Origin of the sequence: Neisseria bacilliformis, from assembly GCF_014055025.1 — a bacterium.
GTDB classification, from domain to species: domain Bacteria; phylum Pseudomonadota; class Gammaproteobacteria; order Burkholderiales; family Neisseriaceae; genus Neisseria; species Neisseria bacilliformis.
Genome location: NZ_CP059571.1, coordinates 2264057 through 2321727, shown reverse-complemented (window position 1 = coordinate 2321727; position 57671 = coordinate 2264057). Strand labels below are relative to the sequence as shown.

Sequence of the window (57671 nt, the reverse complement as noted above, 5' to 3'; positions counted from 1 at the left end):
TAGCCAATCGTTGCTATGGACTTCACTGCTACAAATCCAAAATAAGTGAATATTTCTATCATAGTAGCTATTTTTAGGCAATTCATTCCAACCTTCCAAATCAGTTTTGGATGGCTTTGGGTTGATTTCAGGATGCGTATGCCATTCACCCAAATAGTGCCATTGATGATTAGATTGTTTATTTAATTCTTTCAATAATTCGAAATTATAATCAGCTGATTTTTGTGTACGTATACAGAAAAAACGACTGAGTTTATCAAATGGTGTGGGGGTAGTAATTGCTTTGACCCAAAAAGCATTTTCCCAAACAAATCCAACAAGTAGCCCCAAAGATTCAGGCTGTTTGCTTGTTTTTTGCCGGTAAGCAGTTAATTGAGTAATAATGAAGTTGTCTATACGAACCACAAAATCGCAATCAACTGCTTGCCATTCTGTATAATCCATTAGCCTTGTCTTAATGGTGCTTGTGGAGTGATGTTTGGTTGAACTAATGGAGGTGTATCAAAAATAGCTTGCCGAGAAGTTTCAATCAAATCCTCATCTTGTGGTATTCTGTTACCCCACTCATTTGTGATGAATTTTAGTGCTTTGGTTTTATCAAAATTATTTAAACTCGCCATAAAATTTTGATAAAGTGCATCAGCATATTGCATAGCTTCAACTCTTTCACCTTCTTTCATGCGGTTAAAATCTTCACTTTCGTGCTCTTCAATATTTTCATAAACATTGCCACTCAAAGCATTTGGCAATTTTTCTAAAACTGATAATAGTGCTAAGTCATCACGATGTTGATAATATTGATAATACTTGCAGGCAATAATCATCAATAAAATGGAGCTTGGCTGAAAAGATTTATCTGCAAATTGCCAATCACGCCATGCCTTTAAATAACGGCAAATTGCTCGCAATTGCTGACCGTTATTTTCCAAAGACTTTAATTTATCGGCAAACCATTTGCGGATCAGTTCGCAGTCGCTTTCTTGCCAAGTACCATCTCGCCTTGCCATATGAATCATTCGAATATTTTTATCCATTAAAGATTCTTCAGCAAATGATCTGATATTAAAATCTTCAAATACCCACTTAGAATAATTTAAACTTTCATGAATAGCAGTTGCACTGCCCAATGACACTTGTAATTCATTGCGTTCTTCTAAACTATCAAACATATCGTCAGGAACAGCATAAAGTGGAATGTCCATATGGGCATTATTTCTGATTTTAATGCGAATACACGATGATGGGGCGGAAGTATCTAACAGCCAATCGTGTTGTTCACATAAATCTCCCATCATTAATTCCACTTGCTCAAAATAATTTTTGGCTTGTTCACTTGCTCCAGCATCAGGATTAAAGCCGTCAAATGCACGAACAGGCAAATATACCCCATAATCAAAATCCATTTCTTGACCTTGTTTGGCAGGCAAATTGCAAGTACCATATGCCCACGACCCTTGAATACGAAATTTTGGGGTAATGCTGGCAAGCCCTTGTTGCTCCAAAAACTCTTTGATTTTGGTCTTTAAGTGGCTTTTAACAACCTTTTTAACATTATTAAAAAAATCTAAATCCAGTTCTGTTGGGGTAATTTCTTTCTTAAAACCAATCTCTCTGTCTACAAAAATACGATGAAGGTTGTTTGTATAATGGCTCATATTTCACCTCTAAATAAAATGACGTACTGTATATGGGGTTATCAGTAATAAATTTCAAGTCAATTTGACACTAGATTTATATTTGGGGCTGTCCTAGATAACTAGGATAAATTATCTCTTACCAGTTGTTTTAAAATAGAAATTTGAACTTTGATTTCACTGTTGTTAAAACGCCATTCGCACTCCTTCAAATACAGCTCAAAATGCTCTTTCGGAATGCCGTTGAACTTACGCAAATGCCATTTTGCCTGACTCCAAAAGTTCTCAATTCCATTGATGTGGTTTTGCTTTTCAGCAAAATGCGTACTGTGGTTGATGCGGAAATGGTTAAATTCGCTCACGTCCAATACGTCAAGGCTCTTATAGCAATCGGTATAAACGATGCTGTCAGGCGTAACCTGCTCGCGGGTAATCGGTAACAGGGGTGCCGTCTGTGTTATTGGGTACGGCAACAGTGTAAACCTTGCCGTTGCGCTTCAACAGCCCGAATACTGCGGTTTTCCCTGCCGCGCCGCGACCGCGTTTGCCTTTGCGGTGTCCGCCAAAGTAGCTTTCGCCTGCTTCCACTTCGCCGTCAAACATTTCCAGATGGCAGCTGTTTTGGTAGATGAGTAGACGTAGCCGATGGAAGTAATAAGCAGCTGTGCTTTTGTTGACATTTGCCAATTCGGCAGCTGTACGGGCGGTTACGCCTGCTACGAATAGCTCAATTAGTTTGTTTTGTTTGTGCTGGCTCAGACGACTTTTTCTCATAAGGGAAATTCTAACTTAAACGGAATTTCCTGAGTTATCTAGGACAGCCCCTTATATTTTTAACCCCAAGCGGGAGTGCGCCCGCAAGGGTGTTCTCCCGCATTTTTTCGGAGGACATCCATGAACGACCGTACCACCCCTGAAAACCCTTTGGTCTTCGCCCCTTTCTGCAACCCACAGACACGGGAAACTTACCTGCTGCTGGGCTTGCCAGCGGAACGCAAAGACGAATGGGCGTTTTACTGCAACGACGAATACGACCTGCCCGTGCCGGATGCCCACATTGTCATCAATGCGCAGGCACTAGCCGATGTGCTGGCTGTCTATTCGCAATATCCCGAAACCTTCGGCAGTGTTTCCATCTCCATCAGCATCGGTTCGTCCGGCTACGAAGGCAAAATACGCCGTGAAGAGTTGAAAATCGTTATGGCGAGATACATCGATACGTTCTGTTCCGACATCGAGTTTGTCAATGATTGAAGCGGCAGCACCTACTGGCTGGATGCCGACAGCTACTGGCCGGTATCCAACGGGGAAATGCCGGCTTATCTGGCAGATTTGTTGGGCAATGGTTGTTGATTTTTCAAACTATGGGGCGTTTCTGCGGAAACGTTTCCCTTTCTCACAAGAGAGGCCGTCTGAAATTTCAGACGGCCTTTTTGTTGCCCATGCGTTATAAAAAACATCAGACACTTGGCATGATATATATCATGGTTTATACTAATATCAGATTGTAATTTTTTAGGAGACTCAATATGCAGACAGCTAAATTGTTTAACAATGGGCGCAGCCAAGCAGTTCGTTTGCCTGCCGCTTTTCGTTTTGAAGGTGGGGAGGTATTTATCCGCCGCGACGAAAAGACGGGGGATGTGATTTTGTCCAAGCATCCATCCGACTGGGCAGGTTTTATCGGCAGTTTGCAGGCTGCCGGAGTAGAAACGGATACCGACCCATTCGTCCGCCAGCCCGAAGATGCTGCTCCGAACCTGCGCGATCCTTTTGAAGGCTGGCAGGAATGAAAAAATATCTGTTGGATACCAATATCGTCAGTCTTGCCGTACGTGGCAATAATCATGTTTTGAAGCATCTGACAAGCGTGCCGATGTCCGAACTGTGCATTTCCGCCATTACCCATGCGGAACTGATGTACGGCTTGGCCAAACGCCCAGAAGCACGACGGCTGCACCGGCTGGTATCCGAATTTCTGCTAAGGGTGGACGTATTACCATTTGATACGGCAGTAGCAGAGGTTTACGGAACATTCCGAGCCGGTGTAGAAGCGTCTGGTCGCAGTCTGTCTGCGCCAGATATGCAGATTGCCGCGCACGCACACGGCATCGGAGCCGTTCTGGTCAGTAATGACCGCGCATTTTCCTATATACATGGACTGTCGGTGGAGGATTGGTCGTCAGATGAAGAATAAGATAAGCGTTATGCTTTATGGCTTATTAAGACTATAATAATCAGCCTAGCTTATTTAAGCCTATTTGAACGGATTTATTACCCTACTTTCCATACTGGCTTACAAAGCATACCTAAATCAGACAAGAGAGGCTATGGGAGAAAAATCCAAAATGTCCGAAATAAACAAAATCGCTCGGATTTACTGCCGGGTTTCAACCGAGGAGCAGGACTTATCCCGCCAACTCGGGTTGAAGAAGTGGGCGGAATTGCGCGGTTTCTATGTAGCCAAGGTTTATGCCGAGAAAGCCAGCGGTCGCCATGCCGACCGACCGCAACTTTTGGAGATGATTAAAGACCTGCAAGCAGGCGAAATCGTGATTGCCGAGAGTATGGACAGGTTAAGCAGACTGCCGCTGGTCGAAGCCGAGGCACTGATTGCCCAAATCAATAACCGTGGCGCACGCCTGCTGTTACCGGAAGTGTTGGACTTGCCAGCCGTCAAGGCGGCAGAGGACAGCATGGAATCGATTGTGTTCAAATCTATCCAAGACTTGTTACTGAAAATCCTACTGAAATCGGCCAGCGACGATTATGAGATGCGCCGCAGCCGCCAGGCAGCGGGCATCAGTCGAGCAAAATCAGAAGGCAAACAATTCGGTCGCAGAATCAGCCAAAAGCGAATTGATGATGTCATCAGCTGCCGCAAACAGGGTTTGTCTATCAGCCGCACGGCCAAGATTTTGGAATGCAGTGAAGCAACGGTCAAACGCATCTGCAAGCTGGTTGCAGACGGGAAATACAGCGTATCAAAGGTATAACGAGGCTCAGCCGCCCAGAAAATTCAGGCTGCCCACATCGGGGCAGCCTGAAAACAAGGCGGAATGCCTATGCTATGGTCGTTCGGCAATATCCTTACTTGGACGGAAGCAAAGCGACTGTCGCGTTTTGTCGCAGTTGCGCGAAGTGAACACATAGCGTTGGGAAGAATATTTCGGATAGTCGGGATTGCGGCGGATATAGCCCCATTCGAGCATTTGCTTGTGCGATGTGCCTTGGTCGTAACAGGTAACGCAATGGTTGCCAAAGCGGTCTCCGCCCCCAGTTTTTGCGATAACCTTGTCGGTATTATGGTTCAGTTTCTGAACGCCATCGTCCACTTTGGTCGCTACCTTGTTCAGCGGATTGTCTGACCAGTTGACACTGCCATCGGAATTGGTTGAGCAAGCGGTCAAAAGGATAGCGGGCAGCAATGCGAAAAACAGTTGTTTCATAATGGAACTCCTTATCTAGCCTAACGGCTGTGGTGTTGGTGAAACATTTCTTGGACAAAACCATTGTCCAAATGAGTATAAATTTGCGTGGTGGCGATACTTTTATGCCCGAGCAAAATCTGCACGAAACGCAGATTATGGGTTTCGCGGACAAAATGGGTAGCACAGGAGTGTCTGAGGCTGTGCGGTGTGATATGCATTTCTTCGCCCAAGCGGGCGGCTACCATTTTATGCAAGGACAAACGGATACTGCACGGGCGCAACATTTTACCGCCACGACCAACAAACAAATGGTTGGTTCGGATATTGACCGCCGACGCAGAACGCTCTTTCAGGTAGGCACGAATGCGTTTGGCTACGGTGTCGGTTATCGGTACTAGGCGGGTACGCTGCCCCTTACCTATTACCCGTATCTGACGTTCAGCAAAATAAACGTCGGTCATCAGCAGATTGCTAACTTCGGAGATGCGCAGCCCCGAATAGGTCATCAGTTCAAAAATACACAAATTGCGTAGATACATCCAATGGGGCTGTTTTGGCAGGCACTGCGGATTGTCAAGCAGTTTGTCCAGCACCGACATATCTACTGATTTAGGTAATGTCTCTGGCAGCTTCGGCAGATCAAAACGAAAACGGTCGTAAGACAAATCCAGCACGTTGGCTTTGACCAGATAAGCGATAAAACTACGCCAAGCACAAATATAGCGGCGTATGGTGGTCGCTTTCAATTCGGGATTGTCTGCCTGCTTCATGGTAATGGTTTCCATCATGACAATTTCGGTACAGGCCGTCTGAAAATCGGCAACCTTGTGTTTGGCTGCATAGTCACCAAGCCGCGAAACAAACTGTCGCAGGTTGCTGCGGTAGCCCTCGATGGTTCCTTCTGAGAAACAGCGAGAACGGCAGTGGTCAAGAAAACCGTTGATGTGTTGATGCAGTTGTTTTGAAATGTTAGACTTTAACATGATGCTTTCCTTATAAAAAATTAAAGAAAAGGCGGCAAATCCGCCATCATGAAGTCTAAAAGCAGTTATGGAATGTGTCAGCCGCAGCCGGTTCAGTACGAATTGGAAACATGGGACTGGTAAGGGTCGGAACGCTTGGGAACCGTTTGTTTGATGCGGATTTCGGGTGTTGCGGAAATCGCAACAGTTTTGCTGCCGGTTCGGTTTAAAGGCAGATTATTTCTTTCCCTGTTTTTGAACTCCCGAAACAGTGCCGACACATTGGACACATAATTTTGGGTCTCGGCAATCGGCGGAACACGGTATCCCGCTTTAATTACCCGTCCGGGACCGGCATTGTAGGCGGCCAGAGCCAAATCTGTCCGGCCGAACTGGCCGAACATCCGCCTCAGATAACGCGCACCCGTACGGACGGAAACTTCCGGCACAAACAGTTTTGCAGGATCGATGTTCAAGCCCCTAGCCGTTGTTGGCATTACCTGAGTCAGACCGGAAGCCTGTTTCGGTGAAACCGCTTTGTGATTGTAATGGCTTTCATAGGCGATTAGAGCTTTGAGCAGTGCTGGCTCCACCCCCTCTTGTCGGGCAATCCGTTCGATGGTTTGGTGGTGTGCCCAATAGTTTGCAATCATCGTCCGGCAGGCGGCCGATTTGGATCGGCCTTTCAGGCAGTCTGAAACCTTGTCGGCAAAGGCAGAAGAGTTAATGCTGAAAAATATGGCAAAATAACCCAAAAGCAGCTTGAATTTTGACATTTTTTTATGATCCTTTTGGAGGAATATATGATTGATGATTCTGATGATGATATGAATCCTATGTATGATTATTGGCCAACAAATTTCTGGCACAAAACTGAATGGTCTTTTCACAATAAAGATAACTGTAACCAGTTTTTGGAATCTGGAAGAAATAACTTTTTTATTGAGTTTTTTAAGCGTAAACACTGGATAAGACGTTGCTTGGTAGCTGTGTCAGGTTTAATACTTGTCTATCAAATTGAAAATTCAATCCTGTTGCAGATTATTGCTTTTTTGCCTTTTGCTATGCTGATTGTAGTCATGGAAGTGGCTTGCAGAAAACGTGTGCAATAATACATGGCGGAATTATTCATATTTCAGACAACATTTCTCACGAGTAATCGGTTATGAAAAATAAATTATTGGTTTTATTGACCATGTCGTTTTTTTCACTGTCACATTCGGCTGTTGCAAAAGGATCTCAATCCAATAATTCGGCGGTGGACACAATCAAGCGTCTTTATGTACAAGATGGTTTTCCACCCTATCAGAATAGGCATGATGCATTTACACCGGCATTGCGGAGACTGCTTGAACTCGAACAGCAAGCATCCGAGCGACTGCAAGAACCTGCTTGTTTGGATTACGATATTGTGTGGGGTAGCGGGGAGGTTGATGACGTTGTCGTTAGAAAAAGCATACGTATCCAACCTCAAGCAAACAGCTTGGTCAGAGTCAGCTTTAATCGGACAAGCAAAGATGAAACCCCCAATATTACCTACTACAAAATGTCTTGCAATCGTGCTGGATGCCTAGTAGCAGATATTTTATCAACCGAAAAGAAATATTCATTACGCGCAGAATTGTCGCAATGTCTTAAAAGCAAATAGGCATATTTATCTTATGTATAGTTCTTTGATTTCTTTTTCCCGTGCTGATATTTTGTTATTTGTACAATTTAAACCGATAATACTTGCAGCCGTCCCGCCAGCATCTGCTGCAATAGCAGCGTAACAATCGGCTTCTTTGAATCGAACCCAAGCTCTTTGTGCATTTATTAAATTTTTTCGGTCTGCTTTGGGAAGAGTTGAAAGAGCCAAATGGTATGTATTGGTCAACCGGTCGTTAAGCATTTCGTTTTGACTCACAAGGCATGATTTTATTTCTGTCGTCACTTTTAAATGATTACAGTCCGCGTAAGCATTCAAAGTAAGAAAAATCCCAACTAGAAAAATTTTCTTCATATACTTTTCCCTATATTATTTACTTAACCTTAACGCATCTTGTACTTCACTAGCATAACGCGATTTGCCATTCGGATGGTACTGGGTTCTTCCGTCGTAAATTAATTTAATTTGCTCTTCTGGTGTCATTTGTGAAATATTACCCGAACTAATTCTTTTGATTAAAGGCAACAAGCGGGACACTACACCTCCGTGCTGGATGGAACTGCTGAAAACCGCCTCTTGTACACCGCGATTGCTCAAATCAAAACCTGCTTTTGAGTATGCGTCACGAGCAGGGGCATACCATAGATTTACCGCACTTTTTTGTTGCGCCGCTTCAAATGCCGTTGCATCTTGTCGCGCCAACTCTTTCCATTTGGCATTAAATTGTGCTGTTCCAGGAGTCATTCCTGAAAATTCTTTTGCTATATGCGGATTGTCAGAGAAAAACTGCTGCAATCCTCCTTTTGCTGAATTGAATTGATACTTTCCATAAGCCCATCCAGCAGGGTTGCCATTCTGGTCTACATCACGATTTGTACTACCGATGTCTCCTTCATATTTGGCAGAGACAATTCCAATGCTAACAGAGGATTGATGATTAGGTTGACCGAAAGTGGGTTGCGCGAAATGCTGTTGCATTTGCGGGCTTTCTAAAATGGTAATAGTGGCTTTGCCTTGGATATACTTGTCATTTGGAACCATGCGATCGCCTTGGTAATAGTCAGAGACCCAAGCACCTTTACCATCGTTGAGGGACTGAACCCATACACAGATATGACCGTGTTCATCACCGCCTTTTCCGTCTTTAATACCGATTCCATGTGGGGAAATCAAAGCAACCTGACCATCCCTAGGTGTATACCCCGGAATATTTCCCTGACGGTCAGATACTTCGCCACTGGCAACGACTTTCCAGCCATAATGATTTTGCAATTGCTTGCCCATATCTTGTGCGTTACCATGTTTTCGGTCATCGATTAAATCAGCAGTTCCCAAAATCAGAGCCGTGCCATTAGCGCACAAACCAATTCCCCTTTTATTGGCAATATGGTCAGGGGTATGAATCAAACGATTGGGATCAGTACTGTATTGCTCTCCTGTAATTCTTTTAATCATATCAGCAGCTTTTTGCATACCGTTATGGGAAGAATTGTTTTCTGTATTTGCGTGGGTGGTTACATTGACTTTATCTATTTCATGTGACTTTTCCATAGGATTGTAACCAAGAATTTTTTCAATAGGCGTACCATCAATTGTTTTACTGCTATCTGACATATTGAAGCCGCTCAGTAGTTTTTGATTTTCTTCCATTTGCTGCATTCTGGCGTTCAAATCCGGATCTACGGTATTAGACATACCGGCAGTACCACCATCGTCTGCACCAAAGGCTGATCTGATGGTTTTGCCTAAGCCGCTTGATGCAATATCTAATGTACCGGCAATTGCGCCAAATCCGGCTCCTAAATAATCGCCCTGATCCCATTGTTCTCCGGCATTTTTCCACGCCTCGAATCCGTCCGCATAAACCAGATCATCTGATTTCTGCATCACGCTTCTATTGTTGTAGTCCTGCATAACTTTATTATTGAATTCAACCATTTCTGCTACTTTTGCACGGTTGTACTCCAAAATTTTCTGATGTTCTCCCGGAGTCAGTCCGTTAGAGTCGCGTGTTTCTATGCTGCGTGGATCACCGAAAGACGAAGAGGTGTGCCCCTGCGAATTGGCGGCCTCCAACTGTTCTTTGTTATCTAAGGGGGTTTGGAAGTTGCCGAGCGTTCCTGCCTGATTGGCAGAAATCTGCTGGTCAATCGCTGCCTGATTATCAACACGCATGGCGTGGCTCTGTTCCTGTACGGCCAAGGCTCCCTGAGCCATGTTGGCATAGGCTTGCGCATGTCCGGCAGGATTGGCGGCGGCCAATCCTTGGATGGCTGCCAATGCGGCGGTGCGCTCGCTTTCCGAACCTGTGGACAGACTGGTCAGGGTATTGAAATATGCGCTGCTGTTGCTGCTGGCAGCCTGCAAGGCCGAACCGGCGGCTGCATCGTATTGTCCGGCGGCGGACGCGCCTGCCGACAATTGCTGTTGAGCCAGCACCGCATCATTAGATACCAGAGAAGCAAAACCGGTACGGTTGATACTGGTGCTGAAACCGTGGCTGACGCTTTCACTGGTTGCCTGCTCGATACTGCGTGACTGCTCGCGGGCATCCGACAGGCTTTGGCTGATGGAACTGCTCAATTGGTGCGAATTCATGGTACTAGACGAGGCTTGGATACCCTCGGTATTGCTGATATTGGTTCCTTGTGTCATGACGTGGGTATTACCCTGGCTATCGGTATACCGGACATTATCACTTATTTCCCCAGATGCACCGATGCTGACAATTTTATTACCACTAATGCCTAAGGCAAATTTTTCGTTTGCTGCTACTGCGTGCTGTCCTTCGTATGCAACACGCGCAACGTCTTGCCCATCTACTGTTTGCGCATAAACAATCCCCGTCTGCGTTACTTTGCCGTGGCTGTCTATTTGTGCCAGCGTCCTGGCCTCCATAGCCCCTTCCATCATCTGCACTTTGGCCGCAGCGGCGGTTCGTGCGCTGTCAATGGCCTCTTGGCTTGTTTGCAGGCTGATGGTGGCCGGATTGGTGGCATCGGCGTTGCTCATGATGTTTTGGTTAAAATTCTGCATACTCAAAGTGCCGCCAGCCGAACTGTTCGCAAGCATACGACTCATGCCGATAACCTCTGACTGATCCAGCGGCGGGGCAGCTTTGGTTTCGTCCACATAATCCTTGCCCACCATATTCGCACGCTGTGCCAGCTGCACCAGCCCGTAAACCGAACCGGAGAGCAGCGACAGCATAATCAGCGGTGTCGAAGCCATCATGGTCGAGGCTGAGGCGAGCATGTCCTGCGTGCCGTCGAAGATGTTTTGGATAACGGCAGGCGAATACACCTGCAAGGGATTGTCGGAGGCGGAAATGGTCATAATCAGTTCGCGCATCCGGTTGTTGTAGCTTTGCAGCATGTAGTAGGCAATCGCGCTGTTGAGCGGCAGCCAGGAATTGACCCATGCGGCAAACAGCAGGTAGCTGCCCAGTACCCGAATGCCGCCCCAACCCATAACCAGCACGACAAAAATCACAATCGGCGACATCACGATGTATATGAACATCAGGATGTTCATGCCGTGTCCCATAAAATTCTGGTAGAGCGAGGCCTCGCCAGCGGCATCTACCGCTGCCCGGTTGCGGGCTTCGGTCATCATATACGCCTGTCGTGCGCAGTTGACATCATTGCCGCCCAAACACTGCTGCACGATGTGTGAGAACACCATATTGGCTTCAATTTCAGCGGCATTAACCGCGTTATAGGCAGTAAACACCTGTGCCAGTGCTGGCGGTTGCAGTTCGCCTTTTTCAATTTCGCTGCGCACCATTTTCAGCAGAATGTCAGGATCGTTCACGCCCATTGCCGCTGTGCTGCGCGAAGCGTTGCCGCCCGCAGCCAGTGCCATTGCCGAGGGAAGCTGATCCAATTCCTCTTGGACGGACTTGTAGCGTTGCGCCAAATCGGTGGTGCTGCCTTTTACGCCGGAAAGGTTGCGGCTGTTGGACGCAGCCACCGCAGTGGGCGAATACTCTTTACCTGGGAGATTGGCCACTTGTTTGAGCATCATCAGCGAGATGATTTTGCCTGCTTGGGCGCAGCCCACCTTACCAATTACTGGCGGCGCGCCTTCTTTTTCAGCGGGCAGGGCGATATTGGTTACCCCGCTCTGCTGCCCGCGTGCCAGCACATTGAAGATTCCACCTTTGTCGGCATCGCCCCAGCGGTCGGACCAGTTGCACACTTGGGAGGCGTTGGCCAGATTGGCCAGCAGCAGGGTGTTGTCTGGGCCGGAGAACTGGTTGCGCAGGCGCAGCACCGTTTTGAGCGGGCTGAAATAGCCTTCCGCACCGTGGGTCAGAAGACCGCCCTGCGGCGCGGCAGTGGACGGACCGGACAGCGAGGAATCGGGCAGTACCTGCATACCGGTGTCGTAAATATCGGTCATTTTTTTGGAAACATAGGAGAACAGTGCCAGCGGATAGGCCACGCCTACTGGCACATGGTCAATTTTGCGGAAACCGACTGCGCCGCCGCTGTTGCCGCCGCCCGCGTCGTAGTAGGAGGCGATCCAAACGGGGGTTTTTGGAATAAACATCGCTGCCACCAGCACAATCATCAGAAAGTTGTTGCCCGGCTGCATGGTGCGGCGGGTAATAAACTGTCCCAGCATCGCACACAGGGCGAGCACCGAACCCAGTATCAGTAGGCTGACCAGCGGCGAACCGCTGCCCATGCCGTTGAAGAACATCGCTACCGCGTTCAGCCCTTTGGCAATCACATCAACATCGCCAACCACCCACAGCGTCATAATGTCCGAAGGCGCATCGGTATCGACGCTTTCGGGCAGCGCGTCAGCACGCGCGGCCACAGCGATAGTCAGCAACAGCAGCGGCAGCCACAGGCGCATCAGGGAATCAGGCAGCCTGAAAAGGGCGGGGTTTCTGGACGGGACGGACATGGTTTTCTCCTGTTCAGGCCGCCTGAAAACCTTTTTCAGGCTGCCTGTGCGTCAAAGCGTTTTTTCAGACGGCCTCACTGTGCTTTCAGGCCGCTGTTGTTGCCGGTCAGTGTCATCGCACTGGTAACTAGGGTAACGAAATTCTGCTGTGCGGCGGCGCGGTAGCTGCTTTCGCCGTAGCGGGCCGTTTCGGCTTCCAGTTTGTCCAGCTGCTGCTTCTGCGCCGGCGACATGGCGACGATTTTCTTGCCGTTGCCCGTGATGTTGGCCGAATAGGCGACGGAAACGGTTTTGTTCATCGCACCGACCAGCTCGGCCGCCATCTGCTCGCCGTAGAATCTGGCCGCCGCATCGGCAGCCTTAACCGCCGTCTGGCTGCCTGCCCTTGCGGCCTGACTGAGCACGTCGGATGCTTCTTTGGGTAACTTTTTCAAAAATGCCTGCTGTTCGGGGGTCAGTGTCTGCGCGTCGTTATCGGCGAAGTAGGCCATCAGCGAGCCGGGCTGGATTTGTGTCGCCACCGAGTCGCCCATCGCATTGCTGTCGCCGTAGGCAGTCTGTTTGCCGATCAGCAGGTTGAGGATGTAGCGGTAGGTACCGGGGAAGGAAGAGTCGGCGGTGGATACATGCTGGCAGCTGTCGGCTTTGCCGGCGTTGAAGTCTTTGCAGCGGTATTGTGTCAACGCAGCATTGCTCGGCGCACCGTTGACCACGTCGGCAAATGTCCAAATCGGGGCGAGATCTTTGTCGGTTTTTTCCTGCGATCCTTTGGTGAATTTCCCGCCAGATGCAGAGGACGAAGCATCAGCACCGGTCAGCAGAATCTGCGTGCCATACAGGCTCATCGCCATTTCCAGAAAACCTTGATCGCCGCCGTAAGGGCGGGTGTCAATAACAGGTTGCGCCCCGCCGAATACGCCGGCCGAAACAAGAGTGTTCATCATGTTGTTACCGTAGTCGGTGGACTGGTCGGCGGCATCGTCCGCGCGGTTGGCGTTTTTGCCCTTGTAGCTGCGGCTGTCGTTGGCTTCGGCAAAGTCTTTTGCTGCACCGGACGCGGCAGCGGAAACGGCTTCCTCGTTTGCCTTGCTGTCATCAGCAGCAGCGGAAGGATTGCGGCTGCCGCGCAGGTAATCAACGGCGGCCGTGCCCAGCTGGCAGGTGTTTTTGGCCGCGCTGTTGATTTTGGTTGTCCAGTCCTGCAAACCAGACATGATGTTCTGGCAGGGTGGACAGAGATTGTCCAAGGCGATTTTGGCCGCGTATCCCGTGCCGTTGGCGATGATGGCGCGAATCAGGTCTTTCAGATTTTTCTCGGAAATCATGGAGAAGCTGCCAAAATAGGCATCGATGCCGCCGCAGCCTGCCGAAAAACGCGGTGGATCAAAGGCCATGATGTTGAAACTGCGTACCGGCGAGCGCAGCGACAAGCCGCCGAGCGTGCCACCGTAGTTGCCGTTCACGCCGGCCGCTGCGGGTGCGGTGCTGTTCCACATTGCATCCATGCCTTTGCCGATGTCCGCACCGGCGGCAGATGCCGCCCACAGCGATGCGGCTAGAATGGAAGGCATATAGCGTTTGAGACCGTCTGAAAATGTTTTGCGTCGGGTATTCATGCGTTTTCCTTTACATCCGATTACGAATCAGTCCGTTGAGCATTCTGACCAGCTCATCGGGATTTTCGGGATTGCGGATTTGACGGCGGGCTTTGGCGATGTCTTGCGGGGTCAGCACGCCGCGCTCTTGCAGTCTAGCCAAGTCGGTCAGTTCGGGCGAAGCCAGCTTCATATCAATGGCGGCCAGCACGATTTTGTCTTCCAGTTCCGACTGCGACATCGCACCGTGAGCAACAATTGCCATCTGCTCCGGCGGAGCAGCCAGCACCACCGCCGGCGTCAGCTTGATGCCCAGCGTGCGGGCACGGTTGCCGCCCATATCAAAACGCAGTTTGTCAGCCGTCATACCGCTGATCACGCCGCCGTCGGTGCTGATATAGCGCACCTGCAAGCCGTACTTTTTCGCCAGCATCTGCACCACGGCGTACTGGCTGTGGCAGAAGCGGCATTTGGAATCAAAAAACAGCCACAATCCGGCCTTGCCGGACAGGTCGCGGATAATGCTTTCCTTGGCTTGGGAAATTTGCGACAAAGCCTGCGCCCGCGCCATCGCAGCAATCGGGAAGCGTACCGATTCGTCCAACATCGGGTCGTTGCGCACCACACGCTCGGAGGCATCGGCGAAATTCATTGACATGTCCACCATCAGGCGCGACATGTATTTGTAGGCACGCACGTTCTCGTCGGTAGGATTGGTCATCGCACGGTCGAGCAGCACCGGCAGCTGGGCGCGTACCCATGCTGCCGAAAACGGTTCGGGGGCAGCCTGAACAGGTGCGGCGGCTGCGGGTGCAGCGGGCGCGGGCTGTGGTTTGGGCTGCTGCTGCGGTTTGGGTTTCGCTGCGGGTTTGGGCGCATCGTCCTCATACCACAGCCAGCCCTGCGGTTTCGCCTTGCGGTAGGCATCGGCGGACGCTTGTCCGGTGACCAGCATCAGACAGGCGGCCGACAGGCAGAGGGCGGTGCGCAGATACGGTATCCGTTTCATGCTTATTTTTCCTTTTCAGCGCGGCGGCAAGGTATCGTTGACCGGCTTTTTCCAGTCGAAACTTTTGGGGACGGTGGTATGGGTGGTCAGCCACGAGCGTACCTGCGAGCGCACCTGCTGTTGTTTCGCGGCGGGCAGTGCAGCCACCGCCTTTTGCGCTTGGCGGGTGTAGCGTTTGTCGGCAGTCGCCGCCAGCATCCACCATTTGGCCGCATCAACCGGATCGGCATCACGCAGCCTGTCTCCTTTGCCCTGATACTGTGCCAGTGCGACCATCGCGCCGGTATGCCAGCGATTGGCTGCCTGCAACAACAGCGGATAGGCGCGGTAGGGGTTTTGCAGACCGCCTCGCCCGTTAAGGATAAACATGCCGTAGCCGTACAGCCCTTCCGGCGCGTTGGCTTTGGCGGCGCGTTCCCAATACTCGGCCGCCGATGCTTCGTTTTTCGCCACACCGTAGCCGCGTTCCAGTATCTGCGCGGTATAGACTTCCGCCGGCCAGAACACGCGCGAAGCAACCTTACTGCGGTAATTCTCGGCAGCCGTTTTGAACAGGCGCAAGGCTTCCGCCCCATTGGCTTTCATGCCGATGCCGTAGTAGTACATCAGCCCGAGATTGTAGGCAGCCAGATAGTTGCCGCCGCCGTCTTTAAGTGCGATGCGGTAGGCTTTGGCGGCTGTGGCTGTATCCGCTCTGCCGGAGAGTCCGGGCAGGCGACCGGTGTGTGCAAGGTAGCCGTACTGCACCGCCGCCCAGCGGTTGCCGCCGTTGGCAGCATTTTTCAGTTCCAGCGCGGCGGTGGTATCGCCGTTTTCCGCACGCTTGGCCAAAGCCAGCGCATAGCTTTGGTCGTTTTGCCAGAGCTGCTGTTTTGAGGGCTGTTTGTTTTGCGTACTGCCACTGCGCGTGCCGTGCAGACCGCCTTTGCCGAAGGCGCGTTCTTGGTCATCAGCCGCCGCCGGTATGCAGACGGTCGCCAACAGACAGAGCGGCAGAATTGTTTTCATCATTTTCATCTTGGTTTCTCACTTAAATTCGCAGCAGTCCACCCAACGCCACATCAGGTAAACCGCGTCCGAATCATTTTCGTTCAATGCTTGGTCGCTGCGCCCCAGTGCCCAGGCAAAATTGCTTGCGCCCAAGCGGTGTGCCCCTCGACCGCCGATATTGGCGAAATCGGCCACTTCGCCGCTCAACATTCCGGCCGGACTGGTTTGTCCACCCATGCCGCCTTGTCCGCCGACGCTTTGACCAGACTCGGGATAAGGAAACAGCATTGATGCCTTGAATTCCGATTTGCTCGGATACGGCACAGGCACTGGCGAGCACAAGGCTTTATCGCCGACTGTTGAAACCGAGGCATAGCCGCCAGTGCGGTTGGACATCATCAGCGAACGGTTGAAAATAGTGGAAGTACCGATAATGCTGTTTTTGGCTGCCGACATCGAGCCGGCGGCGGGCAGGTTATTACCCATACAGCCGCCCAACCAGTAGGCGGCATCGTCAACTGGCCCCCAGCCGATGCCGGTGGTGTTGGCAATACAGGACGCGCTGTGCGCCGCCAAATCAAACAGTGGCTGGTTGGCTACCGTACCCAGCGCAGCCCACTCGGGGTAGAGCAGGTTCATCAGCACCGGGTCTTTTTTTGACCACGAAATCTGCGATATTGAGGTTTCCAAGTTATCCCCTTTGTGGAAACAGCGCGGATTCCAGTTGTACGGGTTGAATGGAAACGGCCAGCTGTGGACGTGGCGGAAAGAGGTTTCGGAAGGTTTGGCCGCCTCGCCCGCTGTCATGAGTGTTGTCGGTTGGAGCTGGCCAATGCCGGATACCTGCGCTATCTGTTGCAGTATCGGCTTGACCGATTCGCCGTACACCGGCGAACAGGAGGCTTCGCGCACCACCTCGACAAAACGGGTCGGCAGCCACATGCCGCGCGTATAGCCGTAAATGACATAGGGTTCTTTGCCGCATTTGCAGATTGATTTTCTGGTGGCTGTCGGCGGGGCGGGCACATCGCTGCCCATCACGGTGTCGCTACCCATAATGCGCAGCGGAAATGCCGAGTCGTAGTTAAAATTCATCAGCGTGTTGTAGCCGGCACGCGAACAGGTCAGACCTGTGAGGCTGCTGCCGGATACCGCAGCGGCTTTCAGGCTGCCTGAAAGCAGCAGTGCGGCGGCCAGAACGGCGGCGGTTTGACGGGAAACATTCATGGTTTGCCTCTCAATCGGCAGGCGGGGCGGACACGATGCGCCAGTCCGTCCCCTGCTGTTGCAGGTAGCTGGGGACGCTGCGCAGCCCGAGCCGTCTGATAAGTGTCGGGTTGAGCGGGAAGGCGGACGGTACGGCTCCTGCTAGCCTGCCCAAACGGGTGTATAGCACCACCGTCTGCGGCCGTTCGCGTACGATGCGCTGCGCGTAGCGCACCTGACGCTCGTCCCGCCCGTCCACCGCCACCAGCGAGCGGCTGCCCTGCGGGTCAAGCGTCAGTACGTTGAAGCGGCTGCCGCGCGGATAAAGCACTCGACCGCTCTGCGGGTCTCGGATATCAAAGCCGGTAACCGAATACGGGGTGTAGAGGCGGCTGGACACTTCCTGTGCCAACGGCAAATCCGTGCCGCCTTCCAACTGCTGCGCGGCAGACTGTGCCGCCTGTTCGGCCGCGCCTTTCCAGTCAAAACGCGCGGCTGCCGCCTTGATGACTTCGGTTTGGTCGGGTTCGGATACGCGCCACTGACGGCTCAGACGGCGGTTGAATTCGCGTCTTTTTACGGCTGCCACAGCGTTGTCCAGCGTGCCCGCACCCTGTACCAGATACCATTTGCCGCCGTCGCGATGCAGTACCGCCGGTGCGTAGGCAATCCGGTAGCGGCGGAAGGCTGCGGGCAGCACCATAATCTGCGGCGGGTTGCGCTGTGCCGCAGGCGGCAGCTTGCGCAGCAGTGCTTCGGCATAGGCAAACGCGCTGTCCGCGCCGCCAGTGCCCCAGCCGCGATACAGGAACACTGTGCCTTTGCGTCCCGCTCCCTGCACAAGCAGTTTCAACAGTTCCGCTTCGGGCATGGCGCGGGAAACGAACACCACGGTATCGGCCTGTGCCAGTTGCGCCGACATCGGGTTCTGTCCCGGCGGCAGCAGCATTTGGCGGTTTGCCCCCAATGTGCCGCCGCCGTTTTCAGGCTGCCTTTTCAACAGCAGGTCGAGGCCGTCTGAAAGGCTGTCGGCACGCGCCTGCTGTTCGGTCAGCCTGCGTTGCAGGTCAAAGCCGTCTGCCGCTGCTGCCGCGCTAAAACAGCAGATGCAGGCGGCCGCGAACCAGTGCAGCCGGATACGGTCCCCAATAGCGCGAATCCCAAGAGTGCGGTTCGCTGCCGAATACAAAAATTTCATCCTTGCCCAATCTGTATGTCTTGTCCCAGTAGTTGATCGATTTGCCCAGTTTGGCCGCGCCGTAGGAAACGTCGGTCAGCAGTCTGCCGTTGATATAGACCCGCCCTCGTGCAATGCGCACTTCGTCGCCTGGCAGTCCTGCCACGGTTTTGCCGATGGGTTTGCCTTCGGCAATCACCGGCTCCATACCGCGAGCCGGAAACAGAATCAGATCGCCGCGCCGCAGCACCGGTTTGGGCTGTTTTTTGTCAAACCAGTAAAACTGCCACGGCAGGCAGCCTGCCTGTTTTTTCTCGTACATCAGTGCCCACCTTTCCTGCAACAGCGGCCGTACCTGCCAGGCCAGTGCGCTTACCGCGATACCCGACAGCAGCACCAACAGGCGGGTGCGCAGCGGCGGTAACGGTTTTTTGCTGTTCATCAGTCCAGCGCACTGCCCAGTGCGGAGGCAGCCGGTTCGGTTGGGAGTGTCCCTGTTCCGTTTTCAGGCTGCCTTACCGCAGGCAGTGGGGAAACTGCCCCGCCCGTAGCGGGCAGTGGCTGCGCCGCCGCATTGTCCGGTGTCAGGGTAATGCCTAGCTCTGCGGCCACTTGTGCCGTGGCATCCGCGCTTTCTGGATAGGTCAGCACTGCCGATTTGCGCACAATCAGTCTTCCTTCGGCGGACATGGCATCAAGTTTGGACTGCAAACCGTTCAAACGGCTTTGCAGCCGCTGCTGTACCGCTACCGGATCGCTGCTCACATGGGTATCCGCCAATGCTTCTTGGATATAGGAAGCAGCCAGCCGGTCGGAATCGACCACCGTAATTTGGTTCGCGTGCGTGGGGTACAGGCTGCGGTAGAAGCTGTAACCGCCCATCAGCAGCGACAAAAGCAGCAGCGTGCTGTTCAGAAAGCTGCTGCCTGTACCAGAAGCAGGCGGGGTGCTTGGGGCACTTGCGACAGGCTGTACGGCTGGTTCGGAGCGTTGTTCGGGTTGGTTCATAACGGATTCCTTGTTTGACGGGGTTTTCAGACGGCCTCTGCGTTTCAGGCTGCCTTACAGCGTGCCGTCGCCGTACAGCCGGCGGGCTTCGGCTTCGACCAGATAGGTGATTTGTTCACCGGCACGCACGCGCCGCTGCAAATCTTTGAATAGTTCGCCTTCGGTGCTGAACAGCACACGGTTAAACGGCGTTTCCACCAGGCGGGCGATGCCGGCGCTGCCGCCGCTGCGGATGAGGATTTCGCTGTACTGGCCTTTGGCGGTCTGCACTTCGCGCATCAGTTTTTCGGTATAGGCATCGGTTTTGATCCAGCCTTTCTCAATGCCCTCTTCAATGGCTTCCGGTGTCTGCTGCATATGGAACTTGGTGTGGCAGGAAGCCATAATCGCCGAGCCGTGCGGCGTGCTGTACACCTGGGCGAACGTCTGCACCACTACGCCGACCGAGCCGGTCTCCTTGCGGACTTTTGAGGCCAGTTTGGCGGTAAAGTCGGCAAACGAGGCATCGGTAATCCGGTCTCCCCCCTCTTCGATAATCAGCATTTTTCGGCGACCGCCGGCGGTAACGAACATCTCTTGGGCGATGGTGGTGGAGATGGTCATCAGCACCACGTCGCACAGATGCTTGTTGCCGGTCAGACCGGATAGTTCCAGCACCGTCCAATCTGCTTCGGTGCGGAAATTGTTCTCGCCCCTGAACCAGCGTCCCATCGAGCCGGTAGAGCCGAAGGGCGACAGCAGCACTGCCAGTTCGTGCTGCTCGCGCATCATTGAACCGGTCTGGTTGTTGAAGAAACGGATAATGTCGGTAATTTCGGCTTGGTTGCCCTTGTCGGCATAAACGGATTTGACCGCCTCTTCCACCAGCGCACGCTGGGTGTCGTTCAAGCCTTCGTTCGGTCGCGCCATCTTGCCGATTATCGGGATAATCAGCTCTATTTCTTCATCGATGTTGTCAATGCGGGTAAACGGATTGAGGCAAACTTGGGAGTCAAAATGGAAGTCAAGAATCTGCGCACCAGAGACCTGTGCGGCAGCCAGATAAGACGCGCCGGTGTCGATGGTCCAGATTTTGGTGCCCAGTGACAGTTCGTCCTGTGTCAGACGCTGCACGGCAAACGATTTGCCCGTACCGGACGCACCCGTCCAAATCCAGTTGTAGTTGAGATTACGGCTGTCCATCAGTGCGTAATGGAAGGGACGGCCCAGACGGGTGGACAACAGCATTTCATTGCCGAAGCCCTGCCATTCGCCGGTTATCGGCAGCAGGTGCGCGGCATGTTTGCCGCCCATCGTTTTAAAACGGTGGGTGTTGCGGATGCTTTCCGCCGATGCGTTAAGCGGAAGCTGGTTGAAGAAGGAAACTTCGGGGATGTATTTCTCCGGCCGCATCACAAAGCCGAAACGCTTGTAATACGAGGCAATCGAGGCTTGGGCACTGCGGATTTCCGCCGCCGAACGGTTGAACAGGCACAGTGTGGTGGTGGCTTCGACCAGATTGCCGCCTTCCACCGTCAGTTGCGCCAGCTGCTGGAAGCCTTCGCGTTTTTTGCGCAGGCGCGGCGACCATTTGAGCATCAGTGCGTTGGACGATTTTTCCACCTGCGTCTGCGAGGCGCGGACTTTGGCTGCCTTTACCCCCTGTTCGGGGAAATGGATAGTGGTGCACAACGCATAGGGCATGGGGATTTGCGGCCCGTTGCCGGGCGGATTGCCCAGAAGTTCGATCATGCGGCCGAAATGGAAAGGCTGCTCCTGACCAGGATAGCGGTCGGTAACCAGCATGCCGACATATTGCCGCTCGTCCGTATGGGAAAAACCGGAGAAATGAATCAGGTCGTGGCGGCGGTTGTCCCAGTTCATCCGCGAACCTACGGGGAAAAGCTGCTCGTTCAGCGGACGGGTCTCTTCTACGTCCAAATCCCACGGCTCGTACACCGCGAAATAACGGCGCAGTATGCCCATCAGTGCCGATGTGGACAGCATCTCGGCCTTGATGCCCATCACTTCCAGTTGCGAGACGGCAGTGTCGCGCAGTTTGACAAAGGCATCGCATTCGCGCCGGAACGCCGATATTTCTTTTTCGCTGCCGGTAAACGGGTTCTGCACCTTCAACGGCACTTTAAACGTCCACAGGCAGTAGCTGTCCAGCATGCGTGTATTGGAAGACGCGGTTAGTTTGTGCCGTGCACCCAGAGCCAGAAACTCCGCCCGCCGGCCGACACCGTGCCGCGCCGTCTGTACCGCCGAATCTCCGGACACGCCGTCGCGCGGCGCGAGATAGCTACCCAGCACCGGATCGAGATAGGGCGAGGCAAATTGGACAAACTGCATTACCGTTCCACCCGGATAGGCTTCGTTCAGCAGCGTAGCCGCCGCGCCCGGAGTTTTGTCGTCCCAGCCGGCCAGCGGCGAAAACATGCATACCGAGCCGATGGCATTGTCTTTTTCGCAGTAGAAAATGCCTTCGTCGTCGTTGCCAGTACTCAGGCTGATGTATTCCCAGCCCAAGTCACGGGCGGCGTTTTTCTCGAAAATACCCATACCGCCGCCGCTCAAAACGGAGTTTCGCCGTCATCCGCCCCTTCGGCGGTACGTGGCGGTTTGAGCGCGACATTTTCAATGCGCTCGGATGCCAGATTCAGATAGATGTTTTCAACGCGCAGCTTGCGTACTTTGATTTTTTGACCGTCTTTTTCGTAGAACTCGATCAGCTCTTCGCCTTCCACGACTACGGGCATACCTTTGGCCAATACTTTTTCCAGATGCGGTGCCTGACGGTTCCAGTATTCGCATTCAATCCATTCGGCAGGCCCGGCCGCTTCGTAGCGGCTGCCGCCGTCGGCGGTTTTTTGGCGTTTGTAGCGTGTGGAAGCAACGGAAAAGTTCAACACCGTACTCGGCTCGCCGTCGCGGTTGATGGTTTTGAGGGAAAAATTCTGTCCCAGATTGCCACGGACAGTTGAGAAAATAGACATAAAGCCGTCTCCGTTTCGGGAGACAGCCGGATAAGAAAACCGGAAAAATTCCGATCTGTAAGAATGGGGGTGCAAGGATACTATCCTGCGTTTGTGCTCTTGTCAAGACAAGGGTTTATGCCGAAGCAAAATACCGTTTCAATGTACCTGAACATATTGACTGCCATGCTGCTTGTTTAGCAGACTTGTCAAAAGGGAGAATTTTTAAACGCAGGCTACCCCCGCCAGTTTCTGATCCTGCCGGTATCCAAATGGATAAAACTGTCATAGATGCCGATACCGCCCGCCTTGAAATGTGCGGCCATATCGGCAAGTTGCCGCAGGCTGATACCGCGCATGGTCAGATCGGCGGCGCGACCGTGTATGTGCATGGAATTGCGTGCCGCGCCTTCAATCGTCGCATTGCGCCGCGCGGTGCGGTAGGCACTGTTGACGGTAATCAGCGGGTCGGGTTTGCCGGCAATCCGCGCCCATTCCTGCAAGCCGTACAAAAGGTTGAGTAGCCCCGCGTCGATATTGACGACTGCGTTGCCGTCTTTGGCATCGCGTAAAAACCAGCGGGCAGCCAGATAGCCGTCTTGCAGGTAGCCGCGTCCGGCGGCATAAAAACGGATACTGCGCCGCTCGCCCGTATCGGCGCGGCGCATTTCCAGCAGGCGGTCGCGCCGCCAGAAACCGCTGTTGTCGGCCAGCGCAAACGCTTCGTCGGAAAACAGGATGCCGGCAGCCGATACGGCGGCGGCGGATAAAAACTGTCTGCGGTTCATTGTGTGTTATCCGGTAACAGGCCGTCTGAAATCTTTTCAGACGGCCTTGCTTCTTTTTTCAGGCTGCCTGTTTCGGGCATCGGCTTGTGCTTCGGCCACCAGCTTGCGGATCATGCCTTCCTGGTAGGCGGTAAATTCTTCCAGGCTGATTTTGCCTGTTTCAATGGCGCTCAGAGCCATCTCCCATTTGGCGGTGGTAACCGGATCGGCGATGGTTTTGGGAATGCGGGCAATTAGCCGGCGGCCTTTTTCGGTGGCATAGACTTTGCGCTTTTTCTTTTCCAGATAACCCATCTCAAACAGCCGTTTGATAATTCCGGCACGGGTGGCTTCGGTGCCCAGTCCTTCGGTGCGCCGCAGCACTTTTTTGACTTGCTCGTCGTCTACGGTTTTCAAAAAATCCGACAGGGTCTGCATTTCGTCCAGCAGGCTCGATTCGGTAAAGCGCGGCGGCGGGGCAGTCTGCTTTTGCTGTGCCTTACTGCGGCTGCCTTGCACGGCATCTCCGGCTTTGACCGGCGGCAGGGTTTGGCCGCTGTCCTGTTCTTCGTCTCCGTCTTTCAGGCTGCCTTCGGTTTCTTCGTCCGCATCGCCCAGCAGGGCTTTCCATCCGGCTTTGGCGGGACGGCGGCCGACGGTGCGGAACAGGTGGCCGCAGCATTCGGTTTCGATAACGGTAGCCTCATATTCGTAGTCGGGGTAGAACTGGGCGATGTAGCGGCTGCGTATCATCAGGTAGAGATCGCGTTCGGCTTTGGAGAGTGCCGACAAATCGGCATTGGCGACGGTGGTTGGAATAATGGCGTGGTGCGAGTGTTTATTGACCTGCGCGTCGTTCCACACCCGAGACGGCCGTTGTGCGTCGGCCTCCTGCAACACGGTGGCCAGCGACGGATCGAGCGCCAATAATGCGGCGAAGACCTGCGGCACTTCGGCCTGCTGTGACTTAGGCAGGTAGCGGCACGGTGTGCGCGGGTAGGAAGTGATTTTGTGTTTTTCGTAGAGCGACTGGGCGGTTTTCAGCACTTCGTCGGGACTCATGCCGAAGCGGTTGCCCGCTTCTTTCTGCAAAGCAGACAGGCTGTACGGCAGCGGCGCGGGCGTGTGTTTGCACTCGGTGGCAGCGGTGCGGACGGTGCCGCTGCTGCCGTCCAATTGCGCCGCCAGCGTCTCAACGGGGGCTTTATCGGTGCACAGGCCGTCTGAATTTTTCAGGTGTTCCGGTATCTGCCATAGGGCGGTAAAGCTGCCGGAGGCAGCCTGAAAAACCGCAGAGAGCATGTAATAGGTATAGGGTTTGAAGTTGTCGATGATTTCGTCGCGCCGTACCACTAGTGCCAGCGTCGGCGTTTGGATGCGGCCGACCGACAGTGTGTGCTCCTTGCCGTAGCCTTCGGCATAGGCAGCGGTGTAGGCACGGGACAGGTTCATGCCGACCAGCCAGTCGGCGCGGCCGCGTGCCAGTCCGGCCAGATACAGCCCTTCGGTTTTGCTACCCGGCAGAATGTTGGCCAGGGCTTTTTTGACCGAAGCCGTATCCAGTCCGCTGGTCCAGAAGCGAGAAACCTTTTTGCGGTAGCCGCAGTAGTCCAGTATCTCCCGTGCAATGACCTCGCCCTCGCGGTCGGCATCGGTGGCGATGACCACTTCGTCCGCCTCGGCCAGCAGTTTTTGGATAACTTTAAACTGCTTGGCCGCGCCTTTGGATACCTCCATCTGCCATGTTTGGGGAATGACCGGCAGCGCGGCGGTGTTGCCGAAATCGGCATACTGCTCGCCGTAGGCAGCGGGCGGCATCTGGCTCAGGATATGGCCGAATGCCCAAGTAACGGCGGTATCGCCCTTGCGGAAATAGCCGTCGTTACGCCCGCCCAAGACACCCAGCACCTTGCCGATGTCTTTGGCTTGCGAAGGCTTTTCGCAGAGAAAGAGTTTCATCAGGCAGCCTGAAAAGCGCGGTGGCTCAGAATGTGGCGGTAAACATGCCGATGATGATGGAGGTACCCAGCGTGGCGGCAACGACCACCACCAGCACCGCCATAAAGGCTTTAAACTGACCCATCGCCGAGCTGATGATGGCAATCACCAGCGCAATCAGGGCAAGCAGCAGCCCCATTGAGCCAGTCAGTTTGTCCTGTATCCAGTCCACCATGCTTTGGAAGGTGGTGTCTGATCCGGCAAAGACCGGAGCGGAAAGCAGACCCAACAGCGGCATCAACAGATAGCGCGTGTTCAGACGGGATAGTTGGGATTGAAGGGTTTGAAGTTTTCTCACAATGTATTCCTCTCGTAACGGGGATATGGGAAAGCGGTTTACTGCAAAGGTGCGGGCAGTTCGCCGGCGGGCAGGCTTTCAGGCTGCCTTTGTGCCGGACTGCCTCCCGAGTCCTGCGTATGGGTGTTTTCAGACGGTCTTTGCGTATTGTCGGGCTGTGTCTGCGGCGCGGTTTCCACACTATCGCTTTCTTCCGTTACCGGAACGGCACTGCCTTCGGAAACTGCCGCGCCCTGTCCGCCTGCACGCTGTGTCGTCGTCCCGTCCACTGTCGGAGCAACCAGTGGGGTAACGGTGCGCGACGATTCAATCGCCTGTGCGGCCGAATAACCGACGTTCCATCGGCGCGGCGTTACTTCGGAGAAGACGCGGGTCGGATAAACCAAGCTGCCGTTGCTGTCTTCATAGGCGTTTACCCACACCCGCAGCACCTGCGCGGGCATCAGCACCGGTTTGGGTTCATATATGGCGGCGGCATTGGGAACAGGCTCGGGCAGGAATGGCGTGATTTTGCTGCTGCCTGCCACGTTGCTGGAAGCGGGATATTCGCCGGGGCGGTAGTCGTCGGAAGCGTCCCACGCCTGCGCCATATCCATGCACGCGCCCTGTTTGATTCGACCGCACCCCAGTTTGCCCGAGCCGGTATTCATCGAAGCGGCACAGCCGGCCAGCAGCAGGGCGGCCAATGCGCTTGAAACAGTCTCTTTAATCATCGTTTTTCCTTTGCATATTCCAGTGAGATACCGGACTGGATCAGAATGTCGCCGGTACGCAGCGGCTGGATTTCAATAACCGGAAAAGACTGCTGCGCGTATTTTTCGTAAATCGATGCCACCCGATCGAAAATATTGTTCAAACCGTTGGCGGCTGCCGTAGTGGCTGCCTGTCCGAACGGAGTGCCACCGGTGCCGATATTGATGCTGTTGCCGCCGCCGTCGCGGTGGCCGATACGGCTGTTGCCCGCTGCGGCGATGCCGATTTGTCCGGCGGTGTTAATCATGCCGATTTTGACCATTTGGGCGATGGCTTTGCCGTCGCGTGAAACGAGCCGTCCATGCCAGCCGGGTTTGCCGTCTTCGCCAATCAGCGTGCCTTTGAGCGTTGCTTCAACCGCCTTGCCGTCGGAACGGATACAGGTAATCGATTTGGTGCGCACATAGGCGCGCTCGTCGGCCAATTGACCGTAGGCATTGGCGATAATCACGCAGTCGGACAAGTCGCTTTTGAAACCGTTGGCCATACGCCCCAAACCCTTCACGCGCAGCAGAATGGGCATGGCGTTTTCGCCCGAACTGCCTGCTTCGCCGTTACCGTCGCCGGTGGGCGCGTTGATGCCGGAAACGGCGATAACCGACAACTGCGAACCGGCGGGCAGATAGCTGCGCGTGTCATTCGCCGCGCCGCTTTCCTTGCCCACAGCCGGACTGCCGTCTTTATCCTTGCCGCTGCCGCTTTTGCCGCTGTTGCTGGTATGGTTCTGATAGGGGCTGCTGTCTTCTTCCTCCGCAGCCGCAGCAGGCTGCGCCGAGCCATCCGCACTGGGGGCAAGCGGTGCACCCTTGTCGTCGGGCAGCGTGCCGGGCGGAATAAAGCCGTTGCCGATGTCGGAAGCGGCTTGGTTTTCCAAACCGGTGTTGCGGCTTTCGGCAACAATCTGCCGTACCTGTTCTTCCGTCAGACCACCGCCGTTTTCAGGCTGCTTTTGCGCCTGTTGCTGCTGCATCTGCTGAATTTGGTTGCGCAGCGCATAGATTTCCGCCGCCAGCCCTTCCTGCGTCAGATTGCGCTGGTTGGGGGTTACCACCTGCTCCACTTCGGTCTTGCGGCGGCCGGAGCGCGTGCCGCGCACGCTGTCGGTAATCATCGCGGCAATGGTGGCCAGTATCAGGACTGCCGCCACGCCGCCCAAAACCATATTGCGTTTCTGTTTGCCGCCGGCGTTGTGCCAGCTTTCTTTCAGTCCCATGCTAACGCCCCCTACCGACCATAATCAGCACGTCGGTGCTCTCACCCGGTCGCACTTGGATTTTCGGGTAAAAGGCTACTGCCACCACTCGTTCGTTTGCGCCGAACATTTCTTCGGCAAGTGTCTGGATGCGGCCGGTAGTATTTTTCAGACGGTAGCGGAAAATATCAAACTCGCTGCCGCTGTACCGTTCAACGGGCGAAACGCTCATGCCCGAAGCCATCGAAAAACTGCGGTGCAGTGGGCGCACGCTGTAACCAGCCGGGGTTTTCAACATCACGATGTCGCGGATAACAGCGGCCAGTTGCTGTGGGAAACCGCCTGACGGTGCCGCTGCTCCTGCTCCCTGCCTGCCGCCGAGCGATACGGTAATGGTCTGAGAATCCAGCTTGGCCGAGGGAACCAGCGTCAGCGAGATGGGCATGCCGGTCGGGTTGTCGGCATCAGTAATCGATACGAAAAACGGTTTGTCGGTTTTCGGGGTAACCAGAATCGCCGAACCGTTGGAGCCGAGGTCATAATGGGTTTTCAGACCGACGGCGTGTGCACGGGCAAAAGGCGTGTTGATGATATTCGGATGGCGGCGCGACACCGGCACGCGGTGGTTTTCGCCATAGGAAGAGACAACGGCATGCACGCCGTTTATCCGTCCTTCCTGTATGCCGCCGACCGCAGCACGGGCTGCGCCGCCGACGGGCGCGGTTACCTGCACGACGCGGCGGCGGGCATAGTCCGAAGCCTGCACGGCTTCGTCCGCACGGGCGGCGGCCGCGCACAGCAGGAGGCACGCGATACAGAGACGGGACAAACGTGGGTTCATAAAACGGCTCCTACAAAACATCGGGGTTGTCGTCGGGGGCGGGCGGCGGCTGCACGACGGAAGCATCGGGCGGCAGTGTGGCAGGCGCGGATGCGGCAGGTGCCGCCTGTCCGGCAAAAGGGTCTGCTCCAAGCGGGTTTTGTGTATTTTCAGGCTGCCTTTGCGGCACAGGTGCGGAGGCGGGTACGCTTGCCGACGGTGCCTGCGGGAAGGCAATCTCGCTTTCGGGCACCTGCGGCACAATCTGAATCTGCGCCCTGCGGTCTGCCGCTTCTTTTTCCGCCTTGTCGGGGTAGCGGTCGGCCCAGGCGAAGGTGTGCGGCTCGCCCGGATAGACGTACCAAGAGGTTACGCGCGGCAGTCCGCCGACCACTTCCATCTGCAATTCGTAGGTAACTGCCACCTGTCCCAGCCGGGTCATGCCGCCCTTGCTGTATGCGGACGAAACCAGCGTGCCGGGAATAAAGATTTTGCGGCTCTTGGCTTCAAAAATAATGTTGCCTTCCGGCGTGAAATTGCTGACCGGATTGACACCGATGTAGTTCGGGTTGCTTTTGATGGCCAAAAGCTGCGGTTTGACCAGCTGCCACACCTTCGGATCAAACAGCGGTTCCATGTTACGGCCGATAAAGTCCACCGTCCCCGGCGTGGCGGAAGACATAGTGCCGACAATGTAGGCGGCAAACGAGTTGAGATAGTTCTGCGATGCGCTGTCCCAGCCGATAACCGCCTGCTCGGGCAGTTCGCTGGGCGGTTTCAGCACCACCCGTTCGCGCATCCGCGCCAGACTGACCGCCTGTACGATGTTCACCGCCAGCAGACCGATGGCAATCAGCCCGAGTATCGTGTTGTTTTCCAGAGCCTTGCGGAAAGTGGTTTTGAATGTCGGCCACTGCATCAGTTGTCCACCCTTTTAATCAGCCCGTTGGCAAAGCGTTTGTTCAGCACGAACAAACCCGTCAGCGCGTACAGCATGTGCATCATGGTACCCGGTAGGGTGTTGCGCTTGAATTTGACGTACTGGTAGGACATCCATGCCCCCAGTGCAATTCCTGCCAGCATGCCAAACGCCGTACGCAGCGCGTATTGCAACACTACGCCGACCATCATACCGACGATAAACACCGAAATATCGTCCGATTCCAGAAACAGAAACTGGGGCAGGGTATCGACGTATTCGGGAAAGACCACAGCGCGGTTGTTGTCGCTCATTGTGTTCTCCATTCGCATAAATCGCTATCGGGCAGGCGGGTTTCGCCGAAAATGCAGCGGCGGTTGACCCTTACGCCCAATCCGTCCAAATAACGCGCCACGCTCTCGGCGCGGCGGGCGGCCAGACGGTTGTTGTATTCGACTCCGGCACGCGGGTCGGCATAGCCCGAAAGGGTTACGCCCTGCTGTCGAAGCATGGGGGCGGCACGTTGCAGTGCCTGTTTTTCATGGGCGGACAAGACGGCCGAATCGGTGCGGAAATACACCGTGTGCAGCACTTTGTGTTCTCCCGAGGCCGTCTGAAAGGACAGTGCGATGCCCGCAGGGCTGACTGCTTGCGGCAGCCAGAAATAGCTGCCTTCTTCTTCGTCCAAAATGGCGGCATCACTGTATCCGGTGCGTTTCAGCACCACGATTTCGGTGCGCCGTGCAAGCGGCGGTTCGGGCGGCGGTGTGCTCGTGCACGCCGCCATCAGGCAGCCTGAAAGCACCGCCGTCAGAATTGTTTTGGCCATATTTCCCTTTCTTGTCTGTTACCCTCAGCCACCGGATCAGGCAGCCTGAAAACAGCAGCAGTAAAACCGCATACGCCTTACGCCACGCATCAAACGTGCGGTAGGCATGGGGGCGCAGCATCTGTGCCGCATACACCGTCCAGCCGTCGCGTGCGGCGGGTTTCAGGCTGCCGAAACACTGGGGCAACTGCCCCGCGCTGATGGCAAAAGACCATGCTGCCTCTGCCGGATTGCGAATGTCCGCGCTGCCGTAGCGCAGGTTTTCCTGCTGGGGCAGCGGACACAGGGGCGGCAGCGGTGCCGTCCACAGCCACAATGCCCACAGCACAGGCAGTGCTGCGGTCAGACACCTAGCGGTGCGTACTCTGCAACACATCGGATACCAGCCCGTTCATCAGCTGTACCAGCACGCGGTAGTCGCCGCCGGTAAAGCCGGCGTGGGTGGTGTAGCGGCCGCCGACGGTGAAAAACGGCGTGGCGGTAACGCGGTAGCGGCGCACCAACAGCATTGCCCGTGCTATCCGGTTCTGCGTCTGCTTGTCGGCAGCTGCGGCGTCGATTTGGTTGCGGGAAAAACCCATGCGGTGCAGTACTTGGGCAAAATCGGCACTGCTGCGTGCCGTTTTCGCCGCTTCAAAGGCCAGCCGCTGATATTCGGCAATCCGCTGCGGCGCAAGGCTGCGTACGATATAGAAACCGGTGGCTGCCGCGTCCAACCGTTTGTTGCCGGTATAAAGCGGCACATACACAAAACGGAACGGCTCGGGCAGCGTGCGCCCCCATTCGCCCATGCCGTACCACGTCTGTTCGCAGTAAGGGCATTCGTAGCTCATAAACATGAACACGCGGGACTGGTCGTCGGCATAAGGGCCGACCGCCAGATAGGGTTTGACAATATCCGGCTTGGCGGACTGTTCGGGTAACGCCCCGCTGTTTTCCGGCAGAGCAAACGGGTTGTCTGCCCGCGCTGCCAGCGAGGCGGACAATGCGGCAAATGCAGTCAGAAAACGGCGGCGGTTCACGGTTGTTCTCCTGATAACAGCTTATCCACTACCATGCTGCCGATGGCGCAGGCATCGTCAAAATCAACCAGCCCCTGCGCCGACATTTCCAGCGCAGCTTCGGTCAGCGTGCGGTATTGCGGCTGCGCGTACAGGGCTTCGCGTACCGCCGCCATGTCGTGTGCCAGCAGAGCTTGGCGCACCTGCGGCGAATTGAGGGCGAACTCGATGACCGGAATCCGCCCCGTATAGCCCGAGCGGCAGTTGTCGCACCCGTTTGGATTGCGGCGGTAGCAGGCAGCCTGAAAAAAGCGGGACGGCGGTTGTTCCGCCTCGGAAAGCGTAATTGCTTCGCGACAGTGCGGACACAGCCGGTTAAGCAGCCGCTGCGAGAAAAAGGCGAGCAGCACATCGGCAAGCATATAGCCTTCCACGCCCAGCCCCATCAGCCGGTACAGCGACAGCGGCGCATCGTTGGCATGAATGGTGGTCAGCACCAGATGGCCGGTATTGGCGGCATTGACCGCCATTTCGGCGGTTTCACCATCGCGCACTTCGCCGACCAGAATCACATCAGGGTCGTGGCGCATAAAGCTGCGGATAACTTTGGAAAACGGGCGGTAAACCGGATGAATGCTGATTTGGTTCGCGCCTTTAACCGGATATTCCACTGGGTCTTCGGCGGTACAGACGTGGATGTCGGGACGGTTGACATGATTGAGACAGGCGTTGAGTGTGTACGATTTGCCCGAGCCAGTCGGGCCGCAGCACAAAATCAGACCTTCGTGCATGGACAGCACCTTTTCCAAGGCGCAGCGCACGGTATCGGGCATATGGACGGCATCCAGTCCGAAATGCGCGTTTTCCTGATTCAGAATGCGGCATACCGTGCTTTGACCGTAGCGGTTGGGCAGAATGCTGACCCGCACGTCCACCATTGTCTGATTGGTCTGGTCCAGCAGCCAGAACGAGCCATCCTGCGGCGATTCGCGGTCGCTGTTGCCGATGCGGCACTTGGCACGGATTTTCTCGTCCACCTCCTGCGAGGCGGCGCGGCTGAACAGCCAGCGGTCGGACAAGGCCATATCGCGGCCGCGCAGCCTGACCATGCAGCCGTTTTCCTGATCGCGAAAATGAATGTCGGACGCTTTGACCGATGCGGCATAGGGAAACACCCAGTTCAAAAAATCCACCACCGGCTTGTCGCCGTTCGAGGTGGAAATAAAACGCGCCGCCACGCCCAAATCAAAGGCTTTGCCCTCGTCCTGCAACAGCAGGGTGAGGGAGGCGGGTTCGTCGGTGTCGGCGGTATCGTGCATGGTTTCCCCAAAATGCCGGCGGGCATACTTTCGGGTTCGGACAGTCGGCAGTGCGGTGCGATGGCACTGCTGACGCAATACTTCTCAATATATTGCGGCACACAGATGTGCTGACTGCCCGAACCGGAAAATACGCGGCCGGACGGATTGTCTGACAGGCTTTCGGTTTGAGATGCCCCCATCCTTACCCGGCTGCCTCGGTTGGCGATTCACGGCAGACAGTCCTGCCGCACTCAATAACCATTGTTCACAAAACATCATGAAAAATCACGCAACAAAAGAAAAAAGCTCGATTTCTTTTGTTGCTTGACAATACAGAGCATTTTCCTGCATATTGCGCGGTTCGCCTGTTTGCCGCAGTGCATTTTCAAAACCGTTAATGCTTTGTTTTACCGTAATAAAGCAAGGGTAAGGGCGATTATCCAAAAGCCAAAAAGCGGGATGCTTAAAGCACGCATCCCGCTTTTTTTCAACAGCCCCAAAGGCAAAGGGAACAGCCCGAATGGGTAAAGGAAAAAGGATTTAAGGGCAAATGCCAAAAGGCGTTAAAGGCAAAGGGCTTGTTATTCTTTGAATAACAAGCCTTTAAAACGCCATAAAGCCGCAGCATAGGCAGTCTGAAAACGCAAGCAACAATGCAAAAAAACCGTTTTTCACTTTGTTGCTTGCCTGTGCGCGTTTTTGTCCGAAATACTCGCGACATTTGTCCGACGGAGCCGAAACGCCATGCAACCAGAACACTTTATGCAACTGCACCGCAGCATCGAGCGTCTGCATGGCGTTTCGCCGCTGTGGCCGGCGGTGCTGGCCTACTGCATCGCGCAGTGCGGCGGCTTTATGGAGCAGCTGACGCTCGGCGAAGCAGACAGCAGCAGTGTGCTGGTGGCGCAAACTGCTGCCCTTTTGGACGCGCTCCCTGCCGACAGTAGCGACCGAACGCTGGCACAGGCACTGACCACTGGTTTTGACGGTTTCTACTGGCATGCCTGCGGTACGGCCGCAGGACGCACCGTACACTGGAACAGCCTGCACGAACCTTTTTTCGCCTTCTGCGCCCGCACCGCCGTGTCCGAACTGGCGCAGTTGTCCGTCTCCCATGCCGATGAAGCTGAGGCAGCATCTTGGCTTCTGACCGCTGCAACAGGGGGCGCATTATGCCGTTGACGTGGTCTGCGGCCGCTGCCGCCGCCGTCATTCTGATTCTGCTCTATTTCTTCTACCACCCCGAAAAACACCCGCCCGCCGCCGTCCAAACCCGCGAACGCCTGCCCGATACCGCCAACGGCAGGCTGCGCGTGCTGGAAGCGGAGGAACTCGTCCGCCTGCTCAAATTGGAACCGGTGCTGGCCAACATCAAAGCCAACCTCGGGCTGTCCGACGAAAACTGGCGGCGCGACGCACTGCCGACGCTGTATGCCTACATTGCTTTCGTGCAGCGGCTGCCCGCTTCCGAATCACACCACCACGCGGGCGACGGCGGGCTGGTGCGCCACACGCTCGACGTTGCCGTGCTTGCGCTGACCGCAGCCGCCGCCCGCAGCTGGCCGCCCGGCGCGAAAACCGAAGATATTGCCCGCTTGGGTGCGCCGTGGCGTTTCGGCATTCTGACCGCTGCGCTGTTGCACGACATCGGCAAAACCCTGACCGGCGTAAACGTGGAACTGTTTGAGCACGCCGAAGATGCGCAGGGCAGTTTGTGGCTGCCCGATGCGGGTAATATGGCACAAAATGGCGGCCGCTGGTACCGCGTGTCCTTTCCCGAACACAAAGCACCCTACACCCTGCATACCGAACTGGCGTGGACGTTTTTTGCCGCCATCGTGCCCGCTTCCGTACGCCGCTGGCTGGCTGCGGACGACCCGAAACTGCTGCCCGCGCTGAGGCAGTATCTGAGCGGGCAGCACGAAGGCAGCCCGTTTGCCGACATTATCCGCAAGGCCGACATGGCTTCCACCGCCCGCGACCTGAGAAGCGGTTCCCGTCAGCGTTTCGCCACCGCCAGACGCACGCCGCTGATTGAAACCGTGATGGAAACCCTGGTTGAAATGCTCGCCGAACGCGGCCGCTGGTTCAGCACCGCGTCCTCCGCCGGCGGCGACCTGTTTCGGCAAGGCGGCACGGTGTACATGGTGTCCAAACATGTCCCCGACCGCATCCGCGAGTTTCTGAAACAAACCAAACACCCCGCCGCACCCTCTTTCCCGTCCGACAACCAGCGCGTATTCGACACTCTGCTGGAATACGGCGCGGTGCTACCCAATCCCGCCGACGAACGCCGCGCTGTTACCGCCGTCGATATTGCCTTTACGCGCAGCGACGGCGAAACGCGCAGCCAGCGTTTTACCATGCTCGCTTTCAAACTGGAAACCCTGTACCCCGACGGCAACTACCCCGCCGAGTTCGCAGGCAGTCTGAACGTCAGCAGCGACCAAAGCCCCGCCCAACGGCAGAACAGTGCCGACACCGCAGCGCAGGAAATTGAGGCAGAGACCGCGCCGCAGGCAGCCAAAATCATTATTCCCGCCGATATTCCGCCCCCGCCGCGCAAGCGTCGGGACACTGAAACAGAAAACCGCAGCGAAAACGAAACTGAGGCAGCGTCCGTACCGCAGGCACGCTTTATGGCTGCCGCCGAAGATTTGTCCGAATACCGCGAAGCACCAAGGCAGCCTGAAAACACACACAGGCCGTCTGAAAAACCGCCCGCAGGGCAGCCTGAAAACGCAGGCAGTCCCGCCGACACTTCCGGCGGCATCGACGCGCTGCTGGCCAAACACGGGCTGCTTGATGACGATGAAGAAACTGGGGCAGAAAACGAAACCGCCGCTGCACAGCAGGCAGCGGCAGGGCAGACCGAAAGGCCGTCTGAAAACACGCAAAAGCTGTCTGCAACCGCACTCAACAGGCGGCCTGAAAAACAGGAGACTGGGGCAGCAAACCGTCCTTCTCCAAAACCAAAAAAACCGCAGGCCAACAGCGCGGCGGGTTTGAAAGTGTTACAAAAACTGTTTGACGACGGCGCGGACAGCCTGCCGCCGCAGCAAGATGCCGCTGCCGGATTAACCGAAATCCAAGCCGAGCGCACTGCCAAGCCGCCGCGCTCGCCGCGCCCGGTCAAAGTGCAGAACCCCGATGCCGCCGTGCCACCGCCGTTTATCACAGAAGAGGACAGGCAGCCTGAAAGGCCGTCTGAAAATACCGCAGGGCAGCCTGAAACGGCGCAGAAGCCGTCTGAAAAACCGTCTGAAAGGCAGCCTGAAAACACTGAAAACGGCACGAATGCTGCCGACGCGCTCGCAGAAACCCGTCTGCGCCAGCAGCAGGACGGCCGCCATTTCTGGATGTGGCTGGCCGACGGCTTGGCGGACGGCAGCATCGTCGTCAACCAAAGCGGTGCACCAGTGCATTTTGTCGCGCAAGGCATGCTGCTGGTTTCCCCCGCCATCTTTCGTGACTACGCGGGCGGCGTGTTCAACAAAAACGACGAAAACTGCCCAGGCGTGAGGGCGCAGCGCGGCTTTGTCGCCCTGAAACTGCACAAGCGCAGCAAGCGCACCGCGCTGTTCAACGTTGAAACCGCCAAAGGTAGCAGAAAGCGGCTGTTCTACTGCTATCTGGTACCCGAAGAAAACCTGTACCACATTATCCGCGCCGACAGCCGCCCGCCGAACAATCCCGACATTACCATCGCCGAAGGCGACCTGCTCGATGCGGGTCTGGCTTCGGACGCTGCGAAGGAGTCCTGATATGGGCATTACCATCCGTCCGCCGGAAAACGTGTACCGCAAACCGCATGAGTTGGTCTCGTCCGCTGCCTATCTGTCGGCTGCGCTGGGCACGGTGTTCCTGCCCGTGCCGCCTGCCGCCGTCGCTTTGAGCGCACCGGTGCTGCTAGCCTTGTCTGCCCTGCGTGCCAAGCAGGGGCTGCGTATCCGCCGCTACCGCCGCAACCTGAGTCGGCTGACGTTTTATGCCATGACACCGGCGCAGATACCGGTGTCGGACAAAGCCTTGTTTCTCGGCAAAGGTTTCAAATGGACGCAGACCCACACCCAGCGTCTTCTGATGGCAAGGCTGCCTGAAAACGAAAAACTGCTTGAACCGGGGCGGTTGTACCGCTGGGCAAGGCAGAAGGAAACCGATACGTCCGGCATCTCGTGGCTGACCCGCAAAACTTCGGCGCAGGCATGGTGGAATCCTGTTGCGCCGCTGCCACCGGTGGGCGGCAAACCCGAACTGCACGGGGTGGAGCCGTATGAATCGGACATCTGGTTTCCGCTGGGCGAGCGGGTCGGACACACCATCGTGCTGGGCACGACCCGCGTCGGCAAAACCCGTCTGGCGGAGATTTTGATTAACCAAGACATTATGCGCGGCGATACGGTCATTACCTTCGATCCCAAGGGCGATGCCGACCTGATGCTGGCGATGTATGCCGCCGCCCGCAAGGCAGGACGGTCGTTTTATATGTTCCATCTCGGCTTTCCCGAGCAATCCTGCCGCTACAACCCCATTGGCGACTTTACCCGCATCACGGAGGTGGCGACCCGTATCGCCAACAACCTGCCCGACGAAGGGCAGTCGGCAGCTTTCCGCGATTTTGTCTGGCGGTTTGTCAATGTGCTGGGCAAGATGATGGAGGCGTTGTCCATCAAACCAAGCTATATCCTGATTTATCGCTGTGCGGTTAATGTCGATGATTTGGCGGCGCAATATTTTGCGTCGGTGCTGGATAAGGAATGCTCCGGCTGGAAAGATGAGTTTGAAGAGTTTGAGCTGTCCAAAGCGGAGATGCAGCAGGTCGGCAAGACCGGCCGCAGTATAGAAGCAGTGAAACTGTCGCAGTTTCTCAAACGCAAAAAACTGAACAATGCTCTAAGCGATGCGGTGGCCGGCATTTTGGGTAACGAGCGCAGCTATTTTGAAAAGCTGGTCAGCTCGCTGTATCCGCTGCTGGAAAAACTGACCAGCGGCAAAGTAGTGGAACTGATCAGCCCCGATTTTGAAAATCTGGACGACACACGCCCGATTATGGACTGGCGCAAAGTGATGGAGCAGAACGCGGTGGTGTATGTCGGACTTGACGCGCTGACCGATGCCGAAGTGGCGGCCGCCGTAGGCAACGCCATGTTTGCCGACCTCACATCGCTGGCTGGGCAGATTTACAAACACGGACACGGCTACGGCCAATCCGGCGCAACCGGCAAGCGCAAAATCGCCATTCATGCCGACGAGTTTAACGAACTGATCGGCAACGAATTTATCCCCATGCTCAACAAAGCCGGCGGCGCAGGCTATCAGGTTACCGCCTACACCCAGACTTGGTCGGACGTGGAAGCCAAAATCGGCTCCAAAGCCAAAGCCGAACAGATGGGCGGCAACTTCAACACCATGATTATGCTGCGCGTCAAACTGGAATCCACCGCCAAAATGCTGACCTCCCAGCTTCCCGATGTGCGGGTGGTAACCGGCACGCTGGTTTCCGGCGCAGGCGACATCGCCAGCCCCGAAGGCTACGAAGACTTTACCAGCAGCAACGAAGACCGCCTGAGCAGCGAAACCGTACCGACGCTGATGCCCGCCGACCTGACCTCGCTGCCCAAAGGGCAGGCATTCGCCCTTTTGGAAGGGGGCAATCTGTACAAACTGCGCCTGCCGCTCCCGCTGCCCGACCCAAATAGCGGCGTACCCGACAATCTTGCCGAAATGGCCAGTCAGATGAGGGAAACCGTCCGCCTAAGCCGCAAACCGGAAAACGACAAAGAAGAATTGTTTGTCGAAGGACGACACTATGGCTAAGAAACCACAACAGGACTTTATGGCAGAATCCCTGCTGCTGCGCTTTCTGACCGCCCCAGTCAGATGGCTGAAAATCCTAGGCTGGGCGGTACTCATTCTGTTCGGCAGTTCAATTTTGCTGCAAAGCTACTTCCACCAAAACGACCTGCTGGAACAGGAACTGACCGCCACCACTCGCATGGGCAGTCGCAGCCTGTGGCAGCAGTGGACGCAGAAAGACGGCGGAAGCGCGGAAAGCAGCGAAACCGGCTTTAACCTTACTGCCAGTCGTGCCACCTATCAGGCACTCTCCACCGTCCTTTACGACTGGATTCCGATCAACTACCTGCTCTCAGCAGAAGCAGATGATTTCGGCTATACCGTTAAAGAACGCTTTCTCGAACCCAACCGTCGCCATCTCGAACGCTTTGACCAAGCCTTGCGTATCATCTCGCTACGGCTGGGCAACGCAGTATTCTTCGCTCTGTTCGCTCTCTATCTTGCTATCCCTGCACTGACCGACGGCTTCGTCCAACGGCGCATCCGTCAGGAAAACGCCTCACGCGAAAGCGCGGGCATCTACCACCGGGCAAAATACTGGCGCACCGGCATTCTGTCTGCCGGTCTTCTAGCCTACCTGTCATGGCCGACCGCGACTTCTCCCCTATGGCTGATGCTGCCCGTCGGTGCATTGGAAGCCATGATCTACCTCCAAGCGAAGTTTTTGAAAAAATACCTATAACATTCTTGCAGCAATCGATAATTTGAGTTAATCTCTCCCTACCGTGAATTTTCTGCTTACGGTATTCTCAAAAATTCTTCAATTCTATTCCTTGGGGGCGAGTATCTAGCCCAACTCACAGAAACCCTGTTTTCAGACGGCCTCAAAGGCCGTCTGAAAACATATGGCGAAACCGCAAAAGCAGGCACTGCGCCGACAACGCAAATGCGGATGACAAGGCAGGGTGTGTGGCGCAGCCACACACGCGGTTTCACAATGCCTGCATCACACAAAAATGCACATCCGGCCTTGCGCTGCGGTATGGACAAGCCCCGCCGCCCAAACCAAAGCGTTCTTTGCCGCACAGGTATTCCGCAACCCAAAGGCCGTCTGAAAACGCCCCGCCCACGGAGTCCGCACCATGACCGACATCATCCAACTCACCCCGCACGAACTGCAAAAGCTGCTGGCCAAACAGCCCGACACCCTGCTGCTGGACGTGCGCGAAGCCGAAGAAACCGCCCTCTGCGCCCTGCCGCGCAGCCTACACATCCCGATGGGCGAACTGGCCGCGCGGCAGCACGAACTGCCCGACGGCCGACCCATCATCGTTTACTGCCACCACGGCGTGCGCAGCCAATACTGCGCCCTCTACCTCGCCGACGCCGGCTTCGCCCCGCTCTACAACCTCAAAGGCGGCATCGACGCCTGGGCGCACGACCTCGACAAGGACATGCCGCGCTATTGAATGCAAGGACAAAAGGCCGTCTGAAAAGTTTTCAGACGGCCTTTAAACGACAGGGAATGCGTGCGTGGCTTGCGCCACACACCCTACAAGGGCAGCACAACCGTTTTCAGCCGGGTAGGTCGGGCATTCATGCCCGACATTTCCCCAATCCGCCAGTATTTGTCGGGCATGAATGCCCAACCTACGCTATTTCCAACGTCTGAAAAACAGTTTTTGGTTGCGCCGACGCCGCGCTTTCAGACGGCCTTTTAATATCAGGCAGCGGTCAGCGGGCGTATCTTGCCGTAAGGCGGGCGGTGGCAAGGATTTTGCCGTTGAGCGTGAATCCGAGTACGGCAGGGCTGGCGGCGGGAGGCAGGTCGAGACGGCTGTCGAGCGCGTAGAGGGTAAAGATGTAGCGGTGCGCTTTTTCCCCTTTGGGCGGACATGCGCCGATATAGCCCGCCTGCCCCGCATCATTGTTCAGGGCAACCGCACCCGCAGGCAGCCCGCCGCCTGCGGGAAGGCCGGAGGCATCGGCGGGGAGGTTGTACACTGCCCAGTGCCAGAAACCGCTGCCGGTAGGTGCGTCGGGGTCGTAGGCGGTCAGCACCAGCGATTTGGCGTTTGCAGGCACGCCCGACCATTTGAGCACGGGGCTGGTGTTGCCGCCATTGCAGCCGAAGCCGTTGGCAACTTGCGCATCGGCCAGCCGTCCGGCGCGGATGTCGGGGCTGGAAAGCTGCATTTTGCGGGCGGGTTTTTCAGGCTGCCGGACGGCAAGGGTGTCGGCATGGGCAAAAGAAGCGGCCAGCAGCGCGGAGGCAAGAAAAGGGATGGTTTTCATGGGAAACTCCTGTTTGGTGAAAGCGTGCATTAAAGCACACGGATGGGTGTTTTGCTAACATGGAACACACACAACGACGGCGGTTTCCGCACATTTTCCAAGTGGTTTTTTGTTTTAATAACGCCCACACAAACGCCACCCCAAAAACCGCGTGCGTGGCGCAAGCCACGCACCCTACCTGAACGGCAGAGGCCGTCTGAAAAACGTTTTTCAGACGGCCTTTCGGGTTTCCAGCCGCTACATCCGCCGCATCATAAACATGAAATACGCGCCGCCGAGCAGGGTGGCGGTCATGCCGGCGGGGACTTCGTAGGGGAACATGATTTGGCGGCCGAGCCAGTCGGCGGCGGGCATGACGGCGGCGCCGATGAGGGCGGCGGAGACGAGCTGGTGTCCGGCGCGGCGCGCGCCGAGCATGGCGGCCAGGTGGGGGGCGAGCAGGCCGACGAAGCTGAGCGGGCCGATGAGCAGGGTGGCCAGCGCGGTGAGGATGGCGGAGAGCAGCACCAGCACCAGCCGTGCGGCGGGCACGTTCACGCCTGCGGCGGCGGCGACGACGGCGTCGAGGCTGAGCAGGGCGAGCCAGCGTTGCAGCGGCAGGACGGCGGCCAGGAGCGCGAGGGCGGCGAGGGCGACGGTGATGGCGGCGGCGGGGGTGGCGTGGTAGGTGGAGCCGCTCATCCAAATCAGGAGCTGCTGCACGCGGAAGTCGCCGCCTGCCGTCCAGATGCGGATGGCGGCGTCGCTGAGGGCGGCCAGTGCCATGCCGGTGAGCAGGACTTTTTCGGGGGCGAGGCCGTTTTTGCGGTTGAACAGCAGCAAAAGGCCGAGAGTGGCGAGGGCGGAGGCGAGGCCGGCGAGCCAAAACCAGAGGCTGCCGGAGGTGATGCCGAACAGCATGACGGAGGCCATCGCGCCGAAGGCGGTGCCTGCGCTGACGCCGAGCAGTTCGGGACCGGCCATGGGGTTTTTGGTTACACGTTGCAGGATGACGCCGGTGATGGCGAGCATGGTGCCGGTGGCGGCGGCCAGCAGGATGCGCGGGTAGCGGAAGGCGAAGTAGGCGGGATCGACGGTAAGCCGCCAGCTTTCGTCATAGCGTCCGGCCAAGAGGGAGAAGGCGAGGACGGCGGCGGTGATGGCGGGCAGCAGGCGCAGTACGGGCGAGGGTTTGAGGGGGAGGGCGGGGGCGTCGGAGGCAGCCTGAAAGGCGGGGCGCGGCGGGGATTTCATCAGCAGCCACAGCAGCAGCGGCGCGCCGGCCAGCGCGCTGACCGCGCCGGCGGGCAGGTCGGTGCCGTGGTAGTGTTTGAGCAGCATCAGGCTGTTGTCGGTGAGCATCAGCAGCATCGCGCCGACGGCGAAGGAGACGGCCAGCCGTGCGGCGAGGGTGCGCACGCCGCTCTGGCGCACCAGTGTGGCGGCAGCCAGTCCGACAAAGCCCATCATGCCGACGTAGCCGACCACGCTCGCGCTGAGGAAGGCGGCGGCCAGGAGTGCAATCAGGCGGATTTTTTTGACGGGAATGCCGAGCGACTGCGCCTGGGTGTCGCTCAAACCCATGATGGTGAGGGGTTTGATGAGGACGGCGCACACCAGCGCGAAGGCGGCGGCGCGCCACAGCAGTTGCAGGCTGTCGTGCCAGCTATCCTGCACCAGCGAGCCGCTGCCCCACTGCATCACACCGCGCGTTTCTTCGCTGAAGAACAGCATGATGATGCCGGTGAACGAGCCGAGGTAGAGGCTGACCACCAGTCCGGCCAACACGACGGTGAGCGGTTGCAGTTCGCGCCGCGCCGAGAGGGCGAGCACGCCGCCCAGCGCGGCGGCGGCACCGGCAAAGGCTACGGCCGAGCCGCCGTCATCCAAGAGCGCGGGGGCGGCCACGGTGGCGGCCACCAGCGCGGTTTGCGCGCCGCTGCTCACCGCCAGCGTGCTGTCGGAGGCCAGCGGGTTGCGCATCAGCTGCTGCATCAGCATGGTGGCCGCCGCCGTCGCGCCGCCTGAGAGCAGCGCCATCGCCATGCGCGGCAGGGTGTTGTTCTGCACGGTGAGCGCGGCTATCGGCAGGCTGTCGGGCGCGTCGAACAGACGGGCAAGCGGCAGCGTCCATTCCAGCCGCAGCACCTGCGCGGCGGTGAGGGCGCACAGCGCGGCCAAAGCGAGGCAGAGCCATACGGCAGGCAGCCTGAAAAAACGGTTTACCACGGGATTTCCTTTTCAGAGGGCAGTTTTTCGCCGAGCTGGTTGGCAAACTGCTGCATGGCGGGCAGGCCGCCGTAGCTCCACGAGGGGGCGAAGATGCGGCGGTTGGCGCCGCGGGAAAACGGCAGCCGCCGCCACAGGGTGCTGTTTTCCAGAATGCGGCGGGTGTTCGGCGGGTGCGGTTTGACCACAATCAGCAGCGTGTCCGGCGGCAGCTTGGCCAGATCCGGCAGGGTGATGTTGGCAAAGCCCCATTCGTTGCTCGCGCCCGTCCAGGCGTTTTGCAGGCCGAGCTTGTCGAACACGGCCTGAAACAGCGAGGTTTTGCCGTAAATGCGCAGGTGGCGGCCGTCGGCAAACTGCACCACCGCCAGCGGGCGGCTGCGGTAGGCGGCCAGCGCGGCGCAGTGTCTGGCGAACAGGGTTTCGGTGTCGGCCACCAGCTTTTCGGCGGCGGGCGCGTCGCCGATGATTTTGCCCAGCTTGCGCGTCGTTGCCACTGTGTGCGCGTAGTCTATGCCTTTGTCCGTGCCGAAGGCGACTTCGTACACCGGCGCGATTTTTTCAAACTGCGGCTTGGCCGAGGCGTACCACGGCGACTGCACGAAAAAATCGGGCTTGATCTGATAGAGCCGCTCCAAATTGGGCTGGAAGCGCAAACCGGCTTCCAGCGTGCTTTTGGGCAGCGGCGGGTAGTTTACCCAGGTGTCGTACACGCGGCGGTCAGCCACGCCGACGGGCGGATGCCCCATCGCGGTAAGGGTTTCGGCCACCGTCCAGTCGGAAGTGGCCACGCGCGGCGCGGCGGCGGCGGTGGCGGCGGCGCACAGGCAAAGCAGCAGGGCGGTGAGGCCGTCTGAAAAGCGGGAAAGCATGGGAAAATCCTATGGCAGGGCGATGGGGCGGCCGTTTTCGGGGTGGGCGATGATGTTCATGTCCACGCTGTAAATGTCTTTGAGCACCGGCGCGGTCATGATTTCAGACGGCCTGCCGGTTTTCAGCAGCCTCCCCTGTTTGAGGGCGACCAGCTCGTCGCAGTATTGGGCGGCGAGGTTGATGTCGTGGATGACGATGACCACGCCCAGCCCGAGGGTTTGCGACAGGTTTTTCACCAAGGCCATCACTTCGATCTGGTGGGCGATATCCAGCGCGGCCAGCGGCTCGTCCAGCAGCAGGAAGCGGCTCTGCTGCGCCAGGCACATCGCCAGCCAGATGCGCGAGCGTTCGCCGCCGGAGAGGGTGTCGACGATTTGGCCGGTGAAGTTTTCGGTGTGGGTGAGGCGCAGGGCTTCGGCGACGGCTTGGCGGTCGGCTTCGCTGGCGCGCCCGAGCAGGCCGCTCCATGCGTAGCGTCCCATCGCCACCAGTTCTTCGGCTTTGAGGGCGGTGGCCGAGGGCAGGTATTGCGGCAGGTAGGCGGTTTGGCGGGCGTAGCTGCGGGCGGAGTAGCTTTGGATGTCCCTGCCGTCGAACAGGATGCGGCCGGATGCGGGGCGGTGCTGGCGGGTGAGCAGTTTGAGCAGGGTGGATTTGCCCGAGCCGTTGTGGCCGATTAATCCGTAAACCTTGTTGGCTTCAAAGGAGACGGTGATGCCGTGCAGCAGGGTGCGCTCGGGCACGGCGAAGGTGGCGTTTTCGATTTGGAACACGGGGCGGATCTTTCGCAAAGGGGAAAAGGCAGTCTGCGCAGGGCAACAGCAAAGCTGAAATAGGGTTGCGGGTTTTCAGGCTGCTTTCGGATGGCTTGGCAGCGGGATAATAGGCCGTCTGAAAAAACGAACAGGATGGTTTCAGGCTGCAAACCGTGCCGCGCAGGAGGAAATCTTGGCGGGTCTTATCCGCCGGTTTGTTTTTCCAACCGTTTCCCAACAGCAAACAAGATTCCCGCTTGCGCGGGAATGACGGTACGCGGGGCAGGTTCTTCCTGATTTTTCAGGCTGCTTTCGGACTGACTGATAAGAGGCCGTCTGAAAAACAGTTTTTCAGACGGCCTCTTTCACGCTTAGAAGTCCACGCTGGCCGAGAGGGTGAAGCTGCGCGGTGCGCCGGCGTTCAGGTAGCCGCTGCCGGGATAGCCGCCCACCGATGCCCAGTATTTTTTGTTGGTTACGTTGTCGAGGCGGGCGCGGAAGGTGGCTTCGTGGCCGCCGATCTGGGTGCGGTAGCGCGCGCCGAGGTCGAAGCGCGTCCAGCCTTTCACCCTTAACGTGTTGGCGGCGTCGGCGTAGGATGAGCCGGTGTAAACCATGCGGCCGTCAAAGGCCAGCCCCTGCACCTGCGGCACTTCCCATTCCATGCCGATGTTGGCCTGGGCTTTGGGCACGCCGATGGTGCGTTTGCCTTCGGTGGCGGCGTTGCCGGTGGTTTTCTGTTTGGCATCAAGGAAAGTTACGCCGCCCAAGACTTTCACGCCTTTGGCCGCTTCGCCGTACACGCTGATTTCCGCGCCGCGATGGCGGTCTTTGCCGCCGGAAGTGAGTTCGGCGCGGCCGTCGCCGGTGGTTTGGTAGAGCGAACGCGGTTTGGCGGTGTCGAACAGGGCCAAGCCCGCGCCGAAGCCGCCGCCTTCAAACTTCACGCCGATTTCTTTCTGTTTGGAAACATAGGGTTTGAGTGATTCGTTGGCATTGCGCACGGCGTAGGTGGTGCCGTTGATGGTGGCGGATGCGGCGGCGGTGTCGCCTTTGGCGAGGCTTTCGATGTAGTTGCCGTACACCGACACATTGGGTGTGATGCGGTACACCGCGCCGAAGGCGGGGCTGACGCGCGATTTTTTGTAGTCCGAGGTTTTCGCGCCGGTGTTGTAGGCGAAGTCCTCATTGTGAAGCTGCTGCCAGCGTGCGCCGAGGGTGAATTGCAGGCGTTTGTCGAGCAGGCTCACGGTGTCGCCCAGCGCGAAGCTGGTGAGTTTCAGACGGCCTGTAACCGCCGGACTGCCCATGTCGTTGCCGACAAAGGGCGTGCCCCATGCGGGTTGCGGGTAGTAGGACGGCTGGTACAGATTGGTGGCGAACTGGTTGCCGAAGTCCATCACATAGGCGTTTTTGCGCGAGGACTGGAAGCGGTTGAGTGCCGCCGCCCATTCGTGCTGCACCGCGCCGGTGGCGAATTTGCCGCGCAGGCCGACTTCGCCGGTGTCGATTTTGTCGCGGCGGGCATTGTCGAAGCGGTAGAACGTGCCGTTGCCGTTAATATTGTTGACCGTGAGGTTGGCCAGAGAGTTGGCCTCTTTGCTGCGGCGGAAGCCGTAGGCGGCGTAGGCGGTGAGCTTGTCGCCGAAATCGTATTCGCCGCGCAGCGTGCCGAACCAGTCGCGCTCGTTGGAATAGCTCCACGGCTGCGCCCAGTTGGTCGAGGCTTTCGGGGCGGACGGCACTTCGGTAAGGCCGGAGAGGGTAACGTTGGGGCGCGTGGCTTTGAGCTTGTTGTCCTGCCAGCCCAAATCTGCCGACAGACGGGCGTTTTCGCCGCGCCAGTCGAGGCCGACGTTCAACAGCGAAAGTTTGGATTTTTCGTGGTCAACGGTGGTTTTGCCGTTGTGGTGCGCCGCGTTCACACGCACGCCGAAGGCATCGTTTGCGCCGAAACGGCGGGCAACGTCGGCAGACAAACCGCCGCGCGCGCCCGCGCCGTAGTTGGCGGAAACGCGGGTCAGGCTTTCATTGGGCGCGCGTTTGGGCAGCACCGAAACCGTGCCGCCCGCGTTGTTGCCGCCCGGCGCCATGCCGTTGAGGAAGGCCGACGCGCCTTTTTGCACTTCCACGCGCTCGAACAGCTCGGTGGCGATGTACTGGCGCGGCAGAATGCCGTAGAGGCCGTTGTACATGGTGTCGTCGGATTCGCTGGCGAAACCGCGAATAAAGTAGGATTCTTGGAAATTGCCGAAGCCGCGCGCGATGCGCACGGTGGGGTCGTTTTGCAGCACGTCGCCCACGCTGCGGGCGTGTTTGTCCTGAATCAGGCGGTTGGTGTAGGCGGTGTTGGAAAACGGCGATTCGAGGTTGTTTTTGTTGCCGAGAATGCCGACGCGGCTGCCCCGCGCCACCTGCCCGCCGCGAAACGCGGGCACAAGGCCGCCTTTGGACGCGTCCGCGCTGGCGGTTACGGTTACGGTTTGCAGCTCGCCGCCCTCATCGGCGTCGGGCGTGTCGGCCAAAGCGGCGGAAGCGGCCAGCAGCGACAGGCTGATGGCGGTGAGTTTGAATGCGTGTTTGGACATGAGGTTTTCCGTGTTGTCGTGAAAAAAAGCCGCGCATTGTAACAAAGAATGCTTGCATTTGTAGTAAATATGAAAAATCATTTCAACTTTGCGCCGTTTTGATGTAGGAAACATACGCTTTGCCCGTCCGGGCGCGAAAAGGCCGTCTGAAAAGGGGGTTTGCGCTTTTTCAGACGGCCTCTTTGCCGGATGGGGCTGTGTTTAAAAGAACCAGTGCATCAGCCACACCACCAGATGTACCATCGAGGGGCCGAGCAGCACCATAAACAGCCCGGCCAGTATCATGGTGAGGCTGGCCATCACGCCTTCGGTTTCGTGCCGCTGCCCTGCCCGCGAGGTGCCGAAGCCGTGGGCGGCGTTGCCGAACGCCACGCCGTGGGCGGTATGGAAACGGATGCGGGTGAGCGCGAGAAACAGGTCGCCGAAAATCATGCCGACAAAGCCGGTGATGATGGTGAACAGCGACACCAGCGAGGCCGAGCCGTGTATCTCGCCCGCCAGCACCACGGCAAACGGGGTGGAAACCGAACGCGCCATCAGGCTGTTGGTTACTTCGCTGCTGAAATGGAACATCCTGCCCATCACAAACGCGCTGGCTACGCCGACAAACATCCCCACGCCGATGGCCACCGCCAAAATCGGCAGCTGGCGCAGAATCACCGCGCGGTTTTCGTAAATCGGCACGGCAAAGGCCACGGTAACCGGCGTGAGCAGAAACACAATGCCCTGCGTGTATTTGTGGTAGGTGTCGTAGGAAATGCCCAACCACACCATCAAAATAATCGTGCCCACCGACACCGTTACCACCGGTGAAAGAATCATCAGCGGCTTGATGCGGTAGATTTTCTTGGCGGCGGCATAAGCCAGACAGGTCCAAACAAAACAGGCCAAAGCGGTATAGTCCACAATCTTCCCCTTTTCAGTGGTGGTATTTTTTATACAGACGGCGTTTGAAGCGGTAGCACACATTCAGCGTAACCGCCGTGCTCACCATCACCAAAGCCGTGCCCACCGCAATCGTCAGCACCAGCTGCCAACCCTCCGAGAGCAGCAGATCCTTATATTGCAACACCGACACCATAATCGGGATAAAGAAAAACACCAACTCGCCCAGCACCCACTTCGCCCCGCGCGCCACCATGCCCACCTTCACCACCCCGCCGCCCAGCAGCGCGAGCATCACAAACAGCCCCAGCACCCCCGAAGACACTGGCAGGTGCAGCAGCCGCACCGCCAAATCCGACACCGCCCACACCGCGCCAATCAGCGCGAGCTGCAAACCGTTACGCAAAAAACCTTCCACGGCCAACCCCGTATCCGAATCAATGAAAGGCTTGATTATAGGCAGGCAGCATCGGCACAATATGAATGATTCAGACAAAAACCATGCCCCGAAAGAATAATATGGACTTCAAAAGCCTGCACTGCTTCGCCGAACTCGTGCGCCTGCAAAGTTTTTCCGCCGCCGCCCAAGCCCTCAGCCTCACCCAGCCCACCGTCAGCAAAACCATACAGGCATTGGAGGCCGAATTGGGCGTGCCGCTGCTGCACAAAGAAAACGGGCGCAAAAAACGCCAAGTCTCCCCCACCCCCATCGGCGAAGAAGTGTACCGCCACGCCCTCAGCCTGCTGCACGAGCGCGACCTGCTGCTCGCCCGCATCGACGACTACCGCCACATCAAAAGCGGCACGCTGCGCTTGGGCATCGCCCTGCTCGGCAGCGACCTGCTGAGCAACGCCATCTTCGCCTTCCACCGCCGCCACCCCGCCATCGAATTGAGTTTTTTTGAAGAAGGCTCGCTGGCCATCGAACAATCGCTGCGCAACAACGAACTCGACGCCGGCCAGCTGCTCGCCCCCGCGCACGACGATTTCGACAGCATCCCCCTGTGCGACTACCCGCTGGTCGTACTCATGCCCAAAGAAAAAGCCCGCCGCGCCACACTCAGCCTGAAAAGCCTGCAACACGAGCCGTTCATCCTCTACGGCGCGGGCTTCTCGCTCAACCGCATCATTCAGACGGCCTGCCGCGAACAGGGCTTCACGCCCAACGTCGTCTGCCGCACCGGCCAATGGGAGCTGCTCGCCCAAATGGTCGCCCGCAACATGGGCATCGCCCTGCTGCCCGAATACTACGCCCGCAAAATCCGCCCCGACACCTTCGCTGCCGTCCCCCTCGCCGACCCCGAAATCCGCTGGCCGCTGGTCATAGCCTGGAAAAAACACCAACACCCCACTCCCGCGCTGAGGGCGTGGCTGGATGTCGTGCGCGAAGAGTTCGGCAGAGGGGGATAAACGTAAAGGCCGTCTGAAAAGTTTTCAGACGGCCTTTGGGCAGATATTCAGGCAGGGCGTGCACACGTTTGCGGAACAACAGCCATCCGGCCGATAAGAAACAAGAGGCCGTCTGAAAAACCGCAAGGCAGTGTGGAAATGCCATTGCGGCCGCTTAGGTAAGGCCAAAAAGACGATGCCCCTGCTTGGTTTGCACCAAACAGGGGCTCATACATAAATGTACTTTACGTCGCGGTCCATCTTTTCAGACGACCTTATTGTAGCAACGGCTCTTATCTCGTAGTGTTACACACTTGGGCTACAACAGTGTGCAATATACCGGTATGTTTTCGGCTTGTCAAGCAGCGTGTAATTGCGTTAAATTTCGTTTCTCAGATTGTTTTAAAATTTATTTTTCATAAAGGGGAAGAAAATGCAGCAAAAACCGCAACGCTATATTTTGGGCTTGGATTTGGGCATCGCCTCGGTCGGCTGGGCTTGTGTTTGGGCGGATGAGAACGAGCATCCGACAGGGCTGTTGGACTGCGGGGTGCGGACGTTTGAGCGGGCGGAAGTGCCGAAAACGGGGGATTCGCTGGCGTTGGCGCGACGGCAGGCGCGGAGTGTGCGGCGGCTGATTCGGCGGCGTGCGCACCGTCTGCTGCGCTTACGTCGTTTGTTGAAACGCGAGGGCGTGTTGTTGTCGGCGGATTTCAATGAGAACGGTTTGGTGCGCGGTTTGCCGATTGACGCATGGGCGTTGCGCGTGGCGGGTTTGGACAGGAAGTTAAGCAATAAAGAATGGGCGGCGGTGCTGCTGCATTTGGTGAAGCATCGCGGTTATTTGTCGCAGCGCAAAAACGAAACGCAGAGCAAGGATAAAGAATTGGGCAGGCTGCTGGCAGGCGTGAACGGCAACCGCGAGGCTTTGCAGAACCGGTCGGACGAATACCGCACGGCGGCGGAGTTGGCGGTGAAAAAATTTGCCGCTGAAAACAATGGTTCGCTGCGCAATAAAGGCGGCGATTATTCGCATACGTTTGATCGCAAAGATTTGCAGCGCGAGCTGCATTTGTTGTTTGAGCGGCAGCGGGCGTTGGACAATCCGTTTACGTCGTCTGAAATGGAGGCAGCGGTTGACGAGCTGCTGATGAAACAGCGTTCTGCCTTGCAGGGTGAGGCGGTGTTGAAAATGCTGGGGCGTTGCACGTTTGAACCATCCGAATACAAGGCGGCGAAAAATACATACAGCGCGGAGCGTTTTGTGTGGCTGACCAAGCTGAACAATCTGCGTATTCAATATAACGGCGAGGAGCGGGCATTAAGCGAGGCGGAGAGAAGGCTGTTGTTGGACGAGCCGTATCAAAAAGCCAAGCTGACCTACAAACAGGTGCGGACGATTTTGGAACTGCCCGAAAGCGCGGTATTCAAAGGTTTGCGCTACGGGCATGGCGAAGACGGTTTGAAAGCGGAAAGCGGCACGCTGATGGAGATGAAAGCCTATCACGCGGTGCGTAAAGCCTTGAAAGATGCGGGCTTGGAAGGCGAGTGGGAAAACCGCATCCGCAATCCCGAATTGTTGGACGCAATCGGCACGGCATTTTCGCTGTATAAAACCGATGAGGACATTCGCGCCAATCTGGCGGCTTTCAGGCTGTCTGAAAATGTGTTGGAAGCCTTGCTCGCAGGTTTGAATTTTGACAAATTCGTTCATTTATCTTTGAAAGCATTGGCAAAAATCCTGCCGCTGATGGAGCAGGGCATGCGCTATGACGAAGCCTGCAAGGAGGCATACGGCGACCATTACGGCGCAAAAGAGCAGGAAGACCACCGTCTGCTGCCGCCTTTTGTTGCAGACGACATCCGCAATCCCGTGGTGTTCCGCACGCTGACGCAGGCGCGGAAAATCGTGAACGAAATCGTGCGCCGCTACGGCTCGCCCTTGCGTGTGCACATTGAAACGGGGCGCGAGGTGGGCAAGTCGTTCAGCGACCGCAAGGAAATTGAAAAACGGCAGGAGGAAAACCGCAAAGAGCGCGAACGGGCAGCGGCGCATTTTAAAGAGCTGTTCCCCAATTTTGCGGGCGAGCCGAAAGCGCAGGATATTTTGAAACTGCGGCTGTATGAACAGCAGCACGGCAAGTGTCTGTATTCGGGAAAGGAAATTGATTTGCGCAGGCTGCCTGAAAAAGGCTATGTGGAAATCGACCACGCGCTGCCGTTTTCGCGCACCTGGGACGACAGTTTCAACAATAAAGTGCTGGTGTTGGGAAAAGAAAACCAAGATAAACGCAACCGCACACCGTACGAGTATTTGGACGGCAAGGGCAACAGCGGGGCTTGGCGGGCGTTTGCCGAGCGCGTTTCAGGCTGCCGTTTTCCGTATGCCAAGAAGCAGCGGCTGCTGACGCAGAAATTGGACGAAAAAACCGAGCAGGGATTTTTGGAGCGGAATCTGAACGATACGCGCTATGTTGCCCGTTTCTTGTGCCAGTTTATTGAAGAAAAAATGCACTTGGAAGGCGCGGGCAAAAAGCGCGTGTTTGCTTCCAACGGGCAGATTACCGCTCTGCTGCGCGGCTTTTGGGGTTTGAAAAAAGTGCGTGAGGAAAATGACCGCCATCACGCGCTGGACGCGGTGGTGGTGGCGTGTTCCAGTGTATCAATGCAGCAGAAAATCACGCGCCATTTCCGCTATCGGGAAGAGTTGGAGCACATCGATCGGGAAACGGGCGAAGTGATACACGGTTTTCCGCAGCCGTGGGAATTTTTCCGCCAAGAAGTGATGACGCGGGTGTTTTCAGACGACCCTGTGAGCGAACTGGCGGAAAAGCTGGACAGCCGCCCCGAAGCGGTGCATGAGTTTGTTACGCCGCTGTTTGTGTCGCGTGCGCCGCATCGTAAGGTAACGGGGCAGGGGCATTTGGAAACCATCCGTTCCGCCAAACGCTTGGACGAGAAAATCAGCGTGGTCAAACTACCGCTGACGCAGTTGAAAACCAAAGATATTGAGCGGATTGTCGGCTACCCTAACCGCGAGCCTGCGCTGTATGACGCTTTGGCGGCGCGGTTGGCGGCATTTAAAGATGACCCAGCCAAAGCGTTTTCCGAACCGTTTTACAAAACAGGCAAAGACGGCAAGTGCGGGGTGTTGGTGAAAGCAGTTCGTGTGGAAAACGTGCAGAAATCGGGGCTGCTGGTGCGCAAAGACGAAAGCGGCAAAATGCAGGGCGTTGCCGATAATGCAACGATGGTTCGGGTGGATGTGTTTGGCAAAAACGGCAAAAACTATCTTGTGCCTGTTTATGCTTGGCAGGTGGAGAAGGGAGAGTTGCCGAATCGGGCGGTTGTGGCTTATGCGGATGAGGAAGATTGGGACGAAATGGACGATAGTTTTGAGTTCAAATTTAGCCTATATCCAAATGACTTGGTGGAAGTTGTTACCAAGAAAGATAAATTTTTTGGTTATTACAGCGGATTTAATCGCGCAACAGGGGCAATCAATATTAAAGAGCATGACCTTTCTAAATCTAAGGTAAAAAATGGTGTTTATGAGGGGATTGGTGTCAAAACCGCTCAATCTTTCCAAAAATATCAAGTCGATACTCTCGGCAAAACCATCCGCCTGTGCAAACCCGAAAAACGCATGGGTTTTAAAAAGAAATAGTTTTTCAGGCTGCCTGCACCATTTTGGTGCGGCAGCTTTTTGTTTGGGAAAGTCTATGACTTGGAGAAGCATTCTTATCAGCAAACCCGCACGCTTGTCGCTGCAACAACGGCATTTGCTGATTGAGCAGGACGAGGCGATACCTGTGCCGTTGGAAGACATCGCCGTGATTGTGGTGGAGGCGCGTGAAGTGGTGCTGACCGCGCCGCTGCTGTCGGCTTTGGCGCAATACGGCGTAACCCTGCTGACCTGCGACGAGCAGTTTTTGCCGTGCGGGCAATGGCTGCCGTTTGCCCAATACCACCGCAGCCTGAAAATCCTGCGCCTGCAAATCGATATGAGCCTGCCGCAGAAAAAACAGCTTTGGCAGCAGATTGTGAAACAGAAAATCCGCAATCAGGCATGGGTGTTGAACGAAAGCGGCAACGACATCGCCGCAGGACGTCTGAACGCCATGGCAGAGGGTGTGAAATCGGGCGACAAAGGCTATGCCGAAAGCCATGCTGCCGCGCTGTATTTTTCCGTGCTGTTTGGCGACGAGTTTACGCGCGGCAGCGATAATATGATAAACGCCTGTTTAAATTACGGTTACAGCGTCATCCGTTCCGCCGTGGCGCGTTCGCTGACCGCATACGGTTTCCACCCCGCTTTGGGTTTGCAGCACCGCAGCGAGTTGAATCCGTTTAATCTGGCGGACGATTTTATCGAGCCGTATCGGCAGATTGTTGATTGGCTGGTGTGTGGTATGTGGACGGAAGGCCGTCTGAAAGAGACCGAATTGACAACCACCATGAAGCAACAGCTTATTTCCTTGCTGCATCATCAGATTTTGCTTGATGACAAGATTTATGCCGTTCTTGCTGCCATCGATAGAACCGTGCAGTCTTTTCAGGCTGCCTTATCAGAAAGCGGCAGCAAAATCTTAAAATTACCGCAAATGCAAGAATTGAAAGTACATTATTATGAGTGAGGCAAAATTTATGCGACTAATCGTATTGTTTGATTTACCCGTTACCACCGAAGCGAAACGACGGGCAGCGAACCAATTCAGACATTTTTTAAAACAAGATGGTTACCTAATGTTGCAATTGTCTGTTTACACCCGCATCGTGCGTGGTAGAGATTCGTTGCAAAAACACTACAACCGATTGTGTGCAGCACTGCCAACGGAGGGCTCAATACGCTGTTTGACGATAACGGAGAAGCAATATGCGAGCATGGACGTGTTGGTGGGCACGCGGCAAATTCGTGAAAAAAAGGTAAATGCAGACCAGCTTTTGCTGTTTTGAATGTGTTTTTTAGATAAAGAAAACAGGATAAACCATTTTTTAACAATGATTTATCCTGTTTGGATTGTAACACTACGAGATAAGAGAGGAAGCTACAACAGTCCCCGCAGGTCGTCGTTCAGGAAAAACATTGTAACACTACGAGATAAGAGAGGAAGCTACAACCTGGTGGGGCTGCGCGGGATCGATTATTCGATTGTAACACTACGAGATAAGAGAGGAAGCTACAACAGTGTCGTGGCGGAACAGCTCTGCGCCCCTATTGTAACACTACGAGATAAGAGAGGAAGCTACAACAGTCTGGTTTCTTAAACGCCACTCAAATTGATTGTAACACTACGAGATAAGAGAGGAAGCTACAACTCGATTTGTTTCGGGGCTGTTGTTTCTAAAATTGTAACACTACGAGATAAGAGAGGAAGCTACAACTTGTGCAAATCTGCACAGTGCTTTTTCCCAATTGTAACACTACGAGATAAGAGAGGAAGCTACAACCGTATTGATATTCACCGCAGCCGCCACCCAATTGTAACACTACGAGATAAGAGAGGAAGCTACAACGCAAGTCATCCGCACTTTTCTTGCCGTGCAATTGTAACACTACGAGATAAGAGAGGAAGCTACAACTCGATTTGTTTCGGTGCTGTGGTTTCTAAAATTGTAACACTACGAGATAAGAGAGGAAGCTACAACAAGGTTCGGTTCTGATAGTCGATGAGGCGAATTGTAACACTACGAGATAAGAGAGGAAGCTACAACATGTCTTATTTGCAAAACGGACAATGCTTTATTGTAACACTACGAGATAAGAGAGGAAGCTACAACGATTTTCTTTATCAAAAGTCCATTAATTATATTGTAACACTACGAGATAAGAGAGGAAGCTACAACTGACGGCCGTCTGATAGCGCAGCCGCAGAAATTGTAACACTACGAGATAAGAGAGGAAGCTACAACCTCGCTGGCCTTTTACTTGTTCATGCCCAAATTGTAACACTACGAGATAAGAGAGGAAGCTACAACATGTCCTCGTCAGTCCAACCCAATTCTTTCATTGTAACACTACGAGATAAGAGAGGAAGCTACAACTTGAAACTGCCGCATAATGAGTTGACGGATATTGTAACACTACGAGATAAGAGAGGAAGCTACAACCCGAAACTAAAACTGATTTTAGTGATAGCTATTGTAACACTACGAGATAAGAGAGGAAGCTACAACTATTACCCTTTTTTAAAAGTTATCGCATTTATTGTAACACTACGAGATAAGAGAGGAAGCTACAACCAAAGTCAGCGGCGTCATCCCCGCCTTCCTATTGTAACACTACGAGATAAGAGAGGAAGCTACAACCAAAAAGGGCTTATGTATGCTGTAAACTTCATTGTAACACTACGAGATAAGAGAGGAAGCTACAACATGGCTGCCCGTCGGACGCCTGCTGTCCTGATTGTAACACTACGAGATAAGAGAGGAAGCTACAACCGTGAAAGCGCGTCGGTTACGGTTTTGCGGATTGTAACACTACGAGATAAGAGAGGAAGCTACAACGTCCTCCGTGTTGTATTCCTGCATATTCCGATTGTAACACTACGAGATAAGAGAGGAAGCTACAACGTCTTTTGCGGGCGGGTAGCACGGGGGGTGATTGTAACACTACGAGATAAGAGAGGAAGCTACAACGCCCATTTAGTTTGTACTTCTCGCCCAGCCATTGTAACACTACGAGATAAGAGAGGAAGCTACAACTGCGTGTGCGGGGGATGTTTCCAAGTATGAATTGTAACACTACGAGATAAGAGAGGAAGCTACAACACCATCGGTCTGCTCCTTGATTTCGTGAACATTGTAACACTACGAGATAAGAGAGGAAGCTACAACGCGGCGTGCTGCAGATGGGCGTTGGGGAGTATTGTAACACTACGAGATAAGAGAGGAAGCTACAACTGGCGGTAGTGATGGCCGCCTGTTTTTTTTATTGTAACACTACGAGATAAGAGAGGAAGCTACAACCGTAGACTTTGCGTAGAGGCCGTGATCTGTATTGTAACACTACGAGATAAGAGAGGAAGCTACAACTGGGAAGTGCTCATGGGTTTTCCTTCTCGGATTGTAACACTACGAGATAAGAGAGGAAGCTACAACAAGCTGCCCGAACGTGAAAGACAAGGGGGAATTGTAACACTACGAGATAAGAGAGGAAGCTACAACCGTAAAAGTTTTTGAGTTCACGAACACGGGATTGTAACACTACGAGATAAGAGAGGAAGCTACAACTAGCGTTCGATTTCCTGTTGGCAGGCGGTGCATTGTAACACTACGAGATAAGAGAGGAAGCTACAACGGAATAAACGCGCTTTTAATCGCCTATATGATTGTAACACTACGAGATAAGAGAGGAAGCTACAACCATCCAGCAATGCAGCAATTCGGAAGCTTCATTGTAACACTACGAGATAAGAGAGGAAGCTACAACAAGGCTCGGTCTTGATAGTCGACGAAGCAAATTGTAACACTACGAGATAAGAGAGGAAGCTACAACTGAGTGTTTTCGCGGTATTTGGAATTTTCGATTGTAACACTACGAGATAAGAGAGGAAGCTACAACTGTTGGGTGGTTGTGGCGAAGCCTTTTTCAATTGTAACACTACGAGATAAGAGAGGAAGCTACAACATAGAAAACGCCCACACCAATGGCTTTTTCATTGAAACACTACGAGATAAGAGAGGAAGCTACAACTGCTGGATCACCAGGCCGCCCGACAAGGTGATTGTAACACTACGAGATAAGAGAGGAAGCTACAACGGGCAAGGGTAGAAAGGGGGCAAGGTCTTTATTGTAACACTACGAGATAAGAGAGGAAGCTACAACCTGAACGAACCGCCTGAGTTTCTCCGCGATATTGTAACACTACGAGATAAGAGAGGAAGCTACAACCCGTCTGAATGTCCAGCGGCACGATGTCCAATTGTAACACTACGAGATAAGAGAGGAAGCTACAACGGCCTCCGTGTTGTATTCCTGCATATTCCGATTGTAACACTACGAGATAAGAGAGGAAGCTACAACAAACGCTGGAAGCACTGGACAAACAAAGCCATTGTAACACTACGAGATAAGAGAGGAAGCTACAACAGAGCCGCCCGACGGCCTTTTCGAGAGGAAATTGTAACACTACGAGATAAGAGAGGAAGCTACAACTTGCTCAAAGCCGCAATGGCCTTGCTGATGATTGTAACACTACGAGATAAGAGAGGAAGCTACAACAGAGCCGCCCGACGGCCTTTTCGAGAGGAAATTGTAACACTACGAGATAAGAGAGGAAGCTACAACTTGCTCAAAGCCGCAATGGCCTTGCTGATGATTGTAACACTACGAGATAAGAGAGGAAGCTACAACCGGCCTGAATGCGCTTAGCTGAACTTCATTATTATAACACTACGAGATAAGAGAGGAAGCTACAACTCATCAGACCAAATCCCTCAACGGCTTTTGAATTGTAACACTACGAGA

The 57671-nt window shown here is 55.5% G+C and carries 49 protein-coding genes, 1 pseudogene and 1 CRISPR repeat array (2 of these 51 running past the window's edge); of the genes and pseudogenes, 15 read left to right on the top strand and 35 right to left on the bottom strand.

Features of this window, described 5'->3' with window-relative positions; all coding sequences use genetic code 11:
* The 3 genes and pseudogenes from H3L91_RS11270 to H3L91_RS11260 all read right to left on the bottom strand — a co-directional run.
* On the bottom strand, positions 1 to 444 hold the 5' portion of the coding sequence (locus tag H3L91_RS11270) for a Mov34/MPN/PAD-1 family protein (protein WP_007341090.1). 63 nt of this gene lie to the left of the window's left edge; only the first 444 of its 507 coding nucleotides appear in the window; the start codon lies at positions 442 to 444; the stop codon falls past the left edge of the window.
* Complete coding sequence (locus tag H3L91_RS11265; protein ID WP_007341089.1) at positions 444 to 1655, bottom strand: CBASS cGAMP synthase; 1212 nt, start codon at positions 1653 to 1655, stop codon at positions 444 to 446. The genes H3L91_RS11270 and H3L91_RS11265 overlap by 1 nt, the downstream gene beginning before the upstream one ends.
* Positions 1656 to 1756: 101 nt before the next feature.
* Positions 1757 to 2408: pseudogene (locus tag H3L91_RS11260) on the bottom strand (IS1595 family transposase).
* A gap of 120 nt (positions 2409 to 2528) precedes the next feature.
* On the opposite strand from H3L91_RS11260, the gene H3L91_RS11255 reads away from it, so the two are divergent.
* The 4 genes from H3L91_RS11255 (at position 2529) to H3L91_RS11240 (ending at position 4630) form a co-directional block, all read left to right on the top strand.
* Positions 2529 to 2888, top strand: coding sequence for a hypothetical protein (locus H3L91_RS11255; RefSeq protein WP_007341086.1), 360 nt, complete (start codon positions 2529 to 2531; stop codon positions 2886 to 2888).
* 275 nt (positions 2889 to 3163) lie between these two features.
* The gene (locus H3L91_RS11250) at positions 3164 to 3427 is read left to right on the top strand and encodes an antitoxin (RefSeq protein WP_007341084.1); all 264 of its coding nucleotides are present in this window, start codon (positions 3164 to 3166) and stop codon (positions 3425 to 3427) included.
* Positions 3424 to 3831: a type II toxin-antitoxin system VapC family toxin gene (locus tag H3L91_RS11245; RefSeq protein ID WP_007341083.1), complete on the top strand. Its 408-nt coding sequence runs from the start codon at positions 3424 to 3426 to the stop codon at positions 3829 to 3831. The genes H3L91_RS11250 and H3L91_RS11245 overlap by 4 nt, the downstream gene beginning before the upstream one ends.
* Positions 3832 to 3964: 133 nt before the next feature.
* Complete coding sequence (locus H3L91_RS11240; RefSeq protein ID WP_007341082.1) at positions 3965 to 4630, top strand: recombinase family protein; 666 nt, start codon at positions 3965 to 3967, stop codon at positions 4628 to 4630.
* A 72-nt stretch (positions 4631 to 4702) separates the two neighbouring features.
* On the opposite strand, the gene H3L91_RS11235 is transcribed toward H3L91_RS11240, so the two are convergent.
* From H3L91_RS11235 to H3L91_RS11225, 3 genes are all read right to left on the bottom strand, one after another.
* On the bottom strand, positions 4703 to 5083 hold the full coding sequence (locus H3L91_RS11235) for a hypothetical protein (protein WP_154647152.1): 381 nt from the start codon (positions 5081 to 5083) through the stop codon (positions 4703 to 4705).
* A 20-nt stretch (positions 5084 to 5103) separates the two neighbouring features.
* Positions 5104 to 6048, bottom strand: coding sequence for a tyrosine-type recombinase/integrase (locus H3L91_RS11230; RefSeq protein ID WP_007341080.1), 945 nt, complete (start codon positions 6046 to 6048; stop codon positions 5104 to 5106).
* 92 nt (positions 6049 to 6140) lie between these two features.
* The gene (locus tag H3L91_RS11225) at positions 6141 to 6803 is read right to left on the bottom strand and encodes a lytic transglycosylase domain-containing protein (RefSeq protein ID WP_218915625.1); all 663 of its coding nucleotides are present in this window, start codon (positions 6801 to 6803) and stop codon (positions 6141 to 6143) included.
* A 27-nt stretch (positions 6804 to 6830) separates the two neighbouring features.
* Between H3L91_RS11225 and H3L91_RS11220 the strand changes: the two genes are divergently transcribed.
* Both H3L91_RS11220 and H3L91_RS11215 read left to right on the top strand, forming a co-directional pair.
* On the top strand, positions 6831 to 7139 hold the full coding sequence (locus H3L91_RS11220) for a hypothetical protein (RefSeq protein WP_154647151.1): 309 nt from the start codon (positions 6831 to 6833) through the stop codon (positions 7137 to 7139).
* Positions 7140 to 7192: 53 nt separating this feature from the next.
* A complete protein-coding gene (locus H3L91_RS11215; RefSeq protein ID WP_154647150.1) occupies positions 7193 to 7675 on the top strand; it encodes a hypothetical protein in 483 nt (160 codons plus the stop codon).
* Between the two features lie 6 nt (positions 7676 to 7681).
* Here the strand turns inward: H3L91_RS11215 and H3L91_RS11210 are convergent, their stop codons facing one another.
* From H3L91_RS11210 to H3L91_RS11105, 22 genes are all read right to left on the bottom strand, one after another.
* Entirely contained in the window at positions 7682 to 8029 is a 348-nt protein-coding gene (locus tag H3L91_RS11210) for a lysozyme inhibitor LprI family protein (protein WP_081458550.1), read from the bottom strand.
* Positions 8030 to 8044: 15 nt separating this feature from the next.
* Positions 8045 to 12592, bottom strand: coding sequence for a conjugal transfer protein TraG N-terminal domain-containing protein (locus H3L91_RS11205; RefSeq protein WP_007341077.1), 4548 nt, complete (start codon positions 12590 to 12592; stop codon positions 8045 to 8047).
* 74 nt (positions 12593 to 12666) lie between these two features.
* Positions 12667 to 14208, bottom strand: coding sequence for a conjugal transfer protein TraH (locus H3L91_RS11200; RefSeq protein WP_081458549.1), 1542 nt, complete (start codon positions 14206 to 14208; stop codon positions 12667 to 12669).
* 10 nt (positions 14209 to 14218) lie between these two features.
* Entirely contained in the window at positions 14219 to 15196 is a 978-nt protein-coding gene (gene traF, locus H3L91_RS11195; protein WP_007341075.1) for a conjugal transfer protein TraF, read from the bottom strand.
* Positions 15197 to 15211: 15 nt separating this feature from the next.
* Positions 15212 to 16207 (bottom strand): tetratricopeptide repeat protein, encoded by a 996-nt coding sequence (locus tag H3L91_RS11190; protein ID WP_169310094.1) that lies wholly within the window; start codon positions 16205 to 16207, stop codon positions 15212 to 15214.
* A gap of 15 nt (positions 16208 to 16222) precedes the next feature.
* On the bottom strand, positions 16223 to 17413 hold the full coding sequence (locus H3L91_RS11185; RefSeq protein ID WP_007341073.1) for a TraU family protein: 1191 nt from the start codon (positions 17411 to 17413) through the stop codon (positions 16223 to 16225).
* 10 nt (positions 17414 to 17423) lie between these two features.
* Positions 17424 to 18581, bottom strand: a complete 1158-nt coding sequence (locus tag H3L91_RS11180; protein WP_169310093.1) for a TrbC family F-type conjugative pilus assembly protein — start codon at positions 18579 to 18581, stop codon at positions 17424 to 17426.
* Positions 18487 to 19011, bottom strand: coding sequence for a S26 family signal peptidase (locus tag H3L91_RS11175; protein WP_007341071.1), 525 nt, complete (start codon positions 19009 to 19011; stop codon positions 18487 to 18489). Before H3L91_RS11175 ends, H3L91_RS11180 begins: the two co-directional genes overlap by 95 nt.
* Positions 19011 to 19577, bottom strand: a complete 567-nt coding sequence (locus tag H3L91_RS11170) for a hypothetical protein (RefSeq protein ID WP_154647149.1) — start codon at positions 19575 to 19577, stop codon at positions 19011 to 19013. The genes H3L91_RS11175 and H3L91_RS11170 overlap by 1 nt, the downstream gene beginning before the upstream one ends.
* Positions 19578 to 19631: 54 nt before the next feature.
* Positions 19632 to 22121, bottom strand: a complete 2490-nt coding sequence (locus H3L91_RS11165) for a TraC family protein (protein WP_007341069.1) — start codon at positions 22119 to 22121, stop codon at positions 19632 to 19634.
* Positions 22122 to 22132: 11 nt separating this feature from the next.
* The gene (locus tag H3L91_RS11160; RefSeq protein WP_007341068.1) at positions 22133 to 22555 is read right to left on the bottom strand and encodes a single-stranded DNA-binding protein; all 423 of its coding nucleotides are present in this window, start codon (positions 22553 to 22555) and stop codon (positions 22133 to 22135) included.
* A gap of 215 nt (positions 22556 to 22770) precedes the next feature.
* Entirely contained in the window at positions 22771 to 23322 is a 552-nt protein-coding gene (locus tag H3L91_RS11155; RefSeq protein WP_007341067.1) for a YcbK family protein, read from the bottom strand.
* A 36-nt stretch (positions 23323 to 23358) separates the two neighbouring features.
* Positions 23359 to 25260: a DNA topoisomerase 3 gene (locus H3L91_RS11150; RefSeq protein ID WP_007341066.1), complete on the bottom strand. Its 1902-nt coding sequence runs from the start codon at positions 25258 to 25260 to the stop codon at positions 23359 to 23361.
* Positions 25261 to 25285: 25 nt separating this feature from the next.
* A complete protein-coding gene (locus H3L91_RS11145) occupies positions 25286 to 25597 on the bottom strand; it encodes a TrbC/VirB2 family protein (protein WP_154647148.1) in 312 nt (103 codons plus the stop codon).
* 38 nt (positions 25598 to 25635) lie between these two features.
* The gene (locus H3L91_RS11140; RefSeq protein ID WP_007341064.1) at positions 25636 to 26310 is read right to left on the bottom strand and encodes a TraV family lipoprotein; all 675 of its coding nucleotides are present in this window, start codon (positions 26308 to 26310) and stop codon (positions 25636 to 25638) included.
* Positions 26307 to 27563: a TraB/VirB10 family protein gene (locus H3L91_RS11135; protein ID WP_007341063.1), complete on the bottom strand. Its 1257-nt coding sequence runs from the start codon at positions 27561 to 27563 to the stop codon at positions 26307 to 26309. The genes H3L91_RS11140 and H3L91_RS11135 overlap by 4 nt, the downstream gene beginning before the upstream one ends.
* Position 27564: 1 nt before the next feature.
* A complete protein-coding gene (locus H3L91_RS11130; RefSeq protein ID WP_007341062.1) occupies positions 27565 to 28383 on the bottom strand; it encodes a TraK domain-containing protein in 819 nt (272 codons plus the stop codon).
* Between the two features lie 10 nt (positions 28384 to 28393).
* On the bottom strand, positions 28394 to 29281 hold the full coding sequence (locus H3L91_RS11125) for a TraE/TraK family type IV conjugative transfer system protein (RefSeq protein WP_007341061.1): 888 nt from the start codon (positions 29279 to 29281) through the stop codon (positions 28394 to 28396).
* Positions 29281 to 29595, bottom strand: a complete 315-nt coding sequence (locus H3L91_RS11120) for a type IV conjugative transfer system protein TraL (protein WP_007341060.1) — start codon at positions 29593 to 29595, stop codon at positions 29281 to 29283. Before H3L91_RS11120 ends, H3L91_RS11125 begins: the two co-directional genes overlap by 1 nt.
* On the bottom strand, positions 29592 to 30110 hold the full coding sequence (locus tag H3L91_RS11115) for an OmpA family protein (protein ID WP_007341059.1): 519 nt from the start codon (positions 30108 to 30110) through the stop codon (positions 29592 to 29594). The genes H3L91_RS11120 and H3L91_RS11115 overlap by 4 nt, the downstream gene beginning before the upstream one ends.
* Before the next feature lie 350 nt (positions 30111 to 30460).
* Positions 30461 to 31132, bottom strand: coding sequence for a DsbA family protein (locus H3L91_RS11110; RefSeq protein WP_007341057.1), 672 nt, complete (start codon positions 31130 to 31132; stop codon positions 30461 to 30463).
* On the bottom strand, positions 31129 to 32430 hold the full coding sequence (locus H3L91_RS11105; RefSeq protein ID WP_007341056.1) for a GspE/PulE family protein: 1302 nt from the start codon (positions 32428 to 32430) through the stop codon (positions 31129 to 31131). The genes H3L91_RS11110 and H3L91_RS11105 overlap by 4 nt, the downstream gene beginning before the upstream one ends.
* Positions 32431 to 33156: 726 nt before the next feature.
* On the opposite strand from H3L91_RS11105, the gene H3L91_RS11100 reads away from it, so the two are divergent.
* From H3L91_RS11100 to H3L91_RS11080, 5 genes are all read left to right on the top strand, one after another.
* Complete coding sequence (locus H3L91_RS11100) at positions 33157 to 33594, top strand: hypothetical protein (protein ID WP_007341052.1); 438 nt, start codon at positions 33157 to 33159, stop codon at positions 33592 to 33594.
* The gene (gene mobH, locus H3L91_RS11095) at positions 33585 to 36176 is read left to right on the top strand and encodes a MobH family relaxase (RefSeq protein WP_007341051.1); all 2592 of its coding nucleotides are present in this window, start codon (positions 33585 to 33587) and stop codon (positions 36174 to 36176) included. Before H3L91_RS11100 ends, mobH begins: the two co-directional genes overlap by 10 nt.
* 1 nt (position 36177) lies before the next feature.
* A complete protein-coding gene (gene traD, locus H3L91_RS11090) occupies positions 36178 to 38229 on the top strand; it encodes a type IV conjugative transfer system coupling protein TraD (RefSeq protein ID WP_007341050.1) in 2052 nt (683 codons plus the stop codon).
* Positions 38222 to 38950 (top strand): IncC plasmid conjugative DNA transfer DtrJ family protein, encoded by a 729-nt coding sequence (locus H3L91_RS11085; RefSeq protein WP_007341049.1) that lies wholly within the window; start codon positions 38222 to 38224, stop codon positions 38948 to 38950. The genes traD and H3L91_RS11085 overlap by 8 nt, the downstream gene beginning before the upstream one ends.
* A 400-nt stretch (positions 38951 to 39350) precedes the next feature.
* Positions 39351 to 39677, top strand: coding sequence for a rhodanese-like domain-containing protein (locus tag H3L91_RS11080; protein ID WP_007341047.1), 327 nt, complete (start codon positions 39351 to 39353; stop codon positions 39675 to 39677).
* A 265-nt stretch (positions 39678 to 39942) separates the two neighbouring features.
* On the opposite strand, the gene H3L91_RS11075 is transcribed toward H3L91_RS11080, so the two are convergent.
* The 7 genes from H3L91_RS11075 to H3L91_RS11045 all read right to left on the bottom strand — a co-directional run bounded on the left by H3L91_RS11075 (position 39943) and on the right by H3L91_RS11045 (position 48230).
* Positions 39943 to 40503 (bottom strand): YbhB/YbcL family Raf kinase inhibitor-like protein, encoded by a 561-nt coding sequence (locus tag H3L91_RS11075; protein WP_152902393.1) that lies wholly within the window; start codon positions 40501 to 40503, stop codon positions 39943 to 39945.
* Between the two features lie 237 nt (positions 40504 to 40740).
* Positions 40741 to 42711, bottom strand: a complete 1971-nt coding sequence (gene fhuB, locus H3L91_RS11070) for a Fe(3+)-hydroxamate ABC transporter permease FhuB (RefSeq protein ID WP_007341043.1) — start codon at positions 42709 to 42711, stop codon at positions 40741 to 40743.
* Positions 42705 to 43583: an iron-siderophore ABC transporter substrate-binding protein gene (locus H3L91_RS11065; protein ID WP_007341042.1), complete on the bottom strand. Its 879-nt coding sequence runs from the start codon at positions 43581 to 43583 to the stop codon at positions 42705 to 42707. The genes fhuB and H3L91_RS11065 overlap by 7 nt, the downstream gene beginning before the upstream one ends.
* Positions 43584 to 43592: 9 nt before the next feature.
* A complete protein-coding gene (locus tag H3L91_RS11060) occupies positions 43593 to 44357 on the bottom strand; it encodes an ABC transporter ATP-binding protein (protein WP_007341041.1) in 765 nt (254 codons plus the stop codon).
* A 353-nt stretch (positions 44358 to 44710) separates the two neighbouring features.
* Complete coding sequence (locus H3L91_RS11055; RefSeq protein WP_040659177.1) at positions 44711 to 46927, bottom strand: TonB-dependent receptor; 2217 nt, start codon at positions 46925 to 46927, stop codon at positions 44711 to 44713.
* A 201-nt stretch (positions 46928 to 47128) separates the two neighbouring features.
* Entirely contained in the window at positions 47129 to 47833 is a 705-nt protein-coding gene (locus H3L91_RS11050; protein ID WP_007341039.1) for an LrgB family protein, read from the bottom strand.
* Between the two features lie 13 nt (positions 47834 to 47846).
* A complete protein-coding gene (locus H3L91_RS11045) occupies positions 47847 to 48230 on the bottom strand; it encodes a CidA/LrgA family protein (protein ID WP_239665432.1) in 384 nt (127 codons plus the stop codon).
* 101 nt (positions 48231 to 48331) lie between these two features.
* On the opposite strand from H3L91_RS11045, the gene H3L91_RS11040 reads away from it, so the two are divergent.
* The 4 genes from H3L91_RS11040 to cas2 all read left to right on the top strand — a co-directional run bounded on the left by H3L91_RS11040 (position 48332) and on the right by cas2 (position 54157).
* Positions 48332 to 49222 (top strand): LysR family transcriptional regulator, encoded by an 891-nt coding sequence (locus H3L91_RS11040; RefSeq protein ID WP_040658410.1) that lies wholly within the window; start codon positions 48332 to 48334, stop codon positions 49220 to 49222.
* Between the two features lie 412 nt (positions 49223 to 49634).
* Positions 49635 to 52868, top strand: coding sequence for a type II CRISPR RNA-guided endonuclease Cas9 (gene cas9, locus H3L91_RS11035; RefSeq protein WP_007341035.1), 3234 nt, complete (start codon positions 49635 to 49637; stop codon positions 52866 to 52868).
* A 55-nt stretch (positions 52869 to 52923) separates the two neighbouring features.
* Positions 52924 to 53838, top strand: a complete 915-nt coding sequence (cas1, locus tag H3L91_RS11030) for a type II CRISPR-associated endonuclease Cas1 (RefSeq protein ID WP_007341034.1) — start codon at positions 52924 to 52926, stop codon at positions 53836 to 53838.
* The gene (cas2, locus tag H3L91_RS11025) at positions 53831 to 54157 is read left to right on the top strand and encodes a CRISPR-associated endonuclease Cas2 (protein WP_007341033.1); all 327 of its coding nucleotides are present in this window, start codon (positions 53831 to 53833) and stop codon (positions 54155 to 54157) included. The genes cas1 and cas2 overlap by 8 nt, the downstream gene beginning before the upstream one ends.
* Before the next feature lie 63 nt (positions 54158 to 54220).
* A CRISPR array of direct repeats spans positions 54221 to 57671; the repeat unit is 36 nt; unit sequence ATTGTAACACTACGAGATAAGAGAGGAAGCTACAAC (it continues 613 nt past the right edge of the window).

Excerpts from the sequence above, each read along its gene's own strand:
- H3L91_RS11165 (WP_007341069.1), bottom strand. The coding sequence starts at position 22,121 with ATGGGTATTTTCGAGAAAAACGCCGCCCGTGACTTGGGCTGGGAATAC.
- H3L91_RS11130 (WP_007341062.1), bottom strand. The coding sequence starts at position 28,383 with ATGAACCCACGTTTGTCCCGTCTCTGTATCGCGTGCCTCCTGCTGTGC.
- H3L91_RS11125 (WP_007341061.1), bottom strand. The coding sequence starts at position 29,281 with ATGCAGTGGCCGACATTCAAAACCACTTTCCGCAAGGCTCTGGAAAAC.
- H3L91_RS11075 (WP_152902393.1), bottom strand. The coding sequence starts at position 40,503 with ATGAAAACCATCCCTTTTCTTGCCTCCGCGCTGCTGGCCGCTTCTTTT.
- H3L91_RS11115 (WP_007341059.1), bottom strand. The coding sequence starts at position 30,110 with ATGGCCAAAACAATTCTGACGGCGGTGCTTTCAGGCTGCCTGATGGCG.
- H3L91_RS11240 (WP_007341082.1), top strand. The coding sequence starts at position 3,965 with ATGGGAGAAAAATCCAAAATGTCCGAAATAAACAAAATCGCTCGGATT.
- H3L91_RS11065 (WP_007341042.1), bottom strand. The coding sequence starts at position 43,583 with ATGCTTTCCCGCTTTTCAGACGGCCTCACCGCCCTGCTGCTTTGCCTG.
- H3L91_RS11150 (WP_007341066.1), bottom strand. The coding sequence starts at position 25,260 with ATGAAACTCTTTCTCTGCGAAAAGCCTTCGCAAGCCAAAGACATCGGC.
- H3L91_RS11085 (WP_007341049.1), top strand. The coding sequence starts at position 38,222 with ATGGCTAAGAAACCACAACAGGACTTTATGGCAGAATCCCTGCTGCTG.
- H3L91_RS11245 (WP_007341083.1), top strand. The coding sequence starts at position 3,424 with ATGAAAAAATATCTGTTGGATACCAATATCGTCAGTCTTGCCGTACGT.
- H3L91_RS11080 (WP_007341047.1), top strand. The coding sequence starts at position 39,351 with ATGACCGACATCATCCAACTCACCCCGCACGAACTGCAAAAGCTGCTG.
- H3L91_RS11265 (WP_007341089.1), bottom strand. The coding sequence starts at position 1,655 with ATGAGCCATTATACAAACAACCTTCATCGTATTTTTGTAGACAGAGAG.
- H3L91_RS11135 (WP_007341063.1), bottom strand. The coding sequence starts at position 27,563 with ATGGGACTGAAAGAAAGCTGGCACAACGCCGGCGGCAAACAGAAACGC.
- H3L91_RS11230 (WP_007341080.1), bottom strand. The coding sequence starts at position 6,048 with ATGTTAAAGTCTAACATTTCAAAACAACTGCATCAACACATCAACGGT.
- H3L91_RS11250 (WP_007341084.1), top strand. The coding sequence starts at position 3,164 with ATGCAGACAGCTAAATTGTTTAACAATGGGCGCAGCCAAGCAGTTCGT.
- cas2 (WP_007341033.1), top strand. The coding sequence starts at position 53,831 with ATGAGTGAGGCAAAATTTATGCGACTAATCGTATTGTTTGATTTACCC.
- cas9 (WP_007341035.1), top strand. The coding sequence starts at position 49,635 with ATGCAGCAAAAACCGCAACGCTATATTTTGGGCTTGGATTTGGGCATC.
- H3L91_RS11220 (WP_154647151.1), top strand. The coding sequence starts at position 6,831 with ATGATTGATGATTCTGATGATGATATGAATCCTATGTATGATTATTGG.
- H3L91_RS11105 (WP_007341056.1), bottom strand. The coding sequence starts at position 32,430 with ATGCACGATACCGCCGACACCGACGAACCCGCCTCCCTCACCCTGCTG.
- H3L91_RS11120 (WP_007341060.1), bottom strand. The coding sequence starts at position 29,595 with ATGAGCGACAACAACCGCGCTGTGGTCTTTCCCGAATACGTCGATACC.
- traD (WP_007341050.1), top strand. The coding sequence starts at position 36,178 with ATGGGCATTACCATCCGTCCGCCGGAAAACGTGTACCGCAAACCGCAT.
- H3L91_RS11225 (WP_218915625.1), bottom strand. The coding sequence starts at position 6,803 with ATGTCAAAATTCAAGCTGCTTTTGGGTTATTTTGCCATATTTTTCAGC.
- H3L91_RS11185 (WP_007341073.1), bottom strand. The coding sequence starts at position 17,413 with ATGAATGTTTCCCGTCAAACCGCCGCCGTTCTGGCCGCCGCACTGCTG.
- H3L91_RS11040 (WP_040658410.1), top strand. The coding sequence starts at position 48,332 with ATGGACTTCAAAAGCCTGCACTGCTTCGCCGAACTCGTGCGCCTGCAA.
- traF (WP_007341075.1), bottom strand. The coding sequence starts at position 15,196 with ATGAAACGGATACCGTATCTGCGCACCGCCCTCTGCCTGTCGGCCGCC.
- H3L91_RS11175 (WP_007341071.1), bottom strand. The coding sequence starts at position 19,011 with ATGAACAGCAAAAAACCGTTACCGCCGCTGCGCACCCGCCTGTTGGTG.
- H3L91_RS11140 (WP_007341064.1), bottom strand. The coding sequence starts at position 26,310 with ATGATTAAAGAGACTGTTTCAAGCGCATTGGCCGCCCTGCTGCTGGCC.
- H3L91_RS11210 (WP_081458550.1), bottom strand. The coding sequence starts at position 8,029 with ATGAAGAAAATTTTTCTAGTTGGGATTTTTCTTACTTTGAATGCTTAC.
- H3L91_RS11215 (WP_154647150.1), top strand. The coding sequence starts at position 7,193 with ATGAAAAATAAATTATTGGTTTTATTGACCATGTCGTTTTTTTCACTG.
- H3L91_RS11100 (WP_007341052.1), top strand. The coding sequence starts at position 33,157 with ATGCAACCAGAACACTTTATGCAACTGCACCGCAGCATCGAGCGTCTG.
- H3L91_RS11190 (WP_169310094.1), bottom strand. The coding sequence starts at position 16,207 with ATGATGAAAACAATTCTGCCGCTCTGTCTGTTGGCGACCGTCTGCATA.
- H3L91_RS11055 (WP_040659177.1), bottom strand. The coding sequence starts at position 46,927 with ATGTCCAAACACGCATTCAAACTCACCGCCATCAGCCTGTCGCTGCTG.
- H3L91_RS11170 (WP_154647149.1), bottom strand. The coding sequence starts at position 19,577 with ATGAACCAACCCGAACAACGCTCCGAACCAGCCGTACAGCCTGTCGCA.
- H3L91_RS11255 (WP_007341086.1), top strand. The coding sequence starts at position 2,529 with ATGAACGACCGTACCACCCCTGAAAACCCTTTGGTCTTCGCCCCTTTC.
- cas1 (WP_007341034.1), top strand. The coding sequence starts at position 52,924 with ATGACTTGGAGAAGCATTCTTATCAGCAAACCCGCACGCTTGTCGCTG.
- H3L91_RS11155 (WP_007341067.1), bottom strand. The coding sequence starts at position 23,322 with ATGAACCGCAGACAGTTTTTATCCGCCGCCGCCGTATCGGCTGCCGGC.
- H3L91_RS11205 (WP_007341077.1), bottom strand. The coding sequence starts at position 12,592 with ATGTCCGTCCCGTCCAGAAACCCCGCCCTTTTCAGGCTGCCTGATTCC.
- H3L91_RS11160 (WP_007341068.1), bottom strand. The coding sequence starts at position 22,555 with ATGTCTATTTTCTCAACTGTCCGTGGCAATCTGGGACAGAATTTTTCC.
- H3L91_RS11200 (WP_081458549.1), bottom strand. The coding sequence starts at position 14,208 with ATGAATACCCGACGCAAAACATTTTCAGACGGTCTCAAACGCTATATG.
- H3L91_RS11235 (WP_154647152.1), bottom strand. The coding sequence starts at position 5,083 with ATGAAACAACTGTTTTTCGCATTGCTGCCCGCTATCCTTTTGACCGCT.
- mobH (WP_007341051.1), top strand. The coding sequence starts at position 33,585 with ATGCCGTTGACGTGGTCTGCGGCCGCTGCCGCCGCCGTCATTCTGATT.